This is a genomic window from Nonomuraea sp. NPDC059194 (genome assembly GCF_042754765.1).
Classification (GTDB): Bacteria; Actinomycetota; Actinomycetes; order Streptosporangiales; family Streptosporangiaceae; genus Nonomuraea.
In genome coordinates this window covers 1-55,350 of the sequence record NZ_JBHZBH010000047.1, presented here as the reverse complement: position 1 = coordinate 55,350, position 55,350 = coordinate 1, and the positions used below count along the sequence as shown (strand labels likewise).

Below are 55,350 nucleotides of genomic sequence, written 5' to 3'. Positions count from 1 at the left end.
GATGATTCCGCATGCCCGTTTCCTGCAGATTTCGGGGGGCGGGTTGTCGGGGAACTTTGCGAACGGCCCACGATCAGCATTACTTTGCGTGATGATGTGTTCGCCCAACGTGTTTGATCAAAGAGGATGACGTGAGTAGGACCGAATCACTGGCCGCATACCTGCGCGCTCAGGGGCGCCGCCGGTTGGACCGGGTGGAGGTGTCCGACGACGGGCGCAACGCCCGGTGCGCGCTCGCGTTGCTCGACGCCGCCGCCTACGTGGAGAGCCTGGCCGACGACGATCCGCTCGTCGAGGCGCTGGAGCAGGCGGGATGTTTCGGGCCGTTGGGGTTCGACGAGTTCTCTCCTGGTGAGCAGGGTGCTCGCTGCGTCCGCGACTGGGCGGGTGGCGAGCCGCGCGAGCTGCTGCTGACCCTTTCCGCCGTCGCGGCGTCCGCCTGACACCGGGGCTGAGGGGTGCGCCGTACGGCACGGGCACCCCTCCTTCACGCCCATGCCGTACGCCCTCAGCCCCGGTCCTTCCCTTCGCCGCTCTCCGCGGGAGCCTCGCACGATGGCCTCTCTCCGGGAGAGCCTCGCATGACGCCCTCCCTCCGGGGGAAGGGAGGCGTCATGGCAGGTATCGCGCGGATGCGCTCGACGGTCATCGACTGCGCCGACCCCCACGCCCTGGCCAGGTTCTACGCCGCGCTGATCGGCTGGGAGATCACCTCCGACGACGGCGACTGGGTCGTCGTCAGCGACGGAGGGCGCTTCCCCCGGCTCGCCTTCCAGCAGGTCGACGACCACCGGCCGCCGGACTGGCCGAGCGCCGAGATGCCGCAGCAGTTCCACCTCGACGTCACCGTCGACGACATGGACAAGGCCGAGGCGCAGGTCCTCGCGCTGGGGGCGACCAAGCACGAGTACCAGCCGAGCGAGGACGACGCCTTCCGCGTCTTCCTCGACCCGGCCGGACACCCGTTCTGCCTGTGCGTCGGCGAGGACGGCTGACTCAAGGACTGCCTGCGCGTCGGGGAGCACAGCCGACTCAAGGCCCGCCGTACTCCAGCGTGTAGCGGTCGCCGCGCACCAGCCGCCGGTGACGGCCTTTCCCCGGCGGGGTGATCTGTGCGCCGGGCGTCGGGACCTAAGACCTGTGCTGCCAGGACGTTCGCCGCTGCCCCCGCTGTCGGCGGGTGAGCAGGCTGGGAGTGGATCTGAGGAGGTAGCAATGTCCGTTCAAGTGAAGGACGTCATGGGCAGGGTGGCCATCGCCGTGCTCGAGAACGCCTCGTTCGCCGACATCCTGGCCGCGATGAGGCGCTACGCGGTGGGAGCGGTCACCGTCATCGACGCCGACCGCCGCCCGGTCGGGGTGATCACGGAGGATGACCTGATCCTCAAGGAGATCGATCCGGTACCGCACCCGGCCACCGTCTTCGAGAGCGGCAAGAAGCGCGCCGAGCACAGGAAAGCGGCTGCCAGGACGGCCGCCGAGCTCATGACCTCACCCGCGATCACCGTCACGCCCGCCACCTTCGTCAAGGATGCCGCCCGCACGATGCACGACAGCCGGATCAAGCAGCTGCCCGTGATCGACGCGCTCACCGGCCGCATGATCGGCACCCTGCACGAGGCGGACGTCCTGCGGGTCTTCACCCGCCCGGCCGCCGAGCTGGAGGCCGACGTCAGGCAGCTGGTCGGCGGCGGCTTCTCGATCACCGCTGACAGGGGCGTCGTCACGATCAGCGGCCACGTCGAGCGCGCCTCGCAGGCCGTCGCGCTCGTGGAGCGGGTCAGGCAGTTGGAGGGCGTCGTGGACGTGGTCTCCGAACTGACCTACCTGAGGGACGACCTGTTCGTCGTCCCGCCGCTGATGTAGCCCCTGCGACGGGCTGACTGCGGGCCGTACTGCCGGGCGTTCTCCAGCGCCACGCCGGTCACGGTTCAGGTAGCGGGCAGCGCGGTTGCCAGCAGGACGACGCCGACCGACCCCACCAGCGATGTCACCGCCATGGCGCGAGCGAAGGCGGCGCGCCCGGCCCCGGCGGCCCACCCGTGCAGGGCGGCCGCGGCCATGACCGCGCAGAACAGCACCAGCTTGGCCGCCAGGATCCGTCCGTAGCCCGGCTCGGCCAGCGACGCCCAGGTGACCCCCTTACGCCAGGCGAGCGCCACCCCCGTGGCGAGCTGCACCGGCAGGAACACCGCACCGGTGAACATCCCGAAGCGGCGCCCGACCGCGGTCAGCACCTGGCCGCGCCGCTGGTCGTCCAGCAGCCGCCGGGCCAGGGGCAGCACCACCAGCGACACCGTCAGCTGCCCGCCGACCCACAGCGCCGCCGACAGCACGTGGGCGAAGCGCACCACCGTCCACCAGGTCATGGTGCGCCGACCTTGAACAGCTCGGAGTGGCGGATCGGGTGGTCGGCCACCGGGCGGCCACCCGGCTCAGGGAAGACCAGCTCGGCGAAACCGGCGGCGGTGCCGTTGAACACGCCACCGACCCTACCGCGCAGTACCGCCGCACCCGTTGGGGCTCTCCCGCATCCCCGACGGGCCTCTACCGTGGAGACATGCGCCTGACCGCCTTCACCGACATCTCGCTCCGCATCGTGATGCGGCTGGCCGTGGCGGACGAGGACGAGTCGCCCACGACGCGCTCGGTCGCGCAGGTGCTCGCCGTGCCGTACACCCATGCGGCCAAGGCGGTCGCGCGCCTCGGCGAGCTGGGCCTGGTGGAGACGAGGAGAGGGCGCGGCGGCGGCCTGCGGCTCACCGAGGCGGGGCACCGGGCGTCGGTCGGCCGCATCGTTCGTGAGCTCGAAGGGGCGGGAGACGTGGTGGGCTGCGACGACGAGCCGCCATGCCCGCTGCGGGCGGCCTGTCGCCTGCGGGCGGCGCTGCGCCTGGCGCAGGAGGCGTTCTTCGCCTCGCTCGACGCCGTCACGGTCGACTCCCTGGTGGAATCGCCGACCGGGCCCATGCTGCTCTCCCTCTCCCTGCCCGGCTCCTTGCCCGGCCCAGCCGTTCGCTGACGCGGCCGGACGGAGGGCCTGCCTCTCCCTTGGGCGTGCCCCCGGAGGTGGGAGCACGCCGCACGGCTCTTAATATGAATCTGAGATTCCAATTTATCCCTCGCGGGGATCTCGTCCCATCGTCGTGCCAGGAGGCCCCATGCTGTCCCCGGAATCCGCCGGGATCATCCGCGCCACGCTGCCCGTCGTCGGCGCATCGCTCGACGCCATCACGGCGCGGTTCTACGACACGATGTTCGCCGAGCGCCCGGAGCTGCTCGACGGCATGTTCAACCGCGGCAACCAGGCCAACGGCGAACAGCGCAGGGCACTGGCCGGCGCCGTCGCCGCGTTCGCCGCCGCGCTGGTCGAGCGGCCCGGCGAACGCCCTGACCGGATGCTCGCGCGCATCGCCCACAAGCACACCGCGGTCGGCGTCACCTCCGAGCACTACATCATCGTGCAGAAGTACCTGTTCGGCGCGATCGCCGACGTGCTAGGCGAGGCGGTCACCCCGCAGGTCGCCGCGGCATGGGACGAGGTTTACTGGCTGATGGCCGGCGCGCTGATCGCCCTGGAGGCGAGCATCTACACCGAGGCAGGCGCGCGCGACGGCGACACCTGGCGGCGCTGGAGCGTCGTCGAACGCCGCGAGGAGACGCCCGACGTGGCCTCCTTCCTGCTGCGCCCGCTTGGCGACGACCCCGTCCCGCCCGGCCGTCCCGGCCAGTACGTCAGCGTCCGGCTGCGGATGCCCGACGGCGTGCACCAGCTGCGCCAGTACTCGCTGTCGGGCGGCAACGGCGACGGGACGCGCCGGATCACCGTCAAGCGGGTGCGCGGCGGCGACGGCCCGGACGGGGAGGTGTCCACGCTGCTGCACGCCACCGTCGCAGTGGGCGACGAGCTGACCCTGTCGGCGCCCTTCGGCGACGTGGCGCTGGAGGACGGCGACGCGCCGCTCGTGCTCGCCTCGGCGGGCATCGGCTGCACCCCGATCGCCGCGATGCTGGAGCACCTCGTCGCCATCGGCTCCACCCGCCGCGTCCTGTTCCTGCACGCCGACCGGTCCCCGGCCGACCACGCGCTGCGGGAGGACACCGAACGGCTCATCGCCGCGCTGCCCGGCGCCGAGCGGATCCTCTGGTACGAGGAGGCACCGTCCGATGACGCCCACACCGGCCAGATGGACCTGACGGGCGTGGAGATCCCCGAGGGAGCCGTGGCCTACATGTGCGGGCCGCTGCCGTTCATGCGCGGCGTGCGCGCCCAGCTCCTGCGGGCGGGTGTGGCCGCCCGCGACATCCACTACGAGGTCTTCGGCCCCGACCTGTGGCTGGGCGCCGACGCCTGAGCGAGGCGAAGGAGCGGGTACGGCATGGCGACCCGCGTGTCATCCGGATCGCCGCACTTCAGGCGCCCACCTCGCGATCCCAGGGCCCATGTCCCAGACGCCCCTGGACCACCGCTCGCATTGCGGGGTCCAGGGGAGTGGATCAGGTGGACGGGGGTTCCTCGGCGGCCGATCGCAACGCACCGCCGATCGCGGCGATCGTGTGGGTCAGGCGCAGCCCCGACCCGTCGCGCCTGCCGATCTCCTCGGGCAACGGCACCGGCTTGCCCACCGCCGAGACCGCCTTCGCCGGTCCTGGCCCCGCCCAGGCCAGCAGCAGCACGTCTTCTCCCTTGAGGAAGCGCTGGGCCCGCACGCCGCCCGTCGCCCTGCCCTTCGGGGGGAACTCCGCGTAGTCGGACACCTTGCCGCCGCCGACCTGGGTGCCGGGCAGCGCCGTGGCCGAGCCGGCGATCGTCACCACCTGCGAGGGCCGGGCCGGGTCGACCGCGCCGAACCAGATGACCGAGGCCGCGCCGTCGAGCTTGATGCCTGCCATGCCACCCGCCGGACGGCCCTGCGGGCGCACCACCGAGGCCTGGTAACGCAGCAGTTGCGCGTCGGAGGTGATGAACACCAGGTCGTGCTCCTCCGACTCCAGCTCCACCGCGCCGACGACCGTGTCGCCGTCCTTCAACCCGATGACCTCGAAGTCGTCACGGTTGGCCGGATAGTCGGGCACGACCCGTTTCACCACGCCCTGCGCGGTGCCCAGCGCGAGCCCGGGACCGTCGGGATCGAGCGAACCCAGGCCGACCACGACCTCGTCGGGGTTGAGCGAGACGTACTCGGCGATCGGGTGGCCCCCCGACAGCGAAGGCGGATTGGCCGACGGCGGCAGCGTCGGCAGGTCGACCACGTTGACCCTGATCATCCGCCCTCCGGAGGTCACCACGCCCACCTGGCCTCTGACGGTGCTGCGCACCGCAGAGACCAGCACGTCGTGGGCCGACCTCTCGGCGCCGCCCGCCAGCGGGGAGGCGTCGCTGGTGCGGGCCAGCAGCCCCGTCGACGACAGCAGCACCAGGCAGGGATCGTCGGCGACCTGCAGCGTCACCGCGGCCGTGCGGGCCGCGCCCGACGACTCCAGCAGCACCGTACGGCGCGGCGTGCCGTACTTCTTGGCCACCTCGGCCAGCTCACTCGAGACGACCTGGCGCAGCCGCGTGTCGGAGGACAGGATGTCGCTCAGGTCGGCGATCTCCTCCGACAGCGTCTCCTTCTCCCTGTCGAGCTCCAGCTTGTCGAAGCGGGTCAGCCGGCGCAGCGGCGTGTCGAGGATGTAGGCGGCCTGGATCTCCGACAGGTCGAAGACCTCCATCAGGCGGGCGCGCGCCTGCGCGGAGTCGTCGCTCGACCGGATGACCTGGATGACTTCGTCGATGTTGAGCAGCGCGACGATCAGGCCGTCGACCAGGTGCAGGCGCTCCTCGCGCTTGCGCCTGCGGTGCTCGGAGCGGCGCCGTACGACCTCGAGCCGGTGCTCGACATAGACCTTCAGCAGCTCGCGCAGGCCCAGCGTGCGTGGCTCGCCGTCGACCAGCGCGACGTTGTTGATGCCGAAGCTCTCCTCCATCGGCGTGAGCCGGTAGAGCTCCTCCAGCACGGCCTCGGGGATGAAGCCGTTCTTGATCTCGATGACCAGGCGCAGGCCCTTGTGCCGGTCGGTGAGGTCCTTCAGGTCGGCGATGCCCTGGAGCTTCTTGGCGTTGACCAGCTCCTTGATCTTGCCGATCACCCGCTCGGGGCCGACGTTGAACGGCAGCTCGGTGACGATGATGCCCTTGCGGCGCGGCGTGATCTGCTCGACCGCGCACTTGGCCCGCATGCGGAAGGTGCCGCGACCGCTCTCGTAGGCGTCGCGCACCCCCTGCAGCCCGATGATCGAGCCGCCCGTCGGCAGGTCGGGCCCCGGCACGAACTTCATCAGCTCGTCGAGCGTCGCCTCGGGCTTCTTGATCAGGTGGCGGGCGGCCGCGACGACCTCGACGAGGTTGTGCGGCGCCATGTTGGTCGCCATGCCGACCGCGATGCCCGTAGTGCCGTTGACCAGCAGGTTGGGGAAGGCCGACGGCAGGACCGTCGGCTCGGTCTCCTGGCCGTCGTAGTTGGGCTTGAAGTCGACGGTGTCCTCGTCGATCGACTGCACCATCAGCATCGCCGCGGGGGCGAGCCTGGCCTCGGTGTACCGCATGGCGGCCGGCAGGTCGTCGGGAGAGCCGAAGTTGCCGTGGCCGTCGACCAGCGGGATGCGCATCGAGAACGGCTGGGCGCAGCGCACCAGCGCGTCGTAGATGGCGGTGTCGCCGTGGGGATGGAGCTTGCCCATGACGTCGCCGACGACGCGCGAGGACTTCACGTGCCCGCGGTCGGGGCGCAGGCCCATCTCGCTCATCGAGTAGAGGATGCGCCGCTGGACGGGCTTGAGCCCGTCGCGCGCATCGGGCAGGGCGCGCTGGTAGATCACCGAGTAGGCGTACTCGAGGAAGCTCGTGCGCATCTCGGCGGAAACGTCGATGTCGACGATCCGCTCCTCGAAGTCCTCGTCAGGAGGGGGTGTGCTCGTCCGTCGGGCCATGTCGAACATTGTGCCGAAGAATCTTGGGTGCCCGCGACTCAGCCGCGCGTTCGCGTGGTCAGGACGGGCGGCGCGCCCCCGGCCATGGTCCCGGGGTCTGGCCCTCGTCCATGTCGTCGGGCTCGTTCAGCCGCTCCTCGTACACCTGGAAGCCGCGCGCCAGGTAGTTCGCCATCGCGGCGGGCCCGTCGAGCGAGCAGGTGTGCAGCCACACGCGTTCGGTCGGGGGCAGGTCGGGCCAGCGCGAGGCCAGGTCCCACGCGCGTGCCGTACCGACCGAGAGCAGGTGGCCGCCCACGCCGCCGCCTATCGCGAACGGCAGCAGCCCGAAGTAGGCGATCTCCACCTGCGCGCCCGGCTGCGGGTCCAGCTCGACGTAACCGGCGGGCGTGCCCCTGTGCCAGGCGACCCAGGTCTCCACGCCGGGCCTGGTCAGGTACTCCATCCACCGGTCGTAGGTCCACGGGAGCCGTCCCGTCCACTGCCAGTCGCCGCCGACGGCGGTGTAGAGGAAGCGGCTGAACTCGGGGGACGGCACCTCCGCCCGCACCACCTCGACCGGCAGCCGCGGCGGCTTGGCCGGGATCAGGGCGTCGGGCGAGCGCTGTTCCAGGTACGAGGTGATGACGTCCACGCCCGCTATTTCAGCACGTCGTGCCCTGTGCCGGGACCACCAGGTCGGTCAGGTAGCGGTTGAGGTGCCCGCGGGCGCACTCGTTGGCGGCGTACAGGGTGTGGCCCGGCCCCTCGTGCCTGACCAGGCCGCTGCCCGGCACCTGCGCCAGCACCCTGGCCACCGCGTCCGACTCGCCCCAGGCGCCCGCGCCGACCAGCGGCGGCAGGCCCTTCGGCAGCGGGGCGGGCGGGTTGGTCACTCCCGCCGGCCAGCCCACGCAGTTCAGCGTCGCCGCCGCCATCGTGCCCGCCGTCCCCGTGTTCGGCGCGATCCTGTTCAGGCGGGCCATCGTCGCGGTCATCTCCTTGCGGCCGGCGAAACGCGGCCAGTCCGTGCACTCGGTGACACCGATGGCGGCGTCGGGGAAGCGCAGGCCGCGGGCGGGGGCGAAGCCGGAGGCGTCACCGCGGGCGGCCCTGCCGATCGCCTCGGCCAGCGCGCTCCAGCCCTTCAGGCCCTGCCGGAGGAAGGGCAGGGCCAGCCCCTGCAGGTCGCGGCCGTCGTAGGCGAGGCCGGGACCGGCGGGAACGGGGGAGCGCTCGGCCTTCGCGACGAGCTTGCGCCAGAAGGAGGGACGGCAGGCCTCCGTCTCGCACGAGGCGAAGAAGCGGCCCATGGCCTGCTCGTTCAATCGGGCCGCGTGCTCCAGTTCCTTGCCCCAGTCGGCATGGCTGTGGCTCCACGTGCCGTCCAGCACCATGGCCCGCACGTTGCCGGGGAAGAGCCTGGCGTAGTCCTGGCCGTAGAACCCGGCGTAGGAGGCGCCGTAGTAGGTGAGCTTGGGCTCGCCGATGGCCTTCCTGATCGCCTCCATGTCCCTGGCGTGGTCGGCCGAGCTCATGTTGGCGAACAGCTCGGGGTCACTGCTCCTGCAGGGCTCGGCCAGACCCCGGTTGAGGTCGGTGAGCCTGGCGAAGTCGGCGTCGTCCTCGGGGAAGGCGGGGATCGGCACCCGCGTCCACGTGCACGGCAGCGCGGTGCTGGTGCCGTTGACCTGCTTGCCGTAGCCGCGGGTGTCCCACGTGACGATGTTCATGCGCTCGCGCAGCTTGGCCCACATGTGGGGCATGCTCTCGGTGAGAAAGATGCCCGGCGCGCCGGGGCCGCCGTAGGCGATCAGCACCGAGCCTTCGGCCCGGCCCGTGGCGGGCAGCCGTCCGACCCTGAGGGTGATCATGCGCCCGCCGGGCTTGTCCCAGTCGACGGGCACGCTCACCTCCGAGATCTCCACCTTCTTCGCGGCGGTAGGTGGGGCCGACGGTGTGGGGCCCAGCAGCGCGAGGGTCAGCGCGAGGTGTGTGATCATGCCGACCAGGCTCCCGGCTTCCCGATCGGCGCACATCAGACCACGGTCTGATCTGCGACTTGACCAAGCAATTGCTTGGCAAGTACGTTCCGTGGAGAGGAGACCCCTGGAGGCGTCATGATCGAGTTCCATCCGGTGACCAGGCACATCGGCGCCGAGGTCACCGGCGTCGACCTGCGCAAACCGCTCTCGCCTGAGGAGGTCGCCACCCTCAGACAGGGCCTACTCGACCACCTCGTGCTCTTCTTCCGCGACCAGCACATCGACGACGACCAGCACCTGCAGTTCGCGCTGAACTTCGGCACGCTCAACCACCCCGCCTTCAAGAAGGACGGCGCCAGCCCCATCCACGTGCTCGACCAGACCGACCCCAAGGGCGAGGGCGGCGACGAGTGGCACAGCGACAACACCTTCGAGCCGATCCCCCCGATGGGCTCGCTGCTGCGGTGCGTCCAGCTGCCGAGCGTCGGCGGCGACACGCTCTGGGCCAACACCTACCTCGCCTACGAGACCCTCTCGCCGCCGCTGCAACGCCTGTGCGACGAGCTGACGGCCGTGCATGACATCACGGCCTCGATGAAGAAGGCCATCTCCAAGGGCCACCCCTTCGACCTGGCCGAGGTCCAGGCCAAGTGGCCGCCATTGGTGCGGCCCGTGGTCCGTACCCACGCCGAGACGGGACGCAAGGCGCTGTTCGTCAACCGCTCGTCCACCACCCGCCTGGTCGGCCTCACCGACAGGGAGAACGAGGCGCTGCTGCCCCTGCTGATCGACCACATCCGCTCGCCCGAGTACCAGGTGCGGCTGAAGTGGCGGCCCGGCACGCTGGCCTTCTGGGACAACCGGTCCACCCAGCACTACGCCGTCGCCGACTACACCGAGCGGCGCCGCATGCACCGCGTCACCGTCAACGCCTTCCCCGAGCACGCCGACCCCGCCTGACCTCCGCCGGGCCGCGAGCGGGCGCGTCCCGAGCGCGGCCCGGAAGACCGCCCGGAGAGCGCCTGGCCCACCGCATAACACCGCTCGTGGCAGAATTCGTCGGCGGGACCTGGTAACAAAGAGCACATGACTGAAGCCGTCGCGATGATGCGGGAAGAAGCCGAAGCCCACCTCCGCGCTCTTGCGGGCGATCACGCGCGGCTGCGTGACGACCAGTGGTCGGCGATCGAGGCGCTCGTCGTCGACCGGCGCAGGGTGCTGGTCGTGCAGCGCACCGGCTGGGGCAAGTCGGCCGTCTACTTCGTGGCCACCGCGCTGCTGAGGGAGCTGGGAGAGGGCCCGACCGTCATCGTCTCCCCGCTGCTGGCCCTGATGCGCAACCAGATCGCCGCCGCCGAGCGCGCCGGCATCCGCGCCGTCACCATCAACTCCGCCAATCCGGAGGCGTGGGAGGAGATCTACGGGCGCGTCGCCGAGGGCCTGGTCGACGTGCTGCTGGTCAGCCCCGAGCGGCTCAACAACCCCGACTTCCGCGACAACGTGCTGCCCGAGCTGGCCGAGAGCGCCGGGCTCGTGGTCGTCGACGAGGCCCACTGCATCTCCGACTGGGGCCACGACTTCCGTCCCGACTACCGCAGGCTGGCGACCCTGTTCGAGGAGCTGCCGCCCGGCATCCCCGTGCTCGCCACCACCGCCACCGCCAACGCGCGCGTCACCCGCGACGTGGCCGAGCAGCTCGGCGGCGACGACACCCTCGTCCTGCGCGGGCCGCTGGAGCGCGACAGCCTCCACCTGTCGGTCGTCCGGCTGGCCACCGCCGAGCAGCGCCTGGCCTGGCTCGCCCAGACCCTCCACGAGCTGCCGGGCTCCGGCATCGTCTACACCCTCACGGTCGCCGCCGCCCACGAGATCGCCGGCTACCTGCGCGAGCAGGGTCACGAGGTGGCCGCCTACTCCGGCCAGACCGACCCCGCCGAGCGGCTGGCCGCGGAAGAGGCCCTGCTCAACAACAAGATCAAGGCGCTGGTGGCCACCAGCGCGCTCGGGATGGGCTTCGACAAGCCCGACCTGGGCTTCGTCATCCACGTCGGCGCGCCGCAGTCGCCGGTCGCCTACTACCAGCAGGTCGGCCGCGCCGGTCGCGGCGTGGAGCGGGCCGAGGTCATTCTGCTGCCGGGCACCGAAGACCGCGACATCTGGGCGTACTTCACCTCGCTCGCCTTCCCGCCCGAGCCGGTCGTGCGGGCCACCCTCCAGGCGCTGGAGCAGGGCGGCGTGATGTCCACCCAGGCCCTCGAAACGGTCGTCGACCTCAGCCGCAGCCGCCTGGAGATGATGCTCAAGGTCCTTGACGTCGACGGCGCGGCCCGCAGGGTCAAGGGCGGCTGGACGGCCACCGGCGAGGAGTGGGCCTACGACAGCGAGCGCTACTCCCGCATCGCCGCCGAGCGCGGGTCCGAGCAGGAGGCCATGCTCGGCTATCTCACCACGACCGAGTGCAGGGAGGAATACCTGCGCAGGCGGCTCGACGACGAGGCGGCGGCCCCGTGCGGGCGGTGCGACAACTGCACGGGCAGCCACCGTTCGCCGCAGATCGCGGCGGCGGCGGTGGAGAACGCCAGGCAGACGCTCACCAGGCCGGGCGTCGAGGTGGAGGCGCGCAGGCAGTGGCCGACGGGCCTGGCCGACCTGTCCGGGCGCATCAAGCCCGAGCTCGGCGCCGAGCCCGGCAGGGCGCTGGGCAGGCTGACCGACATCGGCTGGGGCAACCGGCTGCGCGAGCTGTTCAACGCGCCCGACGCGCCGATGGCCGACGACATGTTCAAGGCGGTCGTCCAGGTGCTGGCCGCGTGGGAGTGGAAGCAGCGGCCCGTCGGGGTGGTCAACGTGCCGTCGCAGGCGCGGCCGTTGCTGGTCAGAGGGTTCGCCGAACGGCTGGCGCAGGTGGGCAGGCTGACCTACCTGGGCGAGCTGGGCTATCGGGCCGGGTCGCCCGGCCGACAGTTCAACAGCGCCAAGCGGGTGCAGGCGATCAGGGGCACGCTGGCCATGCCCAAGGAGTTGGGGGTGGCGATCGCGCAGTGCGGCGGGCCCGTCCTGCTGATCGACGACCGGGTCGACACCGGGTGGACGATGACGCTCGCCGCCGCCCTGGTGCGGCACGCGGGCGCGCCGGCCGTCCTGCCCCTCGCCCTGGCCACCACCTCCTGAGCGGCGCCTCTCAGGGGGTGACGCCCATCGTCGTCACGTCGTACTGGTGGTAGGCGCTGCTGACGTGCACGTTCGTCGCCCCGGCACCCCGGACCAAGCCTGCCTTGGACCACAGCAGCGGCAGCATCAACCCCTGCTCCAGCACCAGCTGTTCCGCCTCCCGCCACGTCCGGGTCCGCTCCTGCGGGTCGAGCGTGCTGCGCGCCGCGTCGATGAGCTCGTCGGCCTGCGCGAGGCGCACTCCCAGGTTGGGGGAGAACCCGTCCTCGATGATCTCCCTGCTGTCGATCAGCGGCGTCAGCATCGGGTCGGGGTCCGGCCAGTCGGGCATCCACCGCCGCATCACCAGCCCGATCTTCTGCTTGGTGAGCGCCGCGGGGTTGCCGAGCTCGTCGATCTCCTCCATCAGGGAGACGTTCTTCACGGTGACCTCGATCCCCACGGCCGCGAGACTGTCGCGGATCGCGTTTCCCGCGGAGATGTCTGTCGGGCCGTCCCTGGTCATCACGGTGAAGGAGATCCTGCCGCAGCTGTCCGGTGGCCGCACGCCACCCTGCGCGCTGCCTCGGCCTCCCGCCTGAAGCGCCGCACCGCCGAGACGTCGTCGGCGAACCTGGCGTGCAGCATCTTGATCGCGACCGGTTCGCCCGAGGGCGCGAAGCCGCGGTAGACGCTGCCCTGACCACCCTCTCCGAGAAAGCCGGTGACCTGGTAGGCGCCCACCGCATGAGGGTCGCCTGGCCGTAACGGACGCACGCGAGCTCTTCACACTCCCTGATCGCGACAGCGGGGAGTTTCCACCATAGGGCGCGCTAGAGGCGGGGGCGAGCCCCGAGATGCGAGATCGCCTTGGCGGCCAGGCGGCAGCCCGCCGTCAGCGCCTCGGCGGGCGGCTTGCCGGCCAGCCACTCCGGCAGGAACCCCGCGGTGAACGCGTCGCCCGCGCCGGTGCCGTCGACCACCCTGTCGACCGGGTCGGCGGCGACCCTGACGGGCTCGGGCCTGCCGTTGGTGTACCAGAGGGCGCCCTCGACGTTCAGCTTGATGACGACCTGCGGGAACCACGCCGTGAGCACCTTGACGGCCGCCTCGGGGTCGTCCCGCCCGGTCAGCACCTTGGCCTGGTCGGCGTTGGCGAACAGCAGCTTGGCGCCGTTGGTCCACTCCAGGAACGGCTCGGCGCCGGTGCGCTCCAGCGGCGCGGAGGAGGAGCAGTCGACCGAGATCGACATGCCGGACCTGCGGGCCATCTCGAGCGCGGCCAGCCCCGCCTCTCGGGAGCCCTCGTTGATCAGCGTGTAGCCGGACAGGTGGAGGTGGCCGCCCGAGTTGAACAGGTCGCGCGGCAGGTCTTCGGGCGACAGCGCGGCGTTGGCGCCGGGGTCGGACAGCATGGTCCGCTCGCCCTTGTGCGTGACGAGCACCACGCACGTGCCCGTCGGACGCTCGGGATCCATCACGAGCCTGGCGTCGACGCCGTAGCCCATGAGCTCCATGTCGCGGTTACGTCCGGTGATGTCGGCGCCACGGCGGCCGATGAACGCGACCTCCGCGCCTTCGACGGCCAGCCACGAGGCGATGTTGGCTCCGGAACCGCCACCGTGCATGGTCACGATCGCCGGAGTGTCGCTCGCCCTGGCCAGCGCGTAGCGGGCGCGCGCGACCGCATCGGTCATGAGATCGCCCACCACCACGACCCGCGTCATGATGTCACCGCCTTGCTGCAATCCTTCGCGCCTGACGCCGAAAAACTTAACAGCTTCAGGCCTGCTCGTGGGGCATACACCGGACACGCGTCCATAGTCGATGCACAAGCGTTGCCCAACGGACGCCGCACGTGGGGCGCGGGTCTACGCTCGGGACTGTGGAGGCAACCCAATATCCGGCCCATTGGGAGGCGGACGTCGTCCTGGCCGACGGAGGCACCGCGCACGTGCGCCCGATCAGGCCCGCCGACGCCGACCGGCTGCGCGCGTTCTACTCCAGGCTGTCGGCCGAGTCGATCTACTTCCGCTACTTCGGGCCCAGGCCCAGGCTGTCCGACAAGGAAGTGGCCTTCTTCACCAACGTCGACTACGTCGACAGGGTCGCCCTCATCGCCACCATCGGCACCGAGATGGTGGCCGTCGTCCGCTACGACAGGGTCGATCCCGCCGAGGCCGAGGTCGCCTTCCTCGTCGAGGACGCCCACCAGGGCAGGGGCGTGGCCTCCGTCATGCTGGAGCACCTGGCCGCCACCGCCCGCGAGCGCGGCATCGAGACCTTCATCGCCGACGTGCTGCCCGCCAACATGCGGATGATGGGCGTCCTGCGCCAGGTCGGCTACACCGCGCAGAGCCGCTTCGCCGACGGCGTGGTCCGCATGACGCTCGACCTGACCCCCACCGAGACCTCGGCCGAGGTGACCGCCTCGCGCGAGCACCGTGCGGAGGCCCGCTCGATCGCCAGGCTGCTCACGCCAGGCTCGGTCGCGGTCATCGGCGCCTCACGCGAGCCCGGCGGCGTCGGCCAGACCGTGCTGCGCAACCTGCTGGCCGCCGACTTCACCGGGCCCGTCTACCCCGTCCACCGCGAGGTGCGGGCGGTGGCGGGCGTGCGAGCCTACCCGAGCGTCAAGGACATCGACGGCGAGGTCGATCTCGCGGTGCTGGCCGTACCGGCCGACAGCGTGATCGACGTGGTCAAGGAGTGCGCGGAGAAGGGCGTGCGCGGGCTGGTCGTGGTCTCGTCGGGGTTCGGCGAGACGGGGTCGAAGGGGCGCGCGCGCCAGGACGAGCTGGCCCGCATCGCCCGCGCGTACGGCCTGCGCGTGGTCGGGCCCAACTGCCTCGGCATCGCCAACACCGATCCTTCCGTACGGCTGAACGCCACGCTCGCGGCCACCGTCCCCGGCAGGGGCAGGGTCGGCTTCTTCAGCCAGTCGGGCGCGCTCGGCACCGCCCTGCTGCAACGGGTGGCCCAGCGCGGCATCGGCATCTCCAGCTTCGTCTCCGCAGGCAACAGGGCCGACGTGTCGGGCAACGACCTGCTGCAGTACTGGGAGGAGGACGAGGCGACCGAGGTCATCCTGCTCTACCTGGAGTCGCTCGGAAACCCGCGCAAGTTCACCCGCCTGGCCAGGCGCATCTCGCGTGGCAAGCCGATCGTGGTGGTCAAGAGCGGCGGCACCACCCAGGGTGTGCCCATCGGCCACTCCGCCTCCGCGCTGCGCCTGCAGGACAGCGCGCTCAGCTCGCTGTTCGAGCAGGCCGGCGTGATCAGGGTCGACGACCTCATCCAGCTGTTCGACGTCGGCCAGCTCCTGGCCTGCCAGCCGCTGCCCGCAGGGCCGCGCGTCGGCCTGGTCAGCAACTCCGACGCGCTCGGCCTGCTGGCCGTCGACGCCTGCGTCAGCGCCGAACTGGAGCCCCGGCCGCCGGTGAACCTGGGCGCGACAGCCGGGGCTGCCGAGTTCGGTACGGCTCTGGCGGGCGTCCTGGCCGATCCCGACGTCGACGCGGCCGTGGTGATCTACATGCCGCCCATCCCGGGCGACGCCAGGTCGGTGGCGGCCGAGCTGGTACGGGTGTCACGGGAGGCGGGCAAGCCCGTGCTCGCGACGTTCGAGGGCCAGCTCGGGATGCCGCCCGAGCTGCGCACCGACCCTGACGCGCTGCCCGAGCGCGGCTCGGTGCCGTCGTACGCGGCGCCCGAGGAGGCGGTGCGGGCGCTGGCCCACGTCGTCAGGTACGCGCTCTGGCGCAAGCAGCCCCACGGGGCGCCGCCCGAGCTCGACCACCTCGACACCGAGGCCGCCCGCGCCATCGTCGAGACCACCCTCGCAGCCGCCGCCCGCGCTGCCGTCCCTGACCAGGCCACCGCCGCGCCCCCGCCCGCCCTGGAGGCGACCGAGGGCACCGGCCCGGCTGCCATCCCGGACCAGGCCGGCAGCATCCGGCCCGCCGTCTCGGAGCCTGCAGTCGCTCCCGAGCCGGTCGACAGTGTCGGCGTCGGTCCTGTCGAGATCGACGCGACGGAGCTGCTGGCCTGCTACGGCCTCACCGTCTGGCCCGCCGAGGTCGTCGCCACGCCCGAGGAGGCCGTCGCCGCCGCCGAACGCCTCGGGTGGCCGGTCGTGCTCAAGGCCGCCGACCCCGAGGCCGCCAAGCGCGCGGGCACCGTACGGCTGGGGCTCACCTCGGCCGCCGCCGTCCGCCACGCCTACGCCGACCTCGCGGGCCAGCTCGGCGCCGACGTGGTCCTCGCCGTGCAGCGGATGGCGCCGCAACCGGCGGTCCCGACCGTCGTGAACGTGCTGGAGGACCCCGCCTTCGGCCCCGTCGTCTCCTTCGGGCTCGGCGAGGTGACCGCCAGGCTGCTGCGTGACCGCGGCTTCCGCCTCGCCCCGCTGACGGCCGAGGACGCCGCGGGCCTGGTGCGCTCGGTACGGGCCGCGCCGCTGCTGTTCGGCGAGTACGGTTACCCACCGGTCGCGGTCGGCGCGCTGGAGGAGCTGCTGGTCAGGGTGGGCCGGCTGGCCAACGACCTGCCGGAGGTGTCGAGGCTCGACCTCGATCCGGTGCTCGTGGGGGAGTCGGAGGTGCTCGTGCTGGGCGCGCGTGCCGTACTCAGGAGTCCTGAGGGCCCGCGGCGCGACGGCGGCCCCCGCCGCCTGGCCTGAACCGTCGCGGAATTCTTCCCCGCCATTTCAATCGCGAATACTCGCAATAATTCGCCATTTCTATTAATAGCCAATGATCCGGATATGTCGTGGTTTGTCGCTGCGAGTGTGAGCGCTGCCCCAAGGGCTGGCAGGATGGATGCCATGAGGGAAACCCGAGTCTCAGCCGCGGGCCTGCGTGAAGCGATCGAGCGCAGCGGCTACTATCCCGACCTCGTCACCGATGCGGTCGAATCCGCGCTGGGCAAGGAGGCGGTGACCGCCTACGTGGTGCACCACGAGGCCACGTTCGACCCGGCCATGGAGGTGCGCAGGCACGTCACGGTCCTGGTCCTGACGGGCACCCGGCTGCTGGTCTGCCACACCGACGAGCACCCGCCCGCCGAGGGCGTCTCGGCCTCGCACGCCTCCACCACCACCGAGGCGGTACGGCTGGCCCGCGTCCAGTCGGTCGCGGTGACCAGGGTCGTGCCCGACCCCGCGTCCTACGTTCCCGGCGTGCCCCCGACCGAGGTCACGCTCACCATCGGATGGGGCGCCATCTCCCACGTCGACCTCGAACCCGCCACCTGCGGCGACGAGAACTGCGAGGCCGACCACGGCTACACCGGCGCGATCACCGCCGACGACCTGTCGCTGCGCGTCAGCGAGGCCGCCGACGGCCCCGAGGCGGTGGGCCACGTGCTCGCCTTCGCCAAGTCCCTGTCCGAGGCCACCGCCCGCGCCACCACCTGACCACCCCAGCCCCTCCCCCCAGCCCCGACCCCTGCCCCGCACGCTCCACCGGACCACCGCGCCGTTCCGTGCTGGGCTGGGCTGGGCCTACCGCAGTTTCGCCACGGGCGTCGGGGCTGCTCCCCGCGCCACTCCGGCTCCTCGGTCCTTCGCGATCCGTCGGACCGGCGCGACGTGCCCTGGTTCCAGGGGGCATGGGGTACCGGGGGGCTCCCACCCGTGGGAGCCTGACGTGGTGGCCTGCCCCCTACCGCGAGGCGGCCGCTTAGAACGGTTGCTGACATCCACGCGAGGCGAGCGAGGTGCTTGATGGACCACAACCGGGCCACGCCGTACGACCACGCGCCCCTGGTGCCCGCCTACGGCGACGCCTCCCTCGCCGACCTGCCGGGCTCCCTGCTGGCCGCGCTCGGCGCGGCCCCGGCCGAGGCCAACGTGCTGGGGCTGGAGCCCGCCGACAGGGTCTGCGTGTTCGTGGTCGACGGCCTCGGCGCCAGGCTCCTGGACGCGCACGCCGACCGCGCCCCCTTCCTCGCCTCCACCAGGGCCAGGGCGGCGCTCACCGCCGGCTTCCCCGCCACCACGGTGACCAGCCTGTGCACGCTCGGCACCGGCCTGCCGCCGGGCGAGCACGGCATGCTGGGCCTGACGCTGGCCGTCCCTGGACACGACCACCTGTTCAACTGCCTGCGCTGGAGCCTGCCCAAGGGCATGCCGCCCATGGACCCACTGAGCTGGCAACCGGCCGAGACCGTCTACCAGCGCGCGGCCAGGGCCGGCATCGAGGCCAGCTACGTGGCGCCCGCCGCGTTCGAGGGGACGGGGCTGACCGACGCCGTCTACCGGGGCGTCCGCTACGTGCCCGCCGACACCGTGGACGAGCGGGTGGCCGGGGTACGGCGCGCCATGGAGGCTTCCCCACGCGCCCACGTCACCGTCTACTACGGCGACCTCGACGCCACGGGCCACCTGGTGGGCTGGGGCACCCCGCAGTGGCTCGACCAGTTGGAGATCGTCGACAGGATGGCGGAACGGCTGGCCGAGGGGCTGCCGTCCGGCTCTGCACTGTACGTCACGGCCGACCACGGCATGGTCAACGCCGAGGAGAAGATCGACGCCCAGGCCACGCCCGAGCTCAGCGCGGGCGTGCGGATGTTCGGCGGGGAGGCCAGGGCCAGGCACGTCTACACCGAGCCGGGCGCCGCCCCCGCCGTACTGGAGACGTGGCGCGAACTGCTGGAGAGCAAGGCGTGGGTCGTCTCCAGGCAGGAGGCGGTCGAGTCCGGCTGGTTCGGCCCGGGTGTGCGAAGCGAATGGCTGGGCAGAATCGGCGACGTCGTCGCCGTGCCGTACGCCGACTGTGTCATCCTCGCCTCTGAGACCCATCCGGTCGAGGCGGTCTTCACCGGCTACCACGGCTCGCTCACTGCCGCCGAGCAGCACATCCCACTACTGGAGGTATCCACCCGATGACCCTGATCAACCCGGCGGAGCTGGCCGCGATGGAGGGAGCCAGCGTGCTCGACGTGCGCTACCGGCTGGGCGGCCCGCCGGGGCGCGAGTCGTACGCCGAGGGCCACGTGCCCGGCGCCGTCTTCTGCGACCTCGACGCCGACCTGGCCGCGCCGGCCAACGGCGGCGGACGTCACCCGCTGCCGTCGGCCGAGGCGTTCACCGCCGCGATGCGCAGGCTCGGCGTCAGCGGCTCCCGTCCCGTGGTCGTCTACGACGAGGCCAACTCCATGGCCGCGGCCAGGGCCTGGTGGACACTGCGCTACTTCGGGCACGAAGACGTCAGGGTGCTGGACGGCGGCTTCCGCGCGTGGACCGAGGCGGGACTGCCCGTCTCCAAGGACGAGCCGAGCGTGACGGGCGACTTCACGGCCAGGCCGGGCGGCATGCCCATGCTGACCGCCGAGCAGGCGGCCGAGCTCGCGGGCACCGGCGTGCTGGTGGACGCCCGCGCGGCCGAACGCTACCGCGGCGAGGTGGAGCCGATCGACCCGGTGGCGGGGCACATCCCCGGCGCGGTCAGCGCGCCCACCGACCAGAACGTCGGGCCCGACGGCCGCTTCCTCGACCCGGCCGCGCTGCGCGCCCGCTTCGCCGCCCTCGGCGCGGTGGAGGGGGCCGAGGTGGGCGCCTACTGCGGGTCGGGCGTCACCGCGGCGCACGAGGTGCTGGCGCTGGAGCTGGCGGGCGTCCCCGCGGCGCTCTACGTCGGCTCGTGGTCCCACTGGATCAGCGACCCCGCCCGCCCCATCGCCACCGGCTGACCCGGACCGCAAGGTCGGGAGTTGGAATCCCTCGCCTTCAGGCGGGGGAGGACGTCAAGGGAGACGAGCGGAGTCCGGGGGTGCCTCTCGGGCGACGACGGGGTGCTCGCCTGCGCCGAAACAGGTGAACCCGAGCACCCCCGTCGCGTCGGCGGCCTCCGCCAGCGCCGAGGCCGGAGCCCCACCGGCGGCCAGCCGCTCGTGGAAGACCGTCATCACCGCCAGCGCCTCCTCGTCGGGCACCGGGATCAGCCCCGCGACCACGCACGAGGCGCCCTGCGAGAGGAACGTGCCGGCCAGGCCGAGCGGCGCGCCCTCGGCGGGCACCCGCGCCATCCCCGAGTCGCACGCTGACAGGACGACCAGGCTCGGCGGCATGGACACGGGCAGCAGGTCGTAGGCCATCAGCGGCCCGTCCTCCAGCTCGATGCTCGACAGCAGCGGGCTGTGGGAGCAGAACGTGCCGTGGGCGGCCAGGTGGAGTACGTCCGCCCTGGTGAGGGCGCCGGACACGGCGGCGGTGCGGGCGGGCACCCGCTCGGCGCGCCGGTAGGCGGCCAGCACCCGCCGCACCTCCTCCTCGGCGTGTTCCAGCCCCGGCCCGGCCGCCGCCACCACGAGCGGCTCACCGCGTCGGGCGTAGGCGGCAGCTCCGAGCGGCTCACCGCATGAGGCGTCGGTCTCGAACGGTCCGGCCAGGCGGGCGCGGGCCGACAGCCAGGCGGCAGCGCTCGGCGCGACGCTCACGGGGCGAGCGCGCAGGAGCGGCAGCACCGACCACGGCAACGTGTGCAACGGCCCGGCGGGCACGATCACCAGCGGCCGATCGCCCACCAGATCGGCGACCGGCCCGAGCAGCAGGCGCTCCAGCGAGGACGCCTCGGCCGTGACGAGATCCTGATGATCGCCCGCGCCGTCGCCGAGGCTGGCGCGGCGCAGGCCGTACCGCAGCCTGATGACCGCCTCGGCGAGGCTCGCGGTGTCGGCGACCCGCCGTAGCTCGCATCCCGACGAGGTGATCACCACGGCCAGCAGCGCGTCGTCGTGGCACAGGAACTCCACCAGCGCCGCCCCACCCAGCGCCGCCATCACGGCGGCGAGCGCGGGGGCGGAGGGTCGCCCGCCGGAGACGGCCCGCCAGCGTTCGGCCCACCCGAACACCGTCTCAGGCCCGCCGCGCGAGATTGCCAGGCCCAGCCCGTACGAGGCCAGGCGCAGCCCAGCCCGCACCCGGTGCGCCCTCAGCGAGGGATCGTCGAACCGTTCGGCGTCGGCGCCCAGGTCGGCCAGGCCCCGCAGCACCGCGCCGAACGCGCCCTCGTGGTCGTCGCTGACCCCGGCCAGCAGCGCCGCAGCGTGCCAGCGCACCAGGGAGGGCACCTCGTCGTGGTCGTCGTCATCGGCCAGGTGCGCGGCCTGCTGCGCGGAGGCCAGCCTGGTCAGCCGCCGCGTGGCCAGCGTGGGCGCGTCGAGGAGGGGCGCCAGGCGGCGCGCCTCCCGCGCGGGCGCGGCGGCCGAGCGCGGGTCGAGCAGGGTGAGCTGGGCCGTGGCCGTCGCGGTGTCGCCGACGGCCAGCGCCAGCTCCGCCGCCGTCAGCCGCAGCGCGGCCGCGCCCGCCGGGTAGGCGCAGGCGGCCAGCTCGTGCGCGCACGCCAGCAGCTCGGCCAGCAGGCCGGGCGACGGCGGTTCGAGCACGAGCCTGGCGCGCAGGGCGACCTCGGCCGCCAGCGGCGCGGCGCTCTCACGGCCGTGGGCGCACAGCTCGGCCTCGGCCCTTCGGGCCACGGCCAGCGCCTGGCGGGCATCGCCGGTCAGCAGCTCCACCTGGGCCAGCAACAGCCTGGCATCGGCCAGCGCCGCCTGCGCGCCCGCCGCTTCGAGCTCGGGTACGGCGAGGCTGAGCATGGCCCTCGCCTCGCCGGGCAACTGGGCGGCCAGCAACGCCCCGGCGAAGTCGGCGCGCATCGTGGCCAGCCGTTCGGGAAAGCCGAACAGCGTGTCCTCGCAGGCCCGGTAGTGGGCGAACGCCGCGGGCACGTCGCCCTGCCGTACCGCGAGAAAGGGCAGGTTGGCGGCGGCGAGGCGGGCCAGGTGGGCCAGCCCGGCACTCTGGGCCAGCCGCAGGCACGCGGCGATGTCGGCGGTGGCCTGCCGCCACCGGCTCTGGTAGGCGTGCACCAGACCTCTGTTGAGCAGCCCACCGGCCAGGAAGCGCTGGTCGTCGACGGTGCCCGGCGCCTCGGCCAGCACGGCGACCGCGCGGTCGCAGGAGGCCACGGCCTCCTGGTAGCGGCCCAGATGGGCCAGCGCCACCGCCCGCTGCGTGTCGAGCTTGGCGCGGTCGAGAGGGGACAGGTAGGCCCAGGCCATCGCGGCGATGCGCAGCGCCTGTAAGGGGTGACCGCGCTGCGTGCGGACGGTCACCAGGGACAATCTGGCCTGCGCCAGGCGATCGGCGGGTGCGCCGCCCGTGGCGATCGCCTGGCGAAGGTGTCGTTCGCTGGCCTCCAGGTCGCCCAGTTCCCTGGAGGCCAGCGCCATGGCGCGTAGAGCGACGACGGCTGGTTCGACGGCGCCCATCCCCTTGGCGGCGGCGTGAATGGCGCGAGCGTTGGCAAGCGCTCGCGCAGGGTCGATACCGGACTGGAGGACCGCGTCCTCCGCCATCGCGACCAGCCTTGTCGTCACAGGCGGATCCGCACCCAACCAGTGGCCACAGGGGTGAGCCCCGGCCGGTGGCAGACCACGCTGAACCAGCCCGGCGGCAGCCCTGTCGCCGCGAACTGGCCGGTCTCCCGCAGGTCGCGAGAGACGGTGAGATGTGGGGTGCGGATGTCTATCGTGGCCCCGTCACCAGGATGAGGGGACACCCGCCCTGCCACATCGATGAGACCATCTCCGATGGTCACCTCCAGATCGAAGGAAAGGTCCGCCGTGGCGAACCTGACCATGCGCTGCCCGTCCGCGTCACGAGTGCCCCTCGTGGCCGCGCTCTCCACGGGACCGGCGGTGACCACCTGGGCCAGCCGGAGGGAGTACGCGTCACGGGCGGCGGCCGAGACGTGGGCGGGAATCTGGTCGTGCCCCGCGGCGATGCGGAGCGCGGCCAGGAGATACTCGTCGCCACTCATGGCACCGCTTCCTCTAGTGAGATTCGGGTGCGCAACTTCTGCAGGCAGCGCAGGCGCGTTGGGCCCACGCTGCCGACCGGCACGCCCAGCCGGACCGCCATCTGGTGCGTTCCCACCTCGGGAACGGTGACCATCAGGCGGAGCAGGGTCCTGCATGGCTCGTGCAGATCAGCCACCGCCTGCCAGAGCAGACGTCCCGCGTCGGCCTCGAGGACGGCCGACGCCGGGTCGGGATCGATGGGACCGCCTTCGGGAAGGCAGAGATGAGGGTGATTCCCCTTCCCTCTTCTCCTGATCTGGAGCGCCTCACGCCTGGCGGCCGTGGCCAGCCAGGCGCCGACGCTCGCAGGGTCCCTGATCGAGTGAAGGTGCTCAAGAAGCCGCAACCATGCGCCCTGCACGGCGTCGGCGGTGTCGGCTTCGTTCAACCCACACGCGCGAGCGACCGACCACATCCGCTGCCCGAACCTGTCCTCGAGGCCGGCCCATGCGGAGTGGTCGCCGTCGGCAGCCGCTTTCAGCAGCTCCTCTGGGAGACGGGGATCGCTCACATTACCTCCTCGTAGTGAGACGAGGACTGAGCGTAAACTCTACAGACCCGCGGGGACGACAACTCGGAGATCAGCAATTTCCCGTGCACCGGGGAGGTCGGCGGCCGCTCGCGCCGACGGCGCCGCGGCGAAGGCGCCCGACACCAGCGCGGCGGCGAACGACGTGCCGCTCCAGTGCGCGTAGCCGCCGAACTCGCCCCATTCGAGGAACGCGCTGGTCAGCCACTCGCTCCTGGCCCATGCGTCCACCCACGGGCCGAAGGCGGAGAACGGCGCCCTGCGCTCCTCCGCGGCGTCGAGGCCACCCACCCCCACGACCCCCGGCAGCGCGGCGGGCCAGAACGGCCGGTCGGAGGCGGTGTTGCCGGCGCAGGCCACCGTCACCGTGCCGGGCAGGGTGGCCAGCGCGTCGGCGACCAGGCTGGAGGGCTTGTCGTCGAAGGTGTGGCAGCCGAGCGAGAGGTTGAGCACCTGGGGCGGATTGTCGCGCAGCCGGTTGAGCGCGCGCAGCAGGCCCGCCTCGTCGCCGAGGCCGTCGGCGCCGAGCACCCTGGCCACGCGCAGCACGCTGCCGGGGGCGCGGCGCTGGATGAGCCCCGCGATGAACGTGCCGTGCCCGGCCTGCTGGGCGAGCCTGCCGCCGCCGTTGCCGTCGTCGTTGGGCCGGTCGACGGTCTCGGGGCCGAGCCTGCCGTACCAGTCGCTGCCCGACCACCAGGGGTGGTCGGCGATCCCGGTGTCGAGCACGCCGACCGTCGCCGGCGTGCCCTCGCCGGAGGGCGCCTCGACCGGCTCGGAGGGGAACGGCCTGGAGGCAGGCCCCCCGAACCACAGCGGCTGACCGGCCAGCACGTGGTTGGGCGAGGCGCGGAAGCCCTCCTCCCGCAACCGCAGCGCGATCTCGCACGGGTCGACGCCCGGCGTGAGCCTGATGCGGAAGACGCCGTCGGCCTCGGCCACCGCCTGTGTCCACTGCGCGGCGGCCGACATGGCGCCCCGATCGGTGAGGATCTGGCCCGGTCGGATGAGCGCCGCGCCGACGGCTTGGATGTCCATGGCCGGTATCTTTCCGCGCCGGGCCAGGCGTCACATGCCACAGCCGCAACATCTTGGTATAGCCCCCCTCTAGCACCGGACGGCGACCGACGGTAGTCTCTCCCTAGTCACTTGTGATCATCCCGGGACGAGGCCGTTGGGGAAGGCGCACCTCGTACCGAAACGGGAGGTCCGGTGTCTGCTCGTGGCGTGCTGTACGTCCACTCGGCTCAGCCCGCGCTGTGCCCTCATATCGAATGGGCAGTCGCGGGTGTCCTTGGCGTGCCCGTAGACCTGACGTGGACGCCCCAACCGGCCGCGCCGAACGTCGTGCGCGCGCAGGCCGAGTGGGAAGGACGCCCGGGCATCGCCGCGGCCATCACCTCCTCGCTCATGGGCTGGCAGCGCATCCGCTTCGAGATTACCGAGGACGGCTCGCCCGGCGTCGACGGCTCCAGGCACGCCTACACGCCGACGCTCGGCGCCTTCACTGCCGTGATCGGGGCGGCCGGCGACATCATGATCCCCGAAGACCGCCTGCGCGCGGTCATGCTCATGGCCGCCCAGGGGCGGTGCGTCCTGGAGGACGAGCTGGACAAGATGCTCGGCAAGCCGTGGGACGAGGAGCTCGAGCCCTTCCGCTACGCGGGCGACGGCGCGCCGGTCCGCTGGCTGCACGCCGCCGTCTGACACCCACCTCCCCCTCCGGCCCGCGAGCCGCGCACCGGCTCACGGGCTGTTGCGTGCGCGAGCCCGAACGACAGGTGCCCCCCACCCCGGAAGGGCGGAGGGGCACTGTCGACGCGTCGTTATAGCGGGATGTTGCCGTGGGCGCCCCTGGCGGGGGTCGCCGTGGCCAGCACCTTGGCGATGGCGCCGCGGGTGCTCGCCGGGTCGATGACCTCGTCGATCACGCCGATCTCCTGGGCCCGCCGCAGCCCGCCGGACAGCTTCTCGTGCTCCTCGGCCAAGCGCTGCTCCAGCTCGGCCCGCTCCTCCTCGGGAGCGGCAGCGAGCTCACGGCGCTTGAGGATGCGGACGGCCGCGACGGCGCCCATGACGGCGACCTGGGTCGTCGGCCACGCGAAGACCTTGGTCGCGCCGAGCGCGCGGGAGTTCATCGCGATGTACGCGCCGCCGTACGCCTTCCTCGTCACGAGCGTGACGCGGGGCACGGAAGCCTCGGCGAAGGCGTGCAGGAGCTTGGCGCCGCGGCGGACCACGCCGTCGTGCTCCTGGCCGACGCCCGGCAGGTAGCCGGGAACGTCCACGAGGACAACCAGCGGGACGCCGAACGCGTCACACATGCGTACGAAGCGGGCGGCCTTCTCGGCGGACGTGGCGTCGAGGCAGCCGCCCAGCCGCATCGGGTTGTTGGCGATGACGCCGACGGTCCTGCCGCCCAGGCGGCCGAGCGTGGTGACGATGTTGGGCGCCCACTTGGGGTGCAGCTCGATGCCCTTCTCGTCCAGCAGGCCGTTGACGAGCGGCTTGACGTCGTAGGCGCGCCTGGCCGACTCGGGAAGGAGCGTGGAGAAGTCGGTCTCCTCGACCGACGAGGTGCGCACCCTGCCCTGGTGGCCGAGCAGCACGGCCAGCTGGCGCGCCTTGAGCAGCGCCTCGGCCTCGCTCTTGGCGACGACGTGGACGACGCCGCTGCGCTTGCTGTGCGGCTCGGGGCCGCCGAGCGCCGCGCTGTCGACGTCTTCGCCGGTGACGCTGCGCACGACGTCGGGGCCGGTCACGAAGATGCGGCCCTGGTCGGCGAGGATCACGATGTCGGTGAGGGCGGGGCCGTACGCGGCGCCGCCGGCGGCGGGGCCGACGACCACGGACAGCTGCGGAACGATGCCGGACGCCTTGGTCATCGCGGCGAAGACCCGGCCGACGGCGTGCAGCGACTCGGCGCCTTCGGCCAGTCGCGCACCACCGGAGTGCCAGACGCCGATGACCGGCACCCGCTCGCGGACGGCCACGTCGTAGGCGTGCACGATGTGCTCGCAGCCCTCGCTGCCCATCGCGCCGCCCTGGAAGCGGGCGTCACTGCAGAACGCGACGACGGGAACACCCTCGACGCGGCCCATGGCGGCAAGGACGCCGCTCTTGTCCTGGGGAGTGATCAGCCGCAGCGAGCCCTCGTCGAGCAGCGCGGTCAGGCGGACGATCGGATCGCGGGGATCGACGGGCGTCTCATCAGAGGCGCCGGTCACCACCCCGTTGTCGAGCACGGTCATCTTGGGCTCCCTCAGTGCGTGGTGAAGACGACGGTCACGTTGTGGCCGCCGAACCCGAACGAGTTGTTGACCGCCGCGATGTCGCCCTGCGGCAGCTTGCGGGACTCGCCGTGGACGAGATCCACCTCGATGCCGTCGTCGGGGTTGACCAGGTTGATGGTCGCGGGCACGATCCGGTCTTCGAGAGCCTTGATCGTGAAGACCGACTCGATGCCGCCGGCGCCGCCCAGCAGGTGGCCCGTCATGGATTTGGTGGAGGTGACCAGCGGGTGGGTGCCGATGGCCTTGGCCACCGACTGCACCTCGATCACGTCACCGGCCGGAGTGGAGGTGCCGTGGGCGTTGATGTGCTTGACGTCCTGGCCAGTCACGCCCGCGTCGGTGAGCGCCTGGGTCATCGCCATGATGATGCCCCTGCCCTCGGGCTCGGGCTGGGTGATGTGGTGGGAGTCGGCGGAGTAGCCGACACCGGCCGCGTAGGCGTAGATCTTCGCGCCGCGTGCCTTGGCGTGCTCCTCGGACTCCAGAACGACGATGCCCGCGCCCTCGCCGAGCACGAACCCGTCGCGGTCGCGGTCCCACGGACGCGAGGCGCCCTGCGGGTCGTCGTTGCGGGTCGACATGGCCCGCGCGGCCGCGAAGGCGGCGATGTTGAGCGGGTGGATGGCCGCCTCGGTGCCGCCGGCCACGACGACGTCGGCGCGGCCTGACCTGATCATGTCCATCGCGTAGCCGATCGCCTCGGCGCCGGAGGCGCAGGCGGAGACGGTCGCGTGCACCCCTGCCATCGCGCCCAGGTCGAGCCCGATCCACGCGGCGGGACCGTTGGGCATGAGCATCGGCACGGTGAAGGGCGAAAGGCGGTTCCAGCCCTTCTCCTTGAAGGTGTCGTAGGCCGACAGCGTCGTGGTGATGCCGCCGATGCCGCTGGAGACGACCACGCCGAGCCGCTCGGGCGCCACCTGCGGCGCGCCCGCGTGCTGCCAGGCCTCGCGCGCCGCGACCAGGGCCAACTGCTCGCTGCGGTCGAGACGGCGGGCCTCGGGCCGCGGCAGCACCTCGGACGGGTCGACGGCCGCGACGCCCGCGAACTTCACGGGGACGCTGTCGACCCAGTCCTCGGTGAGGTTACGCACACCAGACTGACCGGCGAGGAGCGCCGACCAGGTCGAGGTGACGTCTCCACCGAGGGGCGTCGTCGCGCCGAGCCCGGTGACGACGACTCGTGCCCGGTTCGCACTCACGTGGTTACGCTCCTTGCTGATCAGAAGGGAAGACTCAGACCCGGATGAGGTCAGGCCTGGATGAAGTTGAGGACGTCCTTGACCGTCTTCAGGTTCTTGAGCTGGTCGTCGGGGATCTCGACGCCGAACTCGTCCTGCGCGGCCACGGCGATCTCGACCATGGACAGGGAGTCGATGTCGAGGTCGTCCACGAAGCTCTTCTCCGGGGTGACCTCGGACGCCGGGATCCCGGTGATCTCGTTGACGATCTTGCCGAGGCCCTCGAGGATCTCCTGCTCGCTGACTGCCATGTCGGTAGTTCTCCTTTGGGATTCTTTTCGGTTTTGTACGGCAGGCCGCACCAGCGGCCGTGCCGTACAAGCTATGGGATCTCGACGACCTGGCCGGCGTAGGTCAGACCGGCGCCGAAGCCGAGAAGGAGGGCCAGCTGGCCCGACTGCACCTCGCCCCGCTCGATCATGCGGGACAGCGCCAGCGGAATGGACGCCGCCGAGGTGTTGCCGGCCAGCACGATGTCGCGCGCGATGACGGCGTTGTCGGCGCCGAGCTTGCGGGCGATGGCCTCGATGATGCGCAGGTTGGCCTGGTGCGGCACGAACGCCGCCAGGTCGGCGGGGTCGACCCCCGCACGCTCGCACGCCTGCTTGGCCACCGGGTGAAGCGCGGTGGTGGCCCAGCGGAAGACGGTCTGTCCTTCCTGGTGCAGGAAGGAGTCGCGGTCCTTGACGATGATGGCGTCGTACTTGTCGCCGGCGCTGCCCCACACCACGGGGCCGATGCCGGGGCTGTCAGAAGCCGTGACCACGGCCGCGCCCGCGCCGTCGGCGAAGATGACCGCCGTCGCCCTGTCGTTCCAGTCGATCCACTGCGACAGCTTCTCCGTGCCGACGACCAGCACGTTCGTGGCCTGCCCGGACTGTACGGCGGCGCTCGCGGCGGCCAGCGCGTAGCAGAAGCCCGCGCACGCGGCGTTGACGTCGAAGGCGCCGGGGGCCTCGATGCCCAGGCGGTGGGCTACCCGCCCGGCGGCGTTGGGGATCTGCGACTCCAGCGTGCAGGAGGCCACGATCACCAGGTCGATGTCGGCGGCGGCGAGACCGGAGCCGGCCAGGGCCTTGCCGCCGGCCTGGACGGCCATGTCGATCTCGGACTCGTTGGCGAGGGCGACCCTGCGCTCCTTGATGCCGACCCGCGACTGGATCCACTCGTCGTTGGTCTCGATGGTCTTGGCCAGGTCGTCGTTGGTGACGACGTTGGTCGGCTGGTAGTGGCCGAAGGCCAGGATCTTCGCCCCGGGGGCGGCGTCGGGAATCCTCATCGCTTGATCAGCTCCCTGGCCGCATCGAGGTCGTCGGGGGTCTTCAGCGCGACGCTCTCCACGCCGCGCAGGGCGCGCTTGGCCAGGCCGGTCAGGGTGCCGCCGGGCAGCAGCTCGACCATCCTGGTGACGCCGAGCGAGGCCATGGTCTGCATGCAGGAGTCCCAGCGGACGGGGTTGCTGACCTGGTCGACCAGGAGCCTGACGAACTCGGCACCGCTGTCGACGACCTGGCCGTGGGCGTTGGACAGCAGCCTGGTGTGCGGGTCGGCGGGGGTGATGCCGGCGGCCCCCGCGCGCAGGTGGTCGACGGCGGGGGCCATGTGGACGGTGTGGAACGCTCCCGCGACCGACAGCGGGATGAGCCTCGCGCGGGCGGGCGGCTCCTCCTTGAAGGCGGCCAGCTGCTCCAGCGTGCCCGCCGCCACGATCTGGCCGGCGCCGTTGATGTTGGCGGGGGTCAGCCCGTGCTTGGCGATGGCGGCCAGCACCTCGGCCTCGACGCCGCCGAGCACGGCGGTCATGCCGGTCTCGGTGACCGCGGCGGCCTTGGCCATGGCCTGGCCGCGCTCGCGGATCAGCGTCAGCGCCTGCTCGGGGGTCAGCACGCCCGCCAGCGAGGCGGCGGCGAACTCGCCGACACTGTGCCCCGCCAGCAGGTCGGGGGTCGCGCCCAGCGCCTCGGCGGCGGCCAGGGCGGCGGCCACGAGCAGCGGCTGGGCGACGGCGGTGTCGCGGATCTCGTCGGCGTCAGCGGTGGTGCCGTAGGCGATCAGGTCGAGCCCGACGACCTCCGACCATGCCGAAAGCCTGTCCGCGAGGCCTGGTAGCTCTAGCCAGGGGGACAGGAAGCCTGGGGTCTGGGCGCCTTGGCCCGGGGCGACGAGTACGAACACGGATTCCACCATGCCCTGTAGAAGTCCAACACGATGATGGAGATCCGTACGAACTTTGTCCCAGGCACTTTGTAGGAACCCTACAGCGGGGGTTTCGGCATTGTTACGTTAGAGCGCGCCAGGTCACGGCGCTCTCGGCAAGCCTGCCCAGTATCAGCCCCACCTGCAGGGTGAAGGCCGACCTGCCCTCGGTCGGCTGGTAGCCGGTCAGTTCGGTGATCTTCTTCAGCCGATACCTGACCGTGTTGGGATGGACGAACAGCAGCCTGGCCGTCGCCTCCAGCGAGGTGCCCTGCTCCAGGTAGGTGGCCAGCGTGTCGAGCAGCGGCGTGCCCGCCAGCGGCAGGTAGACGTTCTCCACCAGCTGCTCCCTGGCGTCCTCGTCGCCGTCGAGCGCCCGCTCGGCCAGCAGGTCCTCGGCGTGCACCGGCCTGGGCGCGTCGGGCCAGCCGGAGGAGGCCTTGAGCCCGGCGATCGCCGCCCGCGCGGAACGGGCGGCCGCGTGCAGGTCGGGCACCTCAGGCCCGATGACGATCGGGCCGGGACCGAAGCGCGGCACGACCTGCCTGGAGGCCTGGTCCACGCTCTGGGCGCCGCCCACGATCACGATCAGCCGGTCGGCCTGGACCCCGGCGAGCAGGTCCATGCCGATGCGCCTGCCCTTTTCGCGCAGGCCGTCGATGACGGCGCGCGGGTCGTCGTCGGGCGCGTGGCCGGCGAGCACCACGACGGGCGAGGAGGTCCAGCCGAGCGCCGCCGCCCACGAGTGCAGGCCGTCGTCGACCTCGCCGCGCACCAGAGCGTCGACGATCAGCGCCTCCAGCCTGGCGTCCCACGCGCCGCGCGCCTCCGCCTCGCGGGCGTAGACGTGCGCGGCGGCGAAGGCGACGTCGCGGGTGTAGCGCAGCATCGCCTGCTCGAGCTGGTCGCCGCCGCCCGGCGCGGCCAGCTCGTCGGTCATGGTCTCGACGACCTCGACGACGATGCGGACGATGTCGACCGTCTGCTGCAGCGAGATGGAACGCTTCAACTCCCGCGGCGCGGTGCCGAAGAACTCGATGCTGGGGGTCGGGCGGCCCTCGCCGGCGTGGGCGAACCACTCGACGAAGGCGGCGATGCCGGCCTGGGCGACCAGGCCGACCCAGGAGCGGTCCTCCGCCGAAAGGGCGCGGAACCACGGCAACCGCTCGTCCATGCGCGCCATGGCCGCGGTGCCCAGGGTGCCCATGTTGCGCTCGAGACGCCTGGTGGTGTCTTCGCGCATCCGGTCCTCGTGGTCTGTCACGCCTCTAGAGTGCCAGGTCCGGGAGAGTGCATCGCTGAGGGGTGTGCGGCCGCTAGATGACGGCCACGGCGGTGATGAGACCGATCGCCAGATGGGTCACGGCCAGCAGGCGGGCGCCGGGCTGCAGATCGCTCTCCTTGATCAGCTCGCGCACCGAGATGCCGGCGACCAGGTCGAAGACCAGCATGGCCACCGTCTGTACGGCGATGCCGACCAGACCGAAGACGGCCGTGGCCAGCAGCCCCTCGTGCAGCGCGCCGCCCGACGACCAGATCGAGGCGGCGACGATGAGGCCGACGGCGGCCAGCCCTGAGGAGGCCAGCAGGGTGGCGTTGGGGTTGCGCTCGTTCTTGATGATCGAGCTGAGCTTGCCGGGCGTGGCCAGGTCGATGACGTAGAAGCCGACGATCAGCAGGATCATGCCGAGGACGGCGTAGGCGGCGATGGCCAGCGCGCCGGAGGCCAGGTGGTCGATGAGTTTCACGGTGACTCTTTCTGCGCCGTGGTCGAGACCGTCGGCGACGGGGGGTGCGGGGGACGGATCACAGCTCGATCCGGTGGGGGACGAAGGAGGAGGTGTCGTCGGTGATCAGCCCCGTCGTCTCGCGGATGCCGAGCCCCGCGGACTCGTCGGCGACCACCCACGCGCCGAGCACCGGCCGCTGCCCCTCGAACAAGGGCAGCGCCTCGAAGCCCTGGTAGACGTAGCCCTCGGCGCCGTAGGATCCGGGCGTCTCGGCCACGCCCGAGGGGGTGACGATCCTCATCGAGGCGCCCTCCCTGCCCAGCAGCGGCTTGACGATGTAGGAGGTCAGCTCGCGTGGGCCGTCGAGATAGGCGGGCAGCAGGTTGGGATGGCCGGGATACAGCTCCCACAGCACCGCCAGCAGCGCCTTGTTCGACAGCAGCGCCTTCCACAGCGGCTCGATCCACGTGGTCGAGGCGGCGTGCCGTACGGCGTGCTCGCCGAAGCCGTCGGCCAGCATCCACTCCCACGGGTACAGCTTGAACGCCGAGCGGATCACCCTGCCCTGGGTGTCGACGAAGCGCCTGTTGAGCGGATCCCAGCCGATGTCCTCCATCGCGATGGCGATCGTGGCCAGCCCCGCCTGGTCGGCGGTTTCCTGCAGGTAGGCGACGGTCATCGCCTCCTCGCCCGTCTCGTCCATGTTGGTCCAGGCGAAGTGGGTCGGACCCGTCGGCAGGACCAGCGAGCGCCACGTGTCGATAAGGCGCTCGTGGATGGAGTTCCACTGGTCGTCGTCGGGAAAGCGATCCTGCAGCCAGAACCACTGCACGACACTCGACTCCACCAGGGAGGTGGGGGTGTCGGCGTTGTACTCCAGCAGCTTCGGCGGCGAGATGCCGTCGTAGCGCAGGTCGAAGCGGCCGTAGACGTGCGGGTCGCGGCGCTCCCACGAGCGGGCGATCTCCTGCCACGTCCACTCGGGCAGCGCGAAGTCGGCGAAGCGCCGCTCGGCGATGACGTGCTCGACCGCGGCCACGCACATCCGGTGGAGCTCCTCCACCTGCGCTTCCAGCTCCAGCACCTGGTCCATGGTGAAGACGTAGTGGACGGACTCGTCCCAGTAGGGGCGCGGCAGGTGCGCGGCCTGCACGGAACGGTGGTAGGCGAGGCCGTGGCCTTCGACGATCTTCTCCCAGCCGTCGCGGGGAGTGGCGTGCTCGCGTCGCATCAGGATCCCGTGGAGGTGCGGTTGCCGAAGCCGTTCGTGGAGATCTTCCCGGAACGGGTGATCTGGTCGCCGCTCCTCGTCACGACGGACGAGTGGCGCGGGCGGGTGGTCGTGCCCTTGGAGACACGGTTCTTGATCTTGGTGCCGCCGTAGTACCAGAGGTAGGCGCTGTGCCGGCCGGTGCCGTCGCAGCGCTCGTCGTCCACGATCACGTAGGCGCCGTCGTCCTCGCTGTCACGCCTGACGCACCGGGCGACGACATCGTCCTCCTCCTCCACCTCCTCCTCGGGCTCGATCACGGCCTGGTCCGAGCCCGTGTAGGTGTCGGTGTAGGGGGCTGTGTAGGTGGAGCCGCCCGAGGCGCAGCCGGCGAGGACGACGGACGAGACGGTCACCATGGCGCCGAGCGTCACCGCTCGGGAGGAGAGCCTGCGCGCCATCAGCTGCCGCTCCCGCCCCTGCCGCCGAACCCGCCGCGCTGGATGACGTGGCCACTCCTGCTGCTGATGCGCGCCTCGGCGGGCTTCACGGTGGTGCCCTTCAGCACCCGCACGCCCGTCCTGACGCCGCCGTAGTACCAGCCGTAGGCGTGGTGGGAGGAGTGGGAGCCACCGCCGCCCCCGTCGTCGTCGCAGTAGTCGTCGTCGACGATCAGATACGAGCCGTCGGGAAGCTGGGTGTTGAGGTCGACGCAGTCGGCCGCGACCTCTTCGTAGTCGTCCTGCGCCGAGCAGAACCCGACCACCATGAGCGAGATCACGCCGAGCGCGGTCAGCGTGATCACCTTGGTCGACTTGGGGGAGCGAGTTCCTGCCATGGGGCTCCAGAGCTTATCGGGGGTTTATACCTCGGACAACGAGAGTGTGCGGAGCGGGGTTCCCTCTGGGTAGATATGTCGCCATGGAGCCGACCCAGGCACTGCGTGACATCGCGTTCCTCCTCGAACGCGCGGGCGAGCCGACCTACCGAGTGCGGGCCTTCAGGCGGGCCGCCGCCACGGTCGGCGACCTGCCGCAGGACGAGCTCGTACGGCTGGCACGGGCCGGCGCCCTGGCCGACCTGCCGGGCATCGGCAAGGTCACCGCGCTGGCCATCACCGAGGCGCTCGACGGGAAGACCCCGACCTACCTGCGCAGGCTCCAGGCCACCGAGGGGACCGACCTCGACGGGGAGAGCGCCGCGCTGCGGGCCGCGCTCAAGGGCGATCTGCACAGCCACTCCGACTGGTCGGATGGCGGCTCGCCGATCGAGGAGATGGCCGCCTCCGCCAGGTCGCTCGGCCACGAGTACCTGGCGCTGACCGACCACTCGCCGCGGCTGACGATCGCCAACGGCCTGTCGCCCGAGCGGCTGCGCGCCCAGCTCGACCGCGTGGCCGAGCTGAACGACGAGCTCGCGCCGTTCAGGATCCTCACCGGCATCGAGGTGGACATCAACCTCGACGGCGCCCTCGACCAGGACCCCGACCTGCTGGCCCGCCTGGACGTGGTGGTGGCGAGCGTCCACTCCAAGCTGCGCATGGACGCCGAGGAGATGACCCGCAGGATGGTGACGGCCATCGCGAACCCCCACGTCGACGTGCTCGGCCACTGCACGGGACGGATCGTGAAGGGCGGCGGCAGGAGGGGCGGCCTGCGGCCCGAGTCCGGCTTCGACGCCGAGGTGGTGTTCGAGGCGTGCCGCAGATTCGGGGTCGCGGTGGAGGTCAACTCCAGGCCCGACCGGCTCGACCCGCCGAAGCGGCTGCTGCGACTGGCCTACGAGATGGGCTGCGTGTTCTCCATCGACTCCGACGCCCACGCGCCGGGACAGCTGGACTGGCAGCGGTTCGGCTGCGAACGGGCGGCGATGTGCGGGGTGGAGGCCGAGCGGATCGTCAACACCTGGCCGGTGGGGCGGCTGCTGGACTGGACGGCCGCCTAGCGAGCGCGTCGGGCGTGCACCGACAGTGACGGTCGGGCGACACTCTTCTCACCAACCCCTGCCGCACAGGCGGAATTGTCGGCGGCGGCGCGTAGCGTGCCGATTGTGAACCGTACCGATCGGCTCTACGCGCTCGTCGAGGACCTGCGCGCCATCTCCCCGGGGTGCCGGTCAGCGCGCCAGCTCGCCAAACGCTTCGAGGTGAGCGTCAGGACCATCGAGCGCGACATCGCCGCCCTCCAGGAGTCCGGCGTGCCCATCTACGCCGAGCCGGGCCGCAGCGGCGGTTACGCGATCGACAAGAATCACTCTCTCCCCCCGCTCAACTTCACTCCCGCCGAGGCCGTCGCCATCGCGATCGCGCTCAGCAGGGCGGGTGACCAGCCGTTCGGCCGCCAGGCGCGCAGCGCGCTGCGCAAGGTCGTGGCCGCGATGCCGGGCTCGGAGGGCGAGCTGGCCAGGGAACTGGCCCGCCGCGTGCAGCTCGTCGCGCCCGCGGAGACCGGCGAGGAGATCCAGCCGCTCGGCCGCGCGGGCGTCTCCCGCACGATCGAGGACGCCCTGCTGCGCAGGCGCGTCCTCCACCTCGACTACGCCGACAGGAAGGGCGTCCTCACCTCGCGCGACGTCGAGCCGGGCGTGTTCCTCGGCGGGCGGGGCGGGTTCTGGTACCTCGTCGCCTGGTGCCGCCTGCGCGACGACGTGCGCGTCTTCAGGCTGGACCGGATCGCGGGCGCGACGCTGAGCGAGGAGCGCTGCCCCGACCGGCCGCTGGAGGGGTACGTCACGGACGTCCCCGACATGATCGTCCGCGGCACAGTTCTAGATTAAACAATCGAAAACACCGACATAGGGTTGTCGCATCGGCGTCTTATCGTTGTCTTGTTCGAGAAACTTGACGACTTGGAGCGCACATGCATAACACCGTGGCCTGGTTCGAGGTCGGCACCGATGACCCCGACGGAGCGCAGCGGTTCTACGGCGACCTGTTCGGCTGGACGTTCGCGGCCGACCCGAAGGCGCCGATGGACTACCGGCTGATCACCCAGGGCGGGGGCGACCGGCCCTCCGGCGGCGTGTACGGCAGCAAGGGCGAGTTCCCCAACTACGCCATCTTCTCCGTGCAGGTCGAGGACGTCGAGGCGACGTGCGCCAAGGTCGAGGGCCTGGGCGGCAAGGTGGTGCACAAGGTCATCAGCGAGGCCGACACCAGCTTCGCCTATCTCAAGGACGTCTCGGACAACCTGTTCGGCGTCTTCGCACCGCCGGCCGGCTGACTCGCCGCACCCGTCCGCTCTCGCGTCACCCGTCCGCTGAAGGGCGTCGGGCCTTTCCCTCCGCCGCCCCGACAGGCGCCTTTCCCGCCGCGGACGTGACGCGTCCCGACCGCCTCCTGGGCGGTCCCCCTCCCTGGGCACGCCGCCAACCGCCGAGCGGCGGCGCGCCCAGGGCATTTCCCACGCCTGTGCTCCGGCTTGTCCGGGGTCCGGGCGGGGCCCTGCTCGGCCGGGCCCGCCCTTGTCCCGCCGACCCGGGGCGAGGCCCGCCTGTGTGGTCGGGCTGCCCGATTTCCCGCCCACATGGAGTCGGGCGCGCTACCCGCTTGAGTCGGGGCCGCGCCTGTGTCCCAGCGCCCGCCCGACTCCGGGCCCGGCCCGCCCGAGTCCGGGCGCGCCGGGTCGTTCGACGGCGTCAGGTCAGGCGGGGCAGCTGGCGCCCTTGTCGGGGACCTTGCCCTCGAGCAGGTAAGTGTTGACCGCGCCCTGGATGCACTTGTTGCCGGTCAGGTACGCGCCGTGCCCCTCACCCTCGAACGTCACCAGCGTGGCCGTCTTCAGCTGCTCGACCAGCCGCGGCCCCCAGACGTACGGCGTGGCGGGGTCGCCCTTGCCGGCCACCACCACGATCGGCCCCGACCCCGTGGCGTTGACCGTCTTGGCCTCGTTGCTGCCCGGCACCGGCCACAGCGTGCAGACCGAGCCCGCCCCCGCGTTCCCGAACAGCGGGGAGATCTTCAGCGCCGCCTCCTCCGTGCGCAGCAGCTCCTCCCTGCCCGGCCGCTCGGCGGAGTCCACGCAGGTGATCGCGGGGAAACTGGACATCTCGGTGGAGTAGCTGCCGTCCGGCCGGCGACCGGTGTAGGTGTCGGCGAGGTACATCAGCGCCCCGCCGTCGCCCTTCAGCCCGGACGACAGCGCGCTCTCCAGGAACGGCCAGCTCAGCTCCGAGTAGAGCGCCGCCGCGACGGCGGTGCTGGCCAGGCCCTGGGTCAGCTGGCGGTCGCCCACCTGCAGCGGGGAGACGACCATCTTGGTCATGAAGGCGTCGATCTTCTTGTTGGCCGCCTTCACGCTGTCGCCGAGCTCGCAGCCCTGCTCGACGCAGTCCTTGAGGAAGCTCTCGTAGGCCTGCTGGAAGCCCTTGGTCTGGATCAGCGTGCGCTGCTCGAAGCTCACGCTCGGGTCGAGCGGCGCGTCGAGGACGGTGCGGCCCACGTTCTTGGGGAACTTGGTGGCGTAGACGGCGCCGAGCTGCGTGCCGTACGACATGCCGAAGTAGTTGAGTTTGGCGTCGCCGAGGGCGAGGCGCATCCGGTCCATGTCCTGGGCCGCGTTGACCGTCCCGACGTACGGAAGGACCTCGCCGGAGTCCTTCTCACACAGCCGCGTGAACTCCTCGGTGGCGGCCCTGACCTTGGCCCTGGTCTTGTCGTTGGCGGGAAGGGAGTTCTGCGAGACGTAGGCGTCCATGTCGGGGCCGGTGCCGCAGACGACGCCGCGGCTGCGCTGGACGCCGCGCGGGTCGAAGCTGACCAGGTCGTAGCGGGCGTTGAGGGTGCCGAACGCCTTGGCCGCGCGCGCCATCGTGTCGACGCCCGACGCGCCGGGCCCGCCGAAGTTGAACACCAGCGACCCGATCCGCTGGCCGGGGCCCGTGGCCGGGACCCTGATCATCGCGATGTCGATGGCCGGGCCGTCCGGCTTGCGGTAGTCGAGCGGGACGGCCAGCTTGCCGCACTGGAGGGCGGGGTCGGGGGTGGCCGCCCCGCCGGCCGCCATGGCCAGGTCGGTGCAGGCGCCCCAGGCTATCTTCCCGGCAGCGGGCGAGCCGCCGGGCGTGCCCTTGCCGCCGGGTGTTGGGTCACCGGCGTTGCCGATGGAGGCGCCGCAGGCGGCGAGCGAGATGGTCAGCCCTGCCGTCGCGGCGACGGTGGTGAGTGCGCGGCGCATGGAATATCCCCCGATATCGAGTACCAGGGAAATCCTTTCACATGCACAGCCGGGGAGCCGTGCGCCGCGCGTTCTCGCCGCGCCGTACTCGGGCCGTTCCATGTTGGGGGACAGGTGAGGCGGCGTGCACCCCTCCTCAACACGCCGCCTCACCCATGAATGACGGCCCGCCGGGCCGTCCATGACGCGAAAGACGGAGAAGAAACTGAAGAGCCCGCGCCGGGCAGGCGCGGGCTCTTCACGATCGGCGGATCAGACGCCCATCGACTGGGTGTCGTTGCTCTCGGGGCCACCGGCCTCGGTGACACCGTTCTTCAGGTGGTAGCGGGCGATCGCCTCGCGCAGCACCTCGCCGTCGAGCTCGCCCTGCTTGACCAGCTGGGTGAGCACCGCCAGCGTGATGGAGGCGGCGTCGACGTGGAAGTGGCGGCGCAGCGCCGAGCGGGTGTCGGACAGGCCGAACCCGTCGGTGCCCAGCGAGCTCCAGTCGCCCGGCACCCACTGCGCGATCTGGTCCTGGACCGCCTTCATGTAGTCGCTGACGCCCACGAACGGCCCCTGCGCGCCCTGCAGCGCCCGCGTGACGTACGGCACGCGCTGCTCGGAGTCGGGGTTGAGCAGGTTGTGCTCCTCGCAGGCCAGCGCCTCTCTGCGCAGCTCCGACCAGGAGGTCGCCGACCAGACGTCGGCCGACACTCCCCAGTCCTCGGCCAGCATGCGCTGGGCCTCCATCGCCCACGGGCCCGCGACGCCCGAGGAGAGGATGTTCGCCTTGGGACCCTCGGCCCGAGGGCTGTCGGCGAACTTGTACAGGCCCTTCAGCAGGGCGTCGACGTCGAGGCCCTCGGGCTCGGCGGGCTGTACGTAGGGCTCGTTGTAGACGGTCAGGTAGTAGAAGACGTTCTCCGGCTGCTCGCCGTACATCCTCCGCAGGCCGTCCTTGACGATGTAGGCGGTCTCGAACGCCCACGAGGGGTCGTAGGAGACGGCGGCCGGGTTCGTCGAGGCGATCAGCGGGGTGTGGCCGTCCTCGTGCTGCAGGCCCTCGCCGTTCAGCGTGGTACGGCCCGCGGTCGCGCCGAGCAGGAAGCCCCTGCCCATCTGGTCGCCCAGCTGCCACATCTGGTCGCCGGTGCGTTGCCACCCGAACATCGAGTAGAAGATGTAGATCGGGATCATGTGCTCGCCGTGCGTGGCGTAGGAGGTGCCGACCGCGGTCATCGAGGCCATGGAGCCAGCCTCGTTGATGCCCTCGTGGAGGATCTGGCCCTCGGTCGACTCCTTGTACGACAGCAGCAGGTCCCTGTCGACGGCCTCGTAGGTCTGGCCGTGCGGGCTGTAGATCTTCGCCGTGGGGAACATCGCGTCGAGGCCGAAGGTGCGCGCCTCGTCGGGGATGATCGGCACGAACCGCTTGCCGATCTCCTTGTCGCGCATCAGGTCCTTGAGCAGGCGGACGAAGGCCATCGTGGTGGCCACCTGCTGCTTGCCCGAGCCCTTGGAGAACTGCTTGTAGACCTCGTCGCCCGGCAGCTTGAGCGCCTTGGAGCGAACCAGGCGCCTGGGCAGCACGCCGCCCAGCGCCGCGCGGCGCTCCTTCATGTAGGCGATCTCTTCGTCGTTCTCGCCGGGGTGGAAGTACGGCGGCAGGTCGCCCTCGAGCGCGGAGTCGGGGATCGGCAGGTAGAGCCGGTCGCGGAACTCCTTCAGCTCGGCCTTGGTCATCTTCTTCATCTGGTGCGTCGCGTTGCGCGCCTCGAAGTCCTTGCCCAGGGTCCAGCCCTTGATGGTCTGGGCGAGGATGACCGTCGGCTGGCCGACGTGCTCGCGGGCCGCCTTGAAGGCCGCGTATACCTTGCGGTAGTCGTGGCCGCCGCGCGACAGCTTGCGGATGTCGTCGTCGTTCAGGTGCTCGACCATCTTGCGCAGGCGGGGGTCGCTGCCGAAGAAGTTGTCGCGGATGTAGGCGCCCGACTCGACCGAGTAGGTCTGGAACTGGCCGTCGGGCGTGGTGTTCATCTGGTTGACCAGGACGCCGTCGACGTCGGCGGCCAGCAGCGGGTCCCAGTCGCGGCCCCACACGACCTTGATGACGTTCCAGCCCGCGCCGCGGAAGTACGACTCGAGCTCCTGGATGATCTTGCCGTTGCCGCGGACGGGGCCGTCGAGCCGCTGCAGGTTGCAGTTGATGACGAAGGTGAGGTTGTCGAGCTCCTCGCGGGCGGCCAGGCCGATCGCGCCGATCGACTCGGGCTCGTCCATCTCGCCGTCGCCGAGGAAGGCCCAGACGTGGCTCCTGGAGGTGTCCTTGATCTGGCGGTTGAGCAGGTAGCGGTTGAACCGCGCCTGGTAGATCGCGCTGATCGGGCCGAGGCCCATCGACACCGTGGGGAACTCCCAGAAGTCCGGCATGAGCCGGGGGTGGGGGTAGGAGGGCAGGCCGTGGAAGCCGTGCGACAGCTCCTGGCGGAAGGCGTCGAGCTGGGCCTCGTTGAGGCGGCCCTCCAGGAAGGCGCGGGCGTAGATGCCCGGCGCGGCGTGGCCCTGGAAGTAGACCTGGTCGCCCGACTCGCCGTGGTCCTTGCCGCGGAAGAAGTGGTTGAAGCCGACCTCGTACAGGGAGGCGGCGGAGGCGTAGGTGGCGATGTGGCCGCCGACGTTGGTGCGCGCGTTGGCGCGCGAGACCATCACCGCGGCGTTCCACCTGATGTAGGCCCTGATGCGACGCTCGACGTGCTCGTCACCGGGGAACCAGGGCTCGCGCTCCGGGGGGATGGTGTTGATGTAGTCGGTGCTGCGCAGGCCCGGCACGCCGACCTGGTGCTCGCGGGCCCGCTCCAGCAGGCGCAGCATCAAGTAGCGGGCGCGCGTGCGTCCCTCGGTCTTGATGACGTTGTCGAGGGACTCGAGCCACTCGTTGGTCTCGCTGGGGTCGACATCAGGCAGCTGGCTGGGTAGGCCGTCGCTGATGATCGAGAAACGCTGGCGTCCGGAAGCCACTGGGTCTCGCCTTCCGAGGATCGACTGATGTCTGGTCTGGGTTCGCCTTCCATCCTGGTCGCTAACTCCGGAAAGTGCATCTCTACTGACCGGTAACCAGGCTGTCCCTGCTGGCAGTGACATTGATGGTGGCCTAGACCACCGATGGTAGGACGAATCGCCACCAAAGGTTACAGTGCGGGCCAGATTTATCAAGAGTAGAAAAGATTCGAAATTTCGCCCGGCTCGGCGGGGCGGGGGTAGCGGCGCTCGCCAAGCAGTATAGGAAGAGCCTCCGCCCGGACGGCCGGCCGTACCGGCCCGGGGTCAGCCCACCCGGTGTCCGCGGCGGGCATCCGGCGACGGTGCGCAGGCAGAGCGTAACGTTTCGATTATCTTTTGCCCTTCTGGGCCGGTCGAGGGGCTTTTCGGATCGGCTCCGCCGTACGAAGGTGGAGGTATGAACGCGGCGGTAGGAGACCGGCTCCTTGTGCACGGGAACACCGTTGGAGAAGGAGACCGGCACGGAGAGATCATCGAGGTTCGCGGCGCGGACGGCGGACCTCCGTACATGGTCAGGTTCGACGACGGCCACACCGGACTGGTGTTTCCCGGCCCGGACGCGGTCGTCGAACATGCGTAGGATTCCCATGTGAAATCCCAGATCATCTCGCTGACCACCGGGTCGCGCGAGACGGTGCACGACATCACCGGGCAGTGCGCGGACTTCGCGCGCTCGGTGGGCGGCGACGGGCTGCTGCACGTGTTCGTGCCGCACGCGACGGCCGGGGTGGCGCTGGTCGAGCTCGGCTCGGGCAGTGACGACGACCTGCTGGCAACCCTGGCCGACCTGCTGCCGGCCGACGACAGATGGCGACACGCCCACGGCTCGCGTGGCCACGGCAGGTCGCACGTGATGCCGGCCCTGGTCCCGCCCTACGCCACCGTCCCCGTTCTGGGCGGGCGGCTCGAACTGGGCACATGGCAGTCGATCGCCATCGTCGACCTGAACGTCGACAACCGTGAACGGCAGGTTCGCCTGTCGTTTTTGTCTGATTAATTCGTGTGGAGTACGGCCGTCATCGTGGCGACCGTTGACGACTGAGGGTCACAGCGTGTGGACTGTCCCGAAGCGATGACCGCATATCAGGAGGGATACAAGTGAGCGCGACCGCGGGTCAGGCGCAGGGCGAGCGCGGCCTGGCCGAACGACTCGGCCTCAAGCCGAGTCAGGTGGTGCAGGAGATCGGTTGGGACGAGGACAGCGACGAAGAGCTGCGCGAGTCCATCGAGAGCCTCACCGGCACCGAGCTTCTAGACGAGGAGACCGACGAGGTCGCCGACGTGGTGCTGCTGTGGTGGCGCGACGGCGACGGCGACCTGTTCGACGCTCTGAGCGATGCGATGCGATCTCTGGCCGAGGCGGGCCAGATCTGGCTCCTGACTCCCAAGGCCGGCAGAGAAGGCCACGTGGAGCCGAGCGACATCGGGGAGGACGCCGCCACGGCGGGCCTGTCGCAGACCAGCAGCATCTCCGCGGCACCCGATTGGTCGGGGACCAGGCTCGTGGCGCCCAAGGGCCGTCGCTAGTCAGACGTAGACGCCTGCCGCCTGCCGTACGACCGGGAAGGTCGTACGGCAGGATGGATCGCATGGCTCCCGACTTCGAACTGCCCGACCAGCACGGCACCCCGGTCAGGCTGTCCAGCCTGCGGGGCAGGCGGGTGCTGTTGATCTTCTATCCGCTGGCCTTCAGCGGCGTGTGCCGGAGCGAGCTCGGCCAGGTGCGCGACGAACTCATCCCGCAGCTGCCCGCCGACGTCGAGGTGCTGTCGGTCTCCGTCGACTCCATGTTCACCCACCGCGCGTGGGCCGAGCAGGAGGGGTACGAGTTTCCGCTGCTATCCGACTTCTGGCCCCATGGACAGGTCGCCGAGGCGTACGGTGTGTTCGATGAGACGAAAGGGCTCGCCAAGCGCGGGACCTTCCTCATCGACGGCGAGGGCGTGATCAGGTGGTCGGTCGTCAACCCGATCTCCGCGCCGCGCGACGTCGCCGACTATCTCAAAGCATTGTCCTGACTGTCGTATCGGAGGACACCATGCCCTGCTACCGGTGCGGGGCCCGGCAGACCGACCCGGTTCGCGGAGCGAGCCCGTGGCGGCGTGGGGTGCGCGGCGAGATCCAGGTGCTCATCTGCCCTGACTGCCAGCGCGTCCACGACCTCGAACTCGACCTGTGCGAATCCTGCGGCTCCACGTCGCTCATCTGCCGGCTCGGCGAAGTCGAGTGCCGCGCCTGCGGTTCGGTACGGCTCGCGCGGCTCACGGCGCCCGCCGGATCGCAGCCGCCCCCGGGCCTGGCCGACGAGGTCGAAGCGGCCCTCAACAGAGTGCTGGGTCTTTCCCGACAATAGGGTGCGCTATCGTTCATAGCCGTTGACCTGCCACCCGCCTTTCAGGATGACCGCTATGAGTTCCTACGTTGTCGCGCTCGATGTCGGCGGCACGTCCATGAAGGGCGGCCTCGTCAGCGAGAACGGCCAGGTGCTGGTCACCGACCGGCGCGCCACGCCGCGCGCCGAGGGGCCTGACGCCGTCGTCACCGCCATCCGCGAGTTCATCGCCGACCTCGCCGCCCGCGGCGGCGAGGGCCTGGCCGGAGTCGGCCTGGCCGTCCCGGGGCTCGTCACAGCCACCAGCGCCGTCTACGCGGCCAACCTCGGCTGGCGCGATGTGCCCGCGCAGGCCTTCGTCGACATGGACGTGCCCGTCATGCTCGGCCACGACGTCCGCACCGGCGGGCTCGCCGAGAGCGTGCTCGGCGCCGGACGCGGCGTGTCCGACTTCCTGTTCCTGCCCATCGGCACCGGCATCGCCGGCGCCATGATCTTCAACGGCCGGCCGTACGGCGGGGCCGAGGGCTGGGGCGGCGAGATCGGCCACATCCCCGTCTTCCCCGACGGCGAGCCCTGCGCCTGCGGGCAGCTCGGCTGCCTGGAGACCTACGCCTCGGCGGCCTCCGTCGGACGGCGCTACAGCGAGCGCTCAGGCGTGCCAGGGGTCAAGGCCGAGGAGGTCGTCGCCTCCGACGACCCGGTGGCCATCGAGGTGTGGGACGAGGCCGTGGAAGCGCTCTCGCTGGCGCTGGCAACGTACACGCTCCTGCTCGACCCCTCGCTCATCGTCCTGGGCGGCGGGCTGGCCGAGGCGGGTCCCGCGCTGTTCGACCCGGTACGCACCAGGCTGGTCAAGCGCCTCGCCTTCCGCGACGCGCCGCCGCTGGTTCCGGCGTCGCTGGGGGTGAACGCGGGCATGCTGGGCGCGGCCCTGCTGGGCTGGACCGCTGCCGGACGGCCTTCGGCGGGGGCCGGGTGGACAATGGATGTGCGATCGGCGCCTGTGGTGTCGTAAGGTGTAGTGCCGATCAGGGGCGGTTAGCTCAGCGGTAGAGCACTCGCCTTACAAGCGAGGGGTCACTGGTTCGATACCAGTACCGCCCACCAGCGAAAACGCCCCGTTTCCGATCTCGGAAACGGGGCGTGAGTGACTAAGTGAGTGACTAACTCCCGAAGATCCGGTCCATGGCCTCGGCTCCCTGCATGATCACTGGGCGGATCTGGTGACGGTAGACGGTCTCGGTCACCACCGTGTTGGAGTGGCCGACCAGGCGTGAGATGTCCTCGATCGGTACGCCCGAGTCCGACAGGACTGACACGAAGCTGTGCCGCAGCTCGCGTGGTGACCACTCCCGACCGGTGAGCCCCGCCGCCTCGACCACCTTTCGGAAGTCCCGCCGCACGTTGTGCGCGGTTACGGGCGTTCCTGTCCTCGTGCAGAAGACGAGATCGGTGTCCTGCCATCGCTTGCCCGCCTTCTCGCGGGCAGTCTGCTGCACCTCCCAGAGCAGTCGAAGTGCGTCCACGCAGCGACGGGGCAGCTTGAGGGAGCGCCGAGACTTCACGGTCTTTGTGTCGCCCTTCTGGCGGACGGACCGCCACACGTAGATCGCGAACTCTTGGTGATCCCATCCCGCCTCGGCCACCGGTACCCATGCCTGGCGCCCTTCGTCGTAGGTGACGACGTGCGACCAGAACAGCGCCCGCAGTTCCTCGGTCCGAGCGCCGATCAGCAGCGAAAGCACGATGTACGCCCGCATGCGCTCGCCGCCCTTCTCGGCCTCGGTGAGGACTGACAGGGCTTGGGGCAGCGTGAGTGCCTTGGAAGGCCGTCCCGCGCGACCGTCCGGGATGTCGCAGAGATCAACGACGTTCCGCTTCACCATGTCGCGTCGCATTGCGCTCTTGACGGAGCGGTTGAGGAGGCCGTGGATCAGCTTGAGCGACCGGGTGCCAAGCTCGTCGGTCTTGCTCGCCAGCCAGCGGTCGATGTCTTCCACGGAGAGGTCACGCAGCTTGCGCGCGCCGAGCGCCGGGATCACGTGCTTGTCGGCGTACGTGTGGTACCTCGTGACCGTGGAGGGAGAACGACCGCTCAGGCCGTGCTCCAGCCAGTAGCGGACCGCGTTGGCCACCGTGTAGGTGGCCGGTGCGATGGCCAGGCCGTCCTCGTAGTCGCGGATGATGTCCTTGAGCTTGTTCTTGGCTTCGGTCTTAGTCTTGCCGCTGGCCTTCTTGACGATGCGCTTCCCGGCAGGGTTGTAACCGATGGTGACGCTGGCGATCCAGCGCTGGCGCATTTCGTCCCAGTGGAGGCCGCCGTCTCCTCTGCTGCGTCGTTCCGTCATGATGCCTCCTGTTCGAGCAGGGCGATGTAGTCGTCTATGGCTGAGGCCGGGATGAGTCGGGTCCGGCCTTGGGTGACCGAGCGCAGGCGGCCCGATCGGATGAGTTCGTAGATCACGCTGCGGCTCAGGCTGAGCAGGCGCATGGCATCGCAGACGCGGTAGAGCCGCCGTTCGTCGAGCGGTGTGGGTGGTGTCATCCGTCCTCCCGCTCTGCCTGGATGTGCCGGGCGGTCTGGACGCGTTGGCGGATGTGTTCGGCCATGATCGCTTCGCCGGGGGTGTAGCCGATTCCGGCGAACCGCCAGTGGCCGAGGACGAGCGTCGTGGAGTCGCCGAGAGCGGGCAGGCCGTGGCGTTCGCGGGCATCGGCGGCGCGGTGGGCGGCGCGGGCATTGCGCAGGTCGGCGAGGTTGAGCGAGTAGGCGCGGCTCTTGCTGGAGAAGTGGCCGCGGAAGCCGAGCATGTGCGCCCACGGGCGGAGCCGTAGCGCCTTGAACTCCGGGCGTGCGCCGAGGTTCCAGCAGGTACGGATCATGCGACGGGCGTGGTCGGTGACGGGGAGGGCGTCGAGGGTGAGGCCGGGTTTGAGACCGGTGCCGTGGCAGTGGCCGCAGGCGGCCATCAGGCTTAGCCGTCCGCGTCCGGCGCAGGCTCGGCAGGACAGGCGGTGGTCGATGGTGCCGGAGGCTTCGGCGCCCTTGGTGGCGTACTTGGCGATATAGGAGGCGACGGCTCGTTCGCTGAGCCCGTCGGCGCTGGGATCGAGCAGGATGGGGCGGATGTCGAGTTGGTCGCCCCAGATGAGGTCCCACCGGCCGAGATCGCTCGGCGGTGTGGTCACGGTGACCTGCCTGACGGCGGGCGGGATGGCCTGGACGAGCAGGTGGTGGTCTGCCCAGTCGGGTGGCGGCTCGTAGGCTCCGGCATGGCCGTCCAGGCGGATGATGGCGTGGAAGTGGATCAGACCGCGTCGTTGGTACTCGGCGACCTTGGCGAAGGACACCTTGACGTGCTGGGCGAAGGCGCGGCGGGTCATCCCGGTCTGGTTGGCGAGCTCTTGCCGGATGGCCAGGGTGAAGCGGTGCCACAGCGCGCCCGCATGTGCCTGCCAGAGGACCGCACCTGGGTAGTCGTAGCAGTCGGGGCAGATCGGTTGGCCGAGTCGTTCGTCGTGGGGCTCGTGCCGCAGGTGGCAGCCGACCGGCCGCCCGTGCTCGCACAGCATGCCGTGCTTGCGAGGGCGGCAGGCGCGATCGTCGCGGTGGGAATGGACGGGGCCGAAGGAAGGGGCGGTCAGGGTGACGAACGCCCGGGGGTGAGCGCTCACGGTCTCGGGTACGCCTTTGCCGCCCGTCAGGCCCGCCCGGATGAGGTGGAAGGTGTCGGCCTGGTAGGTCTGTGAGCAGGCCGGGCATACCGAGGCCCGCCGGTTGCCGCAGGCCACCAGGAGATGTCCTGCGGGTTCGGCGTCGGTCGTGTAGGCGTGCAGGATCTCACCCGTTCCCGCGTCCACGATCGTCGACTGTCCGGCCAAGTGCACTGGGTGGGCGCATCCGCCGGTCGCTGCCACCATGGACTGCCACCGCTTGTAGTCGGGCGCGTTGACCAGGCGGACTAGATCGGTCATCCACTCGGTGTCGGATGGCTGATCGTCGCGTTGTTCCTCCTTGCTCATAGGGCACCACCTCCTTCGCGTGACTACTTGTAGTACAGGTTGACAGACATGGCGCTTGCTCGTCAACCTGTAGTACAAGTAGTAGTGAGGTTTTACCGAGAAAGGCAACCATGGAGATCACCACCGACGACAAGGACGCCCGCTGGCGCGTCATCGCCACCGACCTACGAGCCGCCATCCTGGACGGCCGCTATCCCCCCGGCGGCGCACTGCCCAGCGAACCCGAACTCGTCAGGAAGTACGACGTCTCCCGCCCCACCGTCCGCAAGGCCATCGACACCCTCGTCTCCGAAGGGCTGGCCTACGTCATGCGCGGACGCGGCTCCTTCGTCCGCCCCATGCCCGAACGCCGAACCATCCTCATCACCGACCAGAACCGGCCCGACCTCGCCGCCCCCGGCAACCACCCCGACGTCCAAGCGTTCGGCTGGGACCTCGCCCAACGAGACCGCGAATCCGAGACCCCGCTCTTCACCGGCGAGAAGGCCACCGCCAACCGCGACGTCGCGATCATGCTCAGCGTCCGGCCCGGCCACCCGATCATCCACCGCCGCAGCATGTGGCACCGAGGCCATACCGCCGTCATCCACGGCGCATCGGCCCGCCTGGAGATCAACTCCTACACCAACGCCGACATGCTCCCCGACTGGGACGACCCCAAGCGCCACGCCCAGTACCGCAAGCGCCCCGGCTTCTTCTACCAGTCACTTATCCGCGAACACGGCCCCGTCCGATGGATGACCATCACCACCGCCCGCATCGCCTACGAAGACGAACGCACCGCACTCGGCATGGACTACGCCGAAGCCGTCCTCATCATCCGCCGCACGATGGCCCACGCCAACGGCCATCCGATCGAGGTCACTGAGGTCAAGGCCCCTGCCAACCGCTACGAGATCGGTTACCACCGCGAACTTGCCGACAACCCCGAAGCCCACTTCACCCCGCAGGAACTCAGCAACAACGGCATAGACCTCGTGATCTAGGCATCGCCATACAGCTTTCGCCTGTATCGATCAATCCTGGGTGCTGATGTCTGAACTCACTTGATGCTTGACGCTTTGGCATCGGATGATGCTTGACACTCCTAGCCGATCTTTCGCTTCTTAGTATGCGCCTGGGACTTGATCCGGGTGATCTCCTGGGTGGTGGTCCGAGGGACGATGCGGATGGGTTCGCCGTTGTCGTGGATGGTGATGTGGGTGTCGTCGACGGTCACTTCCAGGATCTTGCGGGCGTGGATGCGGCCCACCTGGATCTTCTGCCCGACGACTTGGAAGCCGCCGCGGCTGGAGACCACCCGCTGGACGGTCACCGGCTCGGTGGGCGAGACGGGTGGTGGTCCGGCTTGCCGTGCCCCGCGTAGGCCGACGCATTCGGTGAGGGTGAGCGGGCAGGCCACCGCGCGCAGCAGCAGCCGTTGATCGTTCATGACCTGGGCGGTGATGCCGTCCAGGCGCAGGGTGACCCGCTGGCCGGCCAGGTGCGCGCCGATGCACAACGCTCGGCTGGACAGGCTGACCGTGCCGATCGAGCTGACCAGCCGGTCGATCTCAACAGCCGCCAGGTCGGCGGTGGTGTCGGTGGGGACGGGGTCGATCCGGGCCGGTCGGGCCTGCCCCGAGGCGACCAGAGCGGCCAGGTCCTTGACGCTCAGCCGGGAGGCCACGCTCTTGAGCCTGCCGCCGCTGGTGGTGAACACGTGCAGGCGTTGGGTGCTGATCCACAAGGTGATCGGCATGCCCGCCCGGTCTGGGCCGAGCCAGATCTGTTGCCCGCCGATCGAGAGGTTCCCCGAGTCGGGCACGATCCGATCGACCTCGATCGCCTGGCGCGACAGCGGGTCGAGGGCAGGCGTGATGATCGGCTCGGGTAGTGGGAGTGGTTCGGGCTGCGGGGCGAGTGGCGCCGGTGACGAGTTGGTGACGGGGGTCAAGCTGGCCGGCAGACGCAGCGGCATCGCCTGTTCGGCCTGTTGCCGGCGGCTGTCGTGGACGGAGTGGAAGCGGTCGGTGGGGAAGGCCATGTCCAGCGCTTGATGCGGGCGGGCGGTGTTGTAGCGCTCGACGAACGCATCCACCGCCTCCTGCGCGGCTTCCAGGCCGCCGAATGGTAGCGCGCCCGCCAGCAGGTCGCGGCGCACGGTCTGATGGAAGCGTTCGATCTTGCCAGTGGTCGTCGGCGTGCGCGGCGCGGTGTGCCGCAACGTGATGCCGTTCTCCCGGCAGATGCGCTCGAACAGCACCTCACCGGCCTTCGGCCCGCCAAAGCGGGCGGTGAACTGCTTGCCGTTGTCGGTCAGCACCTCCAGCGGCACCCCGTAGGCGCGCATCGCTTCGGCGAAGGCGGCACAGACCAGCCGCCCCGTCGGACGAAGCACTACCGAGGCGATGACGCAGAAGCGGGAATGGTCGTCCACACCGGTGATCAGCTTGGCCTCGCTGCCGTCGGCCAGCAGCAGCCCGCCCATGATGTCCATCTGCCACAGTTGCATCGGGCCGGGCCGCTCCCAGCGCACGTAATCTTCCCGCTTGCGTCTGCGCGTGCGCGGGCTGATCAGGCCGTTGCGCACCAGAACGCGGTAGATGCTGGCCCGGGACGGAACCGGCTGCACCCCACGCCGGGCCAACTCCCAGCCCAGCGTGCGTGGCCCCCACCCCGGGTGGGCACGTCGTAGCTCGCAGATCATCGCCTCGATTGCCGCCGACGTCTGCATCGGATGCGCGTTGACCCGATGCGAACGATCAGCCAGTGCGCCCAGCCCGCCCTCGCGATAGCGGCGCACCCAGGTATGCACCGACTGCCGCGACACCCCATACCGGGCCGCCACGTCGGTGACCTTCGCTCCTGACAAGACCTCGATCACCGCGTGATAGCGCTGTTCCACGACGCTCAACTCCACCAACGCCACCCGAGCCTCCCCCGAAGCGCCGATAACGCCACGAGCAGGCACAGAAGACGATCAAGGTGTCAAGCATCAAGCGAGGCCAGAGTGTCAACCATCAAGCGAGACAGGACAATCCTGGGTGCTGAACTGGCTCAGAGTTTCTTTACTGGTTCAAGGGCTCGCTCCGCTCGCCACGCCGCCGCCCGCGCCGGGCGGCCTGCGCGCCGGGCGTGCGGCCTTGGGGGCCGGTCCCGGCGCGCACCGCCCCCGCTCCTGGCGGCGTGACGATCAACGGCGACCGGGTCCATGATCAGAGACCTCGGGCAAGGCCATCTGGAAAGCCGAAGAAGCTTCGCTCTCGTGCATCTCCGTCGTCTTCATGCATGAGGGCGGTACTAGCGATCACGTAGTCGCGAGAACCTGCGGAATCCAGCCACCAACAGCGTCGGCTCGTCAAAGGTTCAAGCCCTGCCGCGATCTGGACCTCGGCGTTCTCGTGCGCCTCGGCAACCTCGATGTTCAGCCCTTGGTACGTGGCACGTAGCCGTACCGCATCCACCCCTCTGAAACAGAGGTCGAGCCGCGAGCGACTCTCGCCCCCGTACTTCATGCTCCGTAGGAGGAGCACGGAGTGTGACACGAGGTAGGCCCACACAGTGAAGTCGCGATCCGAGGCGTAGGACTCCACGTGCTGAACACCTGTCATGGGCTCTCCTGCTCGATCGAAAAGCGCGGCGGAGGCAGTGTCCGATCGATCGTGTGAGAGCTCTGGCACTGCGGTCAAAGCGCGATGGGCCGGTAGGCCAAAGCTTCATCGACGACCTGCTGCGCGGTAGGTGCAGGCACTTTCGGCCAGAAGATCAGATCGGAGAGATGCCCTGAAGGGCATACCAGCGAGCGGGCTAGTGCCTCCAGCAAAAGTTCTGCTTCTCGTTCGTCGGCATAGTCGACGTCCATGATCCGCTGTACTGCGGCAACGGCTTCCGCACGACTCAGACTGCCTGGTTCCGCATGCTCAGCCATGATCCGCTCCAGAGCGATCAAACAACGATGCTGGCAGCCTATAGACCTTGAAGATCGTGAGGACGGCCCAGTGCCGTTCCGCCACCGGCCCCCACCGCTACGCGGCCCCTGCGGGGTGCTTCGCATGGGCGCCGGCCGCTGCACTCCGAAGACGCATGGATCACGGGCTGAGGTTCGTACCCCCCGCCCCCGACACCGCATTGTTCGTGTCCCTCGGTCGGCGTCAACTCCGTCTGCGTGCCATGGACGCAGGCCGCGTGGAAGCCGCAGGGCAGCGGTATCGGAAGACGGAGTGGACACCTCGGTCGGGCCACACAATCTTGCAGCTATCGGGGGCGGGGGGAGGAATGGGCCGTGGGAAGAACCGGCCCACGACCAGCGGCGCGACGGCCCAGTTCGTTCGACGGCGGTGCTCATGGGAGCACCGCCAGGTGAACGCACTCTGAGCAAGCCCGGCCCGCTGTGGGCGAGAACGGCATCGACCAGCCGCACACCGGCAACGGGTACACCGGCTCCCCGCACAAGCTGATCTTCGTGTCGACTGGTACGGCGTGCTGCACCGATTGCCGTCCAGCACCGGACAGCCCGAGCCGGTAACCGTCGCCGGGATGGCTGAGGCCCGGTTCCATGCCGTACACGAGTAGGTCATCCCAGTGAACCGGCCAACGCCGGACACCGCCCGGCAGCTCACCGGCCCTTGCATCGAGCTCGAACAGAGCCAGGGTGCCGTTGCGCAGGACCATGACCACGGTTCCACGCTGACTGATCAGCCACGCGCCAGAGGCACGGGTCCGGGCTGGACTGTGCAGCAAGTCCACGATCTTGGCCCGCACCCCCAACATGTGCCGAGGCGATGTCACCTCGGTGCCTTGCTCGCGATTCCCACGTCATCAGATACGGCCGACAGCGGTCGTTTCTCCCGCAGGTCGGCGTACCGGAAGGCGACCCGTCGAGCGGCCCGTGATGGATCTATGGCGGGATGGCGGGCGTACACGGCACGCTTGCGCCGCTCGTCCCACCCCGACCGCCACCAGAACCACTCGCCGTCGCACCACACCACCAGCCCGACCCAGACGGAGACGAGCGCCATGCCGTACCCGTCATGCGTGTCCGCCGGTATGTCGTGCTCTCGCAGCAGTGCGTCGCGCAGTATGTCTGCCGATAGCACTGCTTGTGACTCCTTGCCGTTCCTGGGCACGGCAGTAATCTGGTTCTGCATCGTTGACGCCCCAAAGCTCTCGATGCGTTCTGGACCCCCGTTGTGGGCGGTGTTCCAGCACCGTGCTCCCATGGCGGGGGTCCTACTTAGTCCCCCACTTTAGGGGGGCTAAAGTCGAGAGTAGAACCTGGCCTTAGCCCTCGCAATAGGGGGGCTAAAACCGGCTCTCGTCAGTCGCTGAGGAGGCATTGCCCGGATGGATCTGAAGACGCTGAGGGAAGTCGCCCAGATGAGCGACCCCGTGGAACGAGCCCGCATCCTCAGTCGGCTCATGACCGAGGAACAGGGTTTGGTCACCGAAGCGGCGAAGACGCGACGCCAGGCGATCGCCGAGGCACGCGAGTCCGGCATGAGCCTGGAAGAGATCGCCGGGCGCCTGGGCGTGTCTCCTGGCCGCATCTCGCAGATGAGGAGAGGACCCGCCGCCCGCGCACCCGAAGGCCCGGCGTCTCCGGCACCCAGGGTGCTGGTCCAGCGAGCCTTGCCGACCGAGCCAGCCGTACGCGGCTCGAAGTCACTCTTCCTCGCAGAGGCCGAGCGGCAGGGGCTCAAGGCCGACCGGCGGATGCTGTACGTCGGACTGGAGCCCGCCAGTGATCATGTAGCGGCTTGCCTCCGTGTCGAGCCGGGCGCGGAGATCGTCGCGAGACGCAAGATGATGCTGGCCAACGACGTGCCGGTGAGGATCGCGACCAGCTACTTTCGCGCCGATCTGTTCGGCGATACCAGGCTGGCTGAGCCCGAGTTTGTGCAGCCGTCGTTGCAGTCCGCCTTGACCGCCCTGGGCTACACGTTCGGTCACGCGGAGGAGAATCTGACCGCCAGGCCGCCGACACCGTTCGAGCGGGAGACGCTGGAGCTTGAGCCCAGCGAGTGGATCGTCCAGGTGCTCCGGGCGAGCTACTCCACCGAGGGCACGCCCATCCACGTCCTGGAGACGATCTGCGCCGCCAACCGGCACATCTTCCCGGTCGGCCAGGTCTCCGGATACGACGAATTCTGAGCAGCCCTATGGTCTTCGAGCACACGTACACAGAAGGCGCCGTGGTGGTGCGCGGAGCAATTGTCAAATCCTGTGTATCGATGAGTGCGGTCGGATTTCCCAGGTCGGCCGTTGGAGCTGATCGTTGTACACGATGATGTCGGCGTGGTCGGTTGGGCGGGCTGTGGCGAAGTAGAGCTGTTGGGAGGGGATATAGCGGTTACGCCAGGACCGTTCGATTTCGGCGGTGTCGGCGGTGGAACCGGCCAGCGCTGTGATTCGGTCCCGAGCGCGATCTACCGTCTGCTCGAATGGGATGGAAACGAAGATGCGCAGGTCCCACCGGTCGATGAGTTCTGGGCGCAGGAGGAAGACGCCGTCGAAGAGCAGTACGGCGTCTGCGGGGGCGGTCGTGGCCGGCGGGGACGATGGGGTGTCGGTGTCTCTGTCGTAGACCGTGTGTTGGAACCTTCGGTCTCCGCCTGGGCCCAGCGGATCGAGCAGGACCCGGCACAGCGCGGCGTGGTCGTGGGCGTCGAAGTAGCAGCCTTCGGCCGAGTACTGGCCGCGTCGGTAGCGCTGTGCACGGGGGAAGAGGAAGTCGTCGATGGTCGCGCGGATGACGTCGCGGTCCTGCGCGCGCAGGTCGACGGCGAGCTCGTCGGCCAGCGTGGTCTTGCCGGCGGCGGGCGGCCCGTCGATGGCGACCCGCAGCGGGTGCGCGGTCGTGACGGACCTGATCGCCTCGGCCAGCCGGCTGATGAGCTCGCCGCGGGTGCCTTGGTCCATTACTGCCTCTCTCACGGTGTCTCTGTTTAGCACCGCACGTCAGGCGAATTCTCTCTCGGATCGCCTTGGGGCCGCCTGGGCTTGCCGAATGCGTGGACATCCTTGATCGACGGCGCAGCATGAAGGACGCGTATAGGCGGCCACGTCGATGACTACGATCTGTCGCCGGAGCCGTCAGTCGTAGCCGAGGCACCTGATGGTGTGACCCTTGGCACTCTCTCGCCGGGTCTACTCGCTGGATCCAGTGCGCCCGCGTTCAACGACGGCGCAGACCAGCGCCCCGAGCATCATGCCGATACCGGCCTTGAGTGCTGTATCGATCTTTCCGGGCTCAAGGCCGAAATAGAAGTAGCGGCCAATCGACCAGCGAGTCAATCCAACAAGCGCGTGGTCGCGTCCTCGGAGCGGTGTAAAAGGCTCAACGAGGTAGGTGCCGTGGGTTGATCTTAGGCGGCTGCTGTTTTAGGTGTCGAGTCGGACGGTGTGGCGGTGGCCGAGCGGAGTTGGGTGGGCGGTTGGAGCAGGGCCCGGCGCAGATCCTGCAGGGTGCGCAGGCCTTTGGAGGTCATGGTGAAGCCGCGCCAGCCGCGGGCGGCGCGGTCCAGGACCGCCCAGACCAGAGAGACGCAGGAGGTCTCGCCAGGGAAGCGGCCGATGACCTTGACGCGGCGGCGGGTCTCGCCGAAGGTGCGCTCGATGAAGTTGGAGTGGCGGATGCGCTTGTGGTG

The 55,350-nt window shown here is 70.4% G+C and carries 55 protein-coding genes and 1 tRNA gene; 24 read left to right on the top strand and 32 right to left on the bottom strand.

The window, feature by feature from the left end; translation table 11 throughout:
• Window positions 1–131: 131 nt before the first annotated feature.
• The 3 genes from ACFXJ8_RS37695 to ACFXJ8_RS37685 all read left to right on the top strand — a co-directional run bounded on the left by ACFXJ8_RS37695 (window position 132) and on the right by ACFXJ8_RS37685 (window position 1,866).
• On the top strand, window positions 132–443 hold the full coding sequence (locus tag ACFXJ8_RS37695) for a hypothetical protein (protein ID WP_379649338.1): 312 nt from the start codon (window positions 132–134) through the stop codon (window positions 441–443).
• Between the two features lie 171 nt (window positions 444–614).
• Window positions 615–995 (top strand): VOC family protein, encoded by a 381-nt coding sequence (locus ACFXJ8_RS37690; RefSeq protein WP_379649336.1) that lies wholly within the window; start codon window positions 615–617, stop codon window positions 993–995.
• A gap of 220 nt (window positions 996–1,215) precedes the next feature.
• Window positions 1,216–1,866, top strand: a complete 651-nt coding sequence (locus tag ACFXJ8_RS37685) for a CBS domain-containing protein (RefSeq protein WP_379649334.1) — start codon at window positions 1,216–1,218, stop codon at window positions 1,864–1,866.
• A gap of 65 nt (window positions 1,867–1,931) precedes the next feature.
• Here ACFXJ8_RS37685 and ACFXJ8_RS37680 read toward each other — a convergent pair whose 3' ends face one another.
• The gene (locus ACFXJ8_RS37680; RefSeq protein WP_379649332.1) at window positions 1,932–2,369 is read right to left on the bottom strand and encodes a hypothetical protein; all 438 of its coding nucleotides are present in this window, start codon (window positions 2,367–2,369) and stop codon (window positions 1,932–1,934) included.
• 191 nt (window positions 2,370–2,560) lie between these two features.
• On the opposite strand from ACFXJ8_RS37680, the gene ACFXJ8_RS37675 reads away from it, so the two are divergent.
• A complete protein-coding gene (locus tag ACFXJ8_RS37675) occupies window positions 2,561–3,022 on the top strand; it encodes an RrF2 family transcriptional regulator (protein ID WP_379649330.1) in 462 nt (153 codons plus the stop codon).
• A 139-nt stretch (window positions 3,023–3,161) separates the two neighbouring features.
• The gene (locus ACFXJ8_RS37670; RefSeq protein ID WP_379649328.1) at window positions 3,162–4,355 is read left to right on the top strand and encodes a globin domain-containing protein; all 1,194 of its coding nucleotides are present in this window, start codon (window positions 3,162–3,164) and stop codon (window positions 4,353–4,355) included.
• Window positions 4,356–4,497: 142 nt separating this feature from the next.
• Here the strand turns inward: ACFXJ8_RS37670 and ACFXJ8_RS37665 are convergent, their stop codons facing one another.
• From ACFXJ8_RS37665 to ACFXJ8_RS37655, 3 genes are read right to left on the bottom strand one after another with little or no spacing between them, the layout of a single operon-like run.
• The gene (locus tag ACFXJ8_RS37665) at window positions 4,498–6,972 is read right to left on the bottom strand and encodes a DNA topoisomerase (ATP-hydrolyzing) subunit A (protein ID WP_379649326.1); all 2,475 of its coding nucleotides are present in this window, start codon (window positions 6,970–6,972) and stop codon (window positions 4,498–4,500) included.
• A gap of 58 nt (window positions 6,973–7,030) precedes the next feature.
• Window positions 7,031–7,606, bottom strand: coding sequence for a GNAT family N-acetyltransferase (locus tag ACFXJ8_RS37660; RefSeq protein WP_379649324.1), 576 nt, complete (start codon window positions 7,604–7,606; stop codon window positions 7,031–7,033).
• A 10-nt stretch (window positions 7,607–7,616) separates the two neighbouring features.
• On the bottom strand, window positions 7,617–8,954 hold the full coding sequence (locus ACFXJ8_RS37655; RefSeq protein ID WP_379649322.1) for an alpha/beta fold hydrolase: 1,338 nt from the start codon (window positions 8,952–8,954) through the stop codon (window positions 7,617–7,619).
• A gap of 117 nt (window positions 8,955–9,071) precedes the next feature.
• On the opposite strand from ACFXJ8_RS37655, the gene ACFXJ8_RS37650 reads away from it, so the two are divergent.
• Window positions 9,072–9,896 (top strand): TauD/TfdA dioxygenase family protein, encoded by an 825-nt coding sequence (locus ACFXJ8_RS37650; RefSeq protein WP_379649320.1) that lies wholly within the window; start codon window positions 9,072–9,074, stop codon window positions 9,894–9,896.
• 126 nt (window positions 9,897–10,022) lie between these two features.
• A complete protein-coding gene (locus ACFXJ8_RS37645) occupies window positions 10,023–12,107 on the top strand; it encodes a RecQ family ATP-dependent DNA helicase (RefSeq protein WP_379649318.1) in 2,085 nt (694 codons plus the stop codon).
• A 10-nt stretch (window positions 12,108–12,117) separates the two neighbouring features.
• Here ACFXJ8_RS37645 and ACFXJ8_RS37640 read toward each other — a convergent pair whose 3' ends face one another.
• From ACFXJ8_RS37640 to ACFXJ8_RS37630, 3 genes are read right to left on the bottom strand one after another with little or no spacing between them, the layout of a single operon-like run.
• Window positions 12,118–12,654: a hypothetical protein gene (locus ACFXJ8_RS37640; RefSeq protein WP_379649316.1), complete on the bottom strand. Its 537-nt coding sequence runs from the start codon at window positions 12,652–12,654 to the stop codon at window positions 12,118–12,120.
• Window positions 12,612–12,863 (bottom strand): hypothetical protein, encoded by a 252-nt coding sequence (locus tag ACFXJ8_RS37635; RefSeq protein ID WP_379649314.1) that lies wholly within the window; start codon window positions 12,861–12,863, stop codon window positions 12,612–12,614. Before ACFXJ8_RS37635 ends, ACFXJ8_RS37640 begins: the two co-directional genes overlap by 43 nt.
• A gap of 56 nt (window positions 12,864–12,919) precedes the next feature.
• Window positions 12,920–13,813 (bottom strand): carbohydrate kinase family protein, encoded by an 894-nt coding sequence (locus ACFXJ8_RS37630; RefSeq protein ID WP_379649312.1) that lies wholly within the window; start codon window positions 13,811–13,813, stop codon window positions 12,920–12,922.
• A gap of 158 nt (window positions 13,814–13,971) precedes the next feature.
• Between ACFXJ8_RS37630 and ACFXJ8_RS37625 the strand changes: the two genes are divergently transcribed.
• The 4 genes from ACFXJ8_RS37625 to ACFXJ8_RS37610 all read left to right on the top strand — a co-directional run bounded on the left by ACFXJ8_RS37625 (window position 13,972) and on the right by ACFXJ8_RS37610 (window position 19,778).
• Window positions 13,972–16,767 (top strand): GNAT family N-acetyltransferase, encoded by a 2,796-nt coding sequence (locus ACFXJ8_RS37625; RefSeq protein ID WP_379649310.1) that lies wholly within the window; start codon window positions 13,972–13,974, stop codon window positions 16,765–16,767.
• Between the two features lie 144 nt (window positions 16,768–16,911).
• A complete protein-coding gene (locus ACFXJ8_RS37620; protein WP_379649308.1) occupies window positions 16,912–17,502 on the top strand; it encodes a DUF5998 family protein in 591 nt (196 codons plus the stop codon).
• A gap of 309 nt (window positions 17,503–17,811) precedes the next feature.
• Complete coding sequence (locus ACFXJ8_RS37615) at window positions 17,812–18,975, top strand: alkaline phosphatase family protein (RefSeq protein ID WP_379649306.1); 1,164 nt, start codon at window positions 17,812–17,814, stop codon at window positions 18,973–18,975.
• Complete coding sequence (locus tag ACFXJ8_RS37610) at window positions 18,972–19,778, top strand: sulfurtransferase (protein WP_379649304.1); 807 nt, start codon at window positions 18,972–18,974, stop codon at window positions 19,776–19,778. The genes ACFXJ8_RS37615 and ACFXJ8_RS37610 overlap by 4 nt, the downstream gene beginning before the upstream one ends.
• A 54-nt stretch (window positions 19,779–19,832) precedes the next feature.
• Here the strand turns inward: ACFXJ8_RS37610 and ACFXJ8_RS37605 are convergent, their stop codons facing one another.
• The 4 genes from ACFXJ8_RS37605 to ACFXJ8_RS37590 are packed head-to-tail and all read right to left on the bottom strand — an operon-like array spanning window position 19,833 to window position 24,516.
• Window positions 19,833–22,466 carry a CHAT domain-containing protein gene (locus ACFXJ8_RS37605; protein ID WP_379649302.1) on the bottom strand — a complete coding sequence of 878 codons (2,634 nt, stop codon included), beginning with the start codon at window positions 22,464–22,466 and terminating at the stop codon, window positions 19,833–19,835.
• Window positions 22,463–22,909 (bottom strand): hypothetical protein, encoded by a 447-nt coding sequence (locus tag ACFXJ8_RS37600; RefSeq protein WP_379649300.1) that lies wholly within the window; start codon window positions 22,907–22,909, stop codon window positions 22,463–22,465. Before ACFXJ8_RS37600 ends, ACFXJ8_RS37605 begins: the two co-directional genes overlap by 4 nt.
• Window positions 22,906–23,460 (bottom strand): RNA polymerase sigma factor, encoded by a 555-nt coding sequence (locus tag ACFXJ8_RS37595; RefSeq protein WP_379649298.1) that lies wholly within the window; start codon window positions 23,458–23,460, stop codon window positions 22,906–22,908. The genes ACFXJ8_RS37600 and ACFXJ8_RS37595 overlap by 4 nt, the downstream gene beginning before the upstream one ends.
• A 39-nt stretch (window positions 23,461–23,499) precedes the next feature.
• Window positions 23,500–24,516, bottom strand: a complete 1,017-nt coding sequence (locus ACFXJ8_RS37590) for a S8 family serine peptidase (protein ID WP_379649296.1) — start codon at window positions 24,514–24,516, stop codon at window positions 23,500–23,502.
• Between the two features lie 174 nt (window positions 24,517–24,690).
• Here ACFXJ8_RS37590 and ACFXJ8_RS37585 point away from each other — a divergent pair, with 174 nt between their 5' ends.
• On the top strand, window positions 24,691–25,185 hold the full coding sequence (locus ACFXJ8_RS37585; RefSeq protein WP_379649294.1) for a DUF3145 domain-containing protein: 495 nt from the start codon (window positions 24,691–24,693) through the stop codon (window positions 25,183–25,185).
• A 119-nt stretch (window positions 25,186–25,304) separates the two neighbouring features.
• Here ACFXJ8_RS37585 and ACFXJ8_RS37580 read toward each other — a convergent pair whose 3' ends face one another.
• The 10 genes from ACFXJ8_RS37580 to ACFXJ8_RS37535 all read right to left on the bottom strand — a co-directional run bounded on the left by ACFXJ8_RS37580 (window position 25,305) and on the right by ACFXJ8_RS37535 (window position 33,986).
• Window positions 25,305–26,729, bottom strand: a complete 1,425-nt coding sequence (locus ACFXJ8_RS37580; RefSeq protein ID WP_379649292.1) for a carboxyl transferase domain-containing protein — start codon at window positions 26,727–26,729, stop codon at window positions 25,305–25,307.
• A gap of 11 nt (window positions 26,730–26,740) precedes the next feature.
• The gene (gene fabF / locus ACFXJ8_RS37575) at window positions 26,741–27,973 is read right to left on the bottom strand and encodes a beta-ketoacyl-ACP synthase II (protein ID WP_379649290.1); all 1,233 of its coding nucleotides are present in this window, start codon (window positions 27,971–27,973) and stop codon (window positions 26,741–26,743) included.
• Window positions 27,974–28,023: 50 nt separating this feature from the next.
• Window positions 28,024–28,263 carry an acyl carrier protein gene (locus tag ACFXJ8_RS37570; protein ID WP_183646883.1) on the bottom strand — a complete coding sequence of 80 codons (240 nt, stop codon included), beginning with the start codon at window positions 28,261–28,263 and terminating at the stop codon, window positions 28,024–28,026.
• 71 nt (window positions 28,264–28,334) lie between these two features.
• Window positions 28,335–29,291, bottom strand: a complete 957-nt coding sequence (locus ACFXJ8_RS37565; RefSeq protein ID WP_379649288.1) for a beta-ketoacyl-ACP synthase III — start codon at window positions 29,289–29,291, stop codon at window positions 28,335–28,337.
• Window positions 29,288–30,187, bottom strand: a complete 900-nt coding sequence (locus tag ACFXJ8_RS37560) for an ACP S-malonyltransferase (RefSeq protein ID WP_379649286.1) — start codon at window positions 30,185–30,187, stop codon at window positions 29,288–29,290. Before ACFXJ8_RS37560 ends, ACFXJ8_RS37565 begins: the two co-directional genes overlap by 4 nt.
• A 103-nt stretch (window positions 30,188–30,290) precedes the next feature.
• Window positions 30,291–31,451, bottom strand: coding sequence for a PucR family transcriptional regulator (locus ACFXJ8_RS37555; RefSeq protein ID WP_379649350.1), 1,161 nt, complete (start codon window positions 31,449–31,451; stop codon window positions 30,291–30,293).
• 73 nt (window positions 31,452–31,524) lie between these two features.
• Entirely contained in the window at window positions 31,525–31,956 is a 432-nt protein-coding gene (locus tag ACFXJ8_RS37550; RefSeq protein WP_379649284.1) for a DUF350 domain-containing protein, read from the bottom strand.
• A gap of 58 nt (window positions 31,957–32,014) precedes the next feature.
• Complete coding sequence (locus ACFXJ8_RS37545; protein WP_379649282.1) at window positions 32,015–33,169, bottom strand: glutathionylspermidine synthase family protein; 1,155 nt, start codon at window positions 33,167–33,169, stop codon at window positions 32,015–32,017.
• The gene (locus tag ACFXJ8_RS37540) at window positions 33,169–33,609 is read right to left on the bottom strand and encodes a hypothetical protein (protein WP_379649281.1); all 441 of its coding nucleotides are present in this window, start codon (window positions 33,607–33,609) and stop codon (window positions 33,169–33,171) included. Before ACFXJ8_RS37540 ends, ACFXJ8_RS37545 begins: the two co-directional genes overlap by 1 nt.
• Entirely contained in the window at window positions 33,609–33,986 is a 378-nt protein-coding gene (locus ACFXJ8_RS37535; protein WP_379649279.1) for a hypothetical protein, read from the bottom strand. The genes ACFXJ8_RS37540 and ACFXJ8_RS37535 overlap by 1 nt, the downstream gene beginning before the upstream one ends.
• 83 nt (window positions 33,987–34,069) lie before the next feature.
• Between ACFXJ8_RS37535 and ACFXJ8_RS37530 the strand changes: the two genes are divergently transcribed.
• From ACFXJ8_RS37530 to ACFXJ8_RS37520, 3 genes are all read left to right on the top strand, one after another.
• Window positions 34,070–35,092, top strand: coding sequence for a PHP domain-containing protein (locus tag ACFXJ8_RS37530; protein WP_379649277.1), 1,023 nt, complete (start codon window positions 34,070–34,072; stop codon window positions 35,090–35,092).
• A gap of 105 nt (window positions 35,093–35,197) precedes the next feature.
• Window positions 35,198–35,923, top strand: coding sequence for a helix-turn-helix transcriptional regulator (locus ACFXJ8_RS37525; RefSeq protein ID WP_379649275.1), 726 nt, complete (start codon window positions 35,198–35,200; stop codon window positions 35,921–35,923).
• 83 nt (window positions 35,924–36,006) lie between these two features.
• Window positions 36,007–36,369, top strand: a complete 363-nt coding sequence (locus ACFXJ8_RS37520) for a VOC family protein (protein WP_379649273.1) — start codon at window positions 36,007–36,009, stop codon at window positions 36,367–36,369.
• 420 nt (window positions 36,370–36,789) lie between these two features.
• On the opposite strand, the gene ACFXJ8_RS37515 is transcribed toward ACFXJ8_RS37520, so the two are convergent.
• The gene (locus ACFXJ8_RS37515) at window positions 36,790–38,322 is read right to left on the bottom strand and encodes an alpha/beta hydrolase (protein WP_379649271.1); all 1,533 of its coding nucleotides are present in this window, start codon (window positions 38,320–38,322) and stop codon (window positions 36,790–36,792) included.
• Between the two features lie 252 nt (window positions 38,323–38,574).
• Window positions 38,575–41,322 (bottom strand): pyruvate dehydrogenase (acetyl-transferring), homodimeric type, encoded by a 2,748-nt coding sequence (gene aceE / locus ACFXJ8_RS37510; protein WP_379649269.1) that lies wholly within the window; start codon window positions 41,320–41,322, stop codon window positions 38,575–38,577.
• 439 nt (window positions 41,323–41,761) lie between these two features.
• Here aceE and ACFXJ8_RS37505 point away from each other — a divergent pair, with 439 nt between their 5' ends.
• From ACFXJ8_RS37505 to ACFXJ8_RS37475, 7 genes are all read left to right on the top strand, one after another.
• Window positions 41,762–41,944, top strand: coding sequence for a DUF1918 domain-containing protein (locus ACFXJ8_RS37505; RefSeq protein ID WP_379649267.1), 183 nt, complete (start codon window positions 41,762–41,764; stop codon window positions 41,942–41,944).
• A gap of 9 nt (window positions 41,945–41,953) precedes the next feature.
• Entirely contained in the window at window positions 41,954–42,361 is a 408-nt protein-coding gene (locus tag ACFXJ8_RS37500; RefSeq protein WP_379649265.1) for a secondary thiamine-phosphate synthase enzyme YjbQ, read from the top strand.
• A 101-nt stretch (window positions 42,362–42,462) separates the two neighbouring features.
• Window positions 42,463–42,891: a DUF3052 domain-containing protein gene (locus ACFXJ8_RS37495; protein ID WP_379649264.1), complete on the top strand. Its 429-nt coding sequence runs from the start codon at window positions 42,463–42,465 to the stop codon at window positions 42,889–42,891.
• 53 nt (window positions 42,892–42,944) lie between these two features.
• A complete protein-coding gene (locus ACFXJ8_RS37490; RefSeq protein ID WP_379649262.1) occupies window positions 42,945–43,382 on the top strand; it encodes a peroxiredoxin in 438 nt (145 codons plus the stop codon).
• A 20-nt stretch (window positions 43,383–43,402) separates the two neighbouring features.
• Window positions 43,403–43,717 carry a hypothetical protein gene (locus ACFXJ8_RS37485; RefSeq protein ID WP_379649260.1) on the top strand — a complete coding sequence of 105 codons (315 nt, stop codon included), beginning with the start codon at window positions 43,403–43,405 and terminating at the stop codon, window positions 43,715–43,717.
• A 55-nt stretch (window positions 43,718–43,772) separates the two neighbouring features.
• Window positions 43,773–44,714: an ROK family protein gene (locus ACFXJ8_RS37480; protein ID WP_379649258.1), complete on the top strand. Its 942-nt coding sequence runs from the start codon at window positions 43,773–43,775 to the stop codon at window positions 44,712–44,714.
• Window positions 44,715–44,731: 17 nt separating this feature from the next.
• Window positions 44,732–44,806: transfer RNA gene (locus tag ACFXJ8_RS37475), tRNA-Val, on the top strand.
• 56 nt (window positions 44,807–44,862) lie between these two features.
• Here ACFXJ8_RS37475 and xerC read toward each other — a convergent pair.
• From xerC to ACFXJ8_RS37460, 3 genes are read right to left on the bottom strand one after another with little or no spacing between them, the layout of a single operon-like run.
• Window positions 44,863–46,047, bottom strand: coding sequence for a tyrosine recombinase XerC (xerC, locus tag ACFXJ8_RS37470; RefSeq protein ID WP_379649257.1), 1,185 nt, complete (start codon window positions 46,045–46,047; stop codon window positions 44,863–44,865).
• The gene (locus ACFXJ8_RS37465; protein ID WP_379649255.1) at window positions 46,044–46,244 is read right to left on the bottom strand and encodes a helix-turn-helix domain-containing protein; all 201 of its coding nucleotides are present in this window, start codon (window positions 46,242–46,244) and stop codon (window positions 46,044–46,046) included. The genes xerC and ACFXJ8_RS37465 overlap by 4 nt, the downstream gene beginning before the upstream one ends.
• Complete coding sequence (locus ACFXJ8_RS37460) at window positions 46,241–47,722, bottom strand: replication initiator (RefSeq protein ID WP_379649253.1); 1,482 nt, start codon at window positions 47,720–47,722, stop codon at window positions 46,241–46,243. Before ACFXJ8_RS37460 ends, ACFXJ8_RS37465 begins: the two co-directional genes overlap by 4 nt.
• Before the next feature lie 110 nt (window positions 47,723–47,832).
• On the opposite strand from ACFXJ8_RS37460, the gene ACFXJ8_RS37455 reads away from it, so the two are divergent.
• Window positions 47,833–48,708, top strand: coding sequence for a GntR family transcriptional regulator (locus ACFXJ8_RS37455; protein WP_379649251.1), 876 nt, complete (start codon window positions 47,833–47,835; stop codon window positions 48,706–48,708).
• Between the two features lie 101 nt (window positions 48,709–48,809).
• Here ACFXJ8_RS37455 and ACFXJ8_RS37450 read toward each other — a convergent pair whose 3' ends face one another.
• The 4 genes from ACFXJ8_RS37450 to ACFXJ8_RS37435 form a co-directional block, all read right to left on the bottom strand.
• Window positions 48,810–50,618 carry an IS481 family transposase gene (locus tag ACFXJ8_RS37450; RefSeq protein ID WP_379649348.1) on the bottom strand — a complete coding sequence of 603 codons (1,809 nt, stop codon included), beginning with the start codon at window positions 50,616–50,618 and terminating at the stop codon, window positions 48,810–48,812.
• Window positions 50,619–51,389: 771 nt separating this feature from the next.
• Complete coding sequence (locus ACFXJ8_RS37445) at window positions 51,390–51,653, bottom strand: hypothetical protein (protein ID WP_379649249.1); 264 nt, start codon at window positions 51,651–51,653, stop codon at window positions 51,390–51,392.
• A gap of 392 nt (window positions 51,654–52,045) precedes the next feature.
• Window positions 52,046–52,381: a hypothetical protein gene (locus ACFXJ8_RS37440; protein ID WP_379649247.1), complete on the bottom strand. Its 336-nt coding sequence runs from the start codon at window positions 52,379–52,381 to the stop codon at window positions 52,046–52,048.
• 107 nt (window positions 52,382–52,488) lie between these two features.
• Window positions 52,489–52,800 (bottom strand): hypothetical protein, encoded by a 312-nt coding sequence (locus ACFXJ8_RS37435; RefSeq protein WP_379649245.1) that lies wholly within the window; start codon window positions 52,798–52,800, stop codon window positions 52,489–52,491.
• A gap of 247 nt (window positions 52,801–53,047) precedes the next feature.
• On the opposite strand from ACFXJ8_RS37435, the gene ACFXJ8_RS37430 reads away from it, so the two are divergent.
• Window positions 53,048–53,854: a UTRA domain-containing protein gene (locus tag ACFXJ8_RS37430; protein WP_379649244.1), complete on the top strand. Its 807-nt coding sequence runs from the start codon at window positions 53,048–53,050 to the stop codon at window positions 53,852–53,854.
• A 63-nt stretch (window positions 53,855–53,917) separates the two neighbouring features.
• Here ACFXJ8_RS37430 and ACFXJ8_RS37425 read toward each other — a convergent pair whose 3' ends face one another.
• Complete coding sequence (locus ACFXJ8_RS37425) at window positions 53,918–54,622, bottom strand: cytidylate kinase family protein (protein ID WP_379649242.1); 705 nt, start codon at window positions 54,620–54,622, stop codon at window positions 53,918–53,920.
• Between the two features lie 446 nt (window positions 54,623–55,068).
• The coding region (locus ACFXJ8_RS37420; RefSeq protein WP_379649240.1) for a transposase at window positions 55,069–55,350 on the bottom strand (282 nt) is incomplete at its 5' end.

What these genes read in the sequence shown, in the direction of transcription:
- ACFXJ8_RS37465 (WP_379649255.1), bottom strand. Translation starts at nt 46,244, where the DNA reads ATGACACCACCCACACCGCTCGACGAACGGCGGCTCTACCGCGTCTGC.
- ACFXJ8_RS37690 (WP_379649336.1), top strand. Translation starts at nt 615, where the DNA reads ATGGCAGGTATCGCGCGGATGCGCTCGACGGTCATCGACTGCGCCGAC.
- ACFXJ8_RS37570 (WP_183646883.1), bottom strand. Translation starts at nt 28,263, where the DNA reads ATGGCAGTCAGCGAGCAGGAGATCCTCGAGGGCCTCGGCAAGATCGTC.
- ACFXJ8_RS37630 (WP_379649312.1), bottom strand. Translation starts at nt 13,813, where the DNA reads ATGACGCGGGTCGTGGTGGTGGGCGATCTCATGACCGATGCGGTCGCG.
- ACFXJ8_RS37425 (WP_379649242.1), bottom strand. Translation starts at nt 54,622, where the DNA reads ATGGACCAAGGCACCCGCGGCGAGCTCATCAGCCGGCTGGCCGAGGCG.
- ACFXJ8_RS37565 (WP_379649288.1), bottom strand. Translation starts at nt 29,291, where the DNA reads ATGAGGATTCCCGACGCCGCCCCCGGGGCGAAGATCCTGGCCTTCGGC.
- ACFXJ8_RS37655 (WP_379649322.1), bottom strand. Translation starts at nt 8,954, where the DNA reads ATGATCACACACCTCGCGCTGACCCTCGCGCTGCTGGGCCCCACACCG.
- ACFXJ8_RS37675 (WP_379649330.1), top strand. Translation starts at nt 2,561, where the DNA reads ATGCGCCTGACCGCCTTCACCGACATCTCGCTCCGCATCGTGATGCGG.
- ACFXJ8_RS37620 (WP_379649308.1), top strand. Translation starts at nt 16,912, where the DNA reads ATGAGGGAAACCCGAGTCTCAGCCGCGGGCCTGCGTGAAGCGATCGAG.
- ACFXJ8_RS37460 (WP_379649253.1), bottom strand. Translation starts at nt 47,722, where the DNA reads ATGAGCAAGGAGGAACAACGCGACGATCAGCCATCCGACACCGAGTGG.
- ACFXJ8_RS37515 (WP_379649271.1), bottom strand. Translation starts at nt 38,322, where the DNA reads ATGCGCCGCGCACTCACCACCGTCGCCGCGACGGCAGGGCTGACCATC.
- ACFXJ8_RS37610 (WP_379649304.1), top strand. Translation starts at nt 18,972, where the DNA reads ATGACCCTGATCAACCCGGCGGAGCTGGCCGCGATGGAGGGAGCCAGC.
- ACFXJ8_RS37430 (WP_379649244.1), top strand. Translation starts at nt 53,048, where the DNA reads ATGGATCTGAAGACGCTGAGGGAAGTCGCCCAGATGAGCGACCCCGTG.
- ACFXJ8_RS37600 (WP_379649300.1), bottom strand. Translation starts at nt 22,909, where the DNA reads ATGAGTGGCGACGAGTATCTCCTGGCCGCGCTCCGCATCGCCGCGGGG.
- ACFXJ8_RS37590 (WP_379649296.1), bottom strand. Translation starts at nt 24,516, where the DNA reads ATGGACATCCAAGCCGTCGGCGCGGCGCTCATCCGACCGGGCCAGATC.
- ACFXJ8_RS37685 (WP_379649334.1), top strand. Translation starts at nt 1,216, where the DNA reads ATGTCCGTTCAAGTGAAGGACGTCATGGGCAGGGTGGCCATCGCCGTG.
- ACFXJ8_RS37520 (WP_379649273.1), top strand. Translation starts at nt 36,007, where the DNA reads ATGCATAACACCGTGGCCTGGTTCGAGGTCGGCACCGATGACCCCGAC.
- ACFXJ8_RS37665 (WP_379649326.1), bottom strand. Translation starts at nt 6,972, where the DNA reads ATGGCCCGACGGACGAGCACACCCCCTCCTGACGAGGACTTCGAGGAG.
- ACFXJ8_RS37480 (WP_379649258.1), top strand. Translation starts at nt 43,773, where the DNA reads ATGAGTTCCTACGTTGTCGCGCTCGATGTCGGCGGCACGTCCATGAAG.
- ACFXJ8_RS37455 (WP_379649251.1), top strand. Translation starts at nt 47,833, where the DNA reads ATGGAGATCACCACCGACGACAAGGACGCCCGCTGGCGCGTCATCGCC.
- xerC (WP_379649257.1), bottom strand. Translation starts at nt 46,047, where the DNA reads ATGACGGAACGACGCAGCAGAGGAGACGGCGGCCTCCACTGGGACGAA.
- ACFXJ8_RS37615 (WP_379649306.1), top strand. Translation starts at nt 17,812, where the DNA reads ATGGACCACAACCGGGCCACGCCGTACGACCACGCGCCCCTGGTGCCC.
- ACFXJ8_RS37545 (WP_379649282.1), bottom strand. Translation starts at nt 33,169, where the DNA reads ATGCGACGCGAGCACGCCACTCCCCGCGACGGCTGGGAGAAGATCGTC.
- ACFXJ8_RS37540 (WP_379649281.1), bottom strand. Translation starts at nt 33,609, where the DNA reads ATGGCGCGCAGGCTCTCCTCCCGAGCGGTGACGCTCGGCGCCATGGTG.
- ACFXJ8_RS37670 (WP_379649328.1), top strand. Translation starts at nt 3,162, where the DNA reads ATGCTGTCCCCGGAATCCGCCGGGATCATCCGCGCCACGCTGCCCGTC.
- ACFXJ8_RS37505 (WP_379649267.1), top strand. Translation starts at nt 41,762, where the DNA reads ATGAACGCGGCGGTAGGAGACCGGCTCCTTGTGCACGGGAACACCGTT.
- ACFXJ8_RS37555 (WP_379649350.1), bottom strand. Translation starts at nt 31,451, where the DNA reads ATGCGCGAAGACACCACCAGGCGTCTCGAGCGCAACATGGGCACCCTG.
- ACFXJ8_RS37530 (WP_379649277.1), top strand. Translation starts at nt 34,070, where the DNA reads ATGGAGCCGACCCAGGCACTGCGTGACATCGCGTTCCTCCTCGAACGC.
- ACFXJ8_RS37645 (WP_379649318.1), top strand. Translation starts at nt 10,023, where the DNA reads ATGACTGAAGCCGTCGCGATGATGCGGGAAGAAGCCGAAGCCCACCTC.
- ACFXJ8_RS37490 (WP_379649262.1), top strand. Translation starts at nt 42,945, where the DNA reads ATGGATCGCATGGCTCCCGACTTCGAACTGCCCGACCAGCACGGCACC.
- ACFXJ8_RS37650 (WP_379649320.1), top strand. Translation starts at nt 9,072, where the DNA reads ATGATCGAGTTCCATCCGGTGACCAGGCACATCGGCGCCGAGGTCACC.
- ACFXJ8_RS37580 (WP_379649292.1), bottom strand. Translation starts at nt 26,729, where the DNA reads ATGACCGTGCTCGACAACGGGGTGGTGACCGGCGCCTCTGATGAGACG.
- ACFXJ8_RS37680 (WP_379649332.1), bottom strand. Translation starts at nt 2,369, where the DNA reads ATGACCTGGTGGACGGTGGTGCGCTTCGCCCACGTGCTGTCGGCGGCG.
- ACFXJ8_RS37485 (WP_379649260.1), top strand. Translation starts at nt 43,403, where the DNA reads ATGCCCTGCTACCGGTGCGGGGCCCGGCAGACCGACCCGGTTCGCGGA.
- ACFXJ8_RS37535 (WP_379649279.1), bottom strand. Translation starts at nt 33,986, where the DNA reads ATGGCAGGAACTCGCTCCCCCAAGTCGACCAAGGTGATCACGCTGACC.